General features: G+C 68.4%; 48 protein-coding genes and 1 tRNA gene (2 of these 49 only partly in view). 19 read left to right on the top strand and 30 right to left on the bottom strand.

Annotated elements, in window-relative coordinates:
* The 3 genes in view from MRBLMI12_RS11390 to MRBLMI12_RS11380 are tightly spaced (at most 4 nt apart) and all read left to right on the top strand, a layout consistent with a single transcriptional unit that may run on beyond the window.
* Nucleotides 1–100, top strand: the 3' portion of a protein-coding gene (locus MRBLMI12_RS11390) for an IucA/IucC family protein (protein WP_363356585.1). 1,688 nt of this gene lie to the left of the window's left edge; the window shows 100 of its 1,788 coding nt (coding positions 1,689–1,788); the start codon falls outside the window, past its left edge; its stop codon occupies nt 98–100.
* 4 nt (nt 101–104) lie between these two features.
* On the top strand, nt 105–2,213 hold the full coding sequence (locus tag MRBLMI12_RS11385; protein ID WP_363356584.1) for a penicillin acylase family protein: 2,109 nt from the start codon (nt 105–107) through the stop codon (nt 2,211–2,213).
* Nucleotides 2,210–2,815: a GNAT family N-acetyltransferase gene (locus MRBLMI12_RS11380; protein WP_363356583.1), complete on the top strand. Its 606-nt coding sequence runs from the start codon at nt 2,210–2,212 to the stop codon at nt 2,813–2,815. Before MRBLMI12_RS11385 ends, MRBLMI12_RS11380 begins: the two co-directional genes overlap by 4 nt.
* A 12-nt stretch (nt 2,816–2,827) precedes the next feature.
* Here the strand turns inward: MRBLMI12_RS11380 and MRBLMI12_RS11375 are convergent, their stop codons facing one another.
* Together MRBLMI12_RS11375 and MRBLMI12_RS11370 are read right to left on the bottom strand one after the other, a co-directional pair.
* Nucleotides 2,828–3,499: a response regulator transcription factor gene (locus MRBLMI12_RS11375; RefSeq protein ID WP_363356582.1), complete on the bottom strand. Its 672-nt coding sequence runs from the start codon at nt 3,497–3,499 to the stop codon at nt 2,828–2,830.
* Nucleotides 3,499–5,319 (bottom strand): sensor histidine kinase, encoded by a 1,821-nt coding sequence (locus tag MRBLMI12_RS11370; RefSeq protein WP_363356581.1) that lies wholly within the window; start codon nt 5,317–5,319, stop codon nt 3,499–3,501. The genes MRBLMI12_RS11375 and MRBLMI12_RS11370 overlap by 1 nt, the downstream gene beginning before the upstream one ends.
* Before the next feature lie 141 nt (nt 5,320–5,460).
* On the opposite strand from MRBLMI12_RS11370, the gene MRBLMI12_RS11365 reads away from it, so the two are divergent.
* Nucleotides 5,461–6,204, top strand: a complete 744-nt coding sequence (locus MRBLMI12_RS11365) for a hypothetical protein (protein WP_363356580.1) — start codon at nt 5,461–5,463, stop codon at nt 6,202–6,204.
* Nucleotides 6,205–6,277: 73 nt separating this feature from the next.
* On the opposite strand, the gene MRBLMI12_RS11360 is transcribed toward MRBLMI12_RS11365, so the two are convergent.
* Nucleotides 6,278–6,988: an alpha/beta fold hydrolase gene (locus MRBLMI12_RS11360; protein WP_363356579.1), complete on the bottom strand. Its 711-nt coding sequence runs from the start codon at nt 6,986–6,988 to the stop codon at nt 6,278–6,280.
* 203 nt (nt 6,989–7,191) lie between these two features.
* Here MRBLMI12_RS11360 and MRBLMI12_RS11355 point away from each other — a divergent pair, with 203 nt between their 5' ends.
* From MRBLMI12_RS11355 to MRBLMI12_RS11345, 3 genes are all read left to right on the top strand, one after another.
* Complete coding sequence (locus MRBLMI12_RS11355) at nt 7,192–7,848, top strand: GntR family transcriptional regulator (protein WP_363356578.1); 657 nt, start codon at nt 7,192–7,194, stop codon at nt 7,846–7,848.
* Between the two features lie 134 nt (nt 7,849–7,982).
* A complete protein-coding gene (locus MRBLMI12_RS11350) occupies nt 7,983–9,560 on the top strand; it encodes a sodium-dependent transporter (protein ID WP_363356577.1) in 1,578 nt (525 codons plus the stop codon).
* Entirely contained in the window at nt 9,557–9,724 is a 168-nt protein-coding gene (locus MRBLMI12_RS11345) for a MetS family NSS transporter small subunit (protein WP_363356576.1), read from the top strand. The genes MRBLMI12_RS11350 and MRBLMI12_RS11345 overlap by 4 nt, the downstream gene beginning before the upstream one ends.
* A gap of 112 nt (nt 9,725–9,836) precedes the next feature.
* Here MRBLMI12_RS11345 and MRBLMI12_RS11340 read toward each other — a convergent pair whose 3' ends face one another.
* The 6 genes from MRBLMI12_RS11340 to MRBLMI12_RS11315 all read right to left on the bottom strand — a co-directional run bounded on the left by MRBLMI12_RS11340 (nt 9,837) and on the right by MRBLMI12_RS11315 (nt 15,122).
* The gene (locus MRBLMI12_RS11340; RefSeq protein ID WP_363356575.1) at nt 9,837–10,295 is read right to left on the bottom strand and encodes a GyrI-like domain-containing protein; all 459 of its coding nucleotides are present in this window, start codon (nt 10,293–10,295) and stop codon (nt 9,837–9,839) included.
* A 225-nt stretch (nt 10,296–10,520) separates the two neighbouring features.
* A complete protein-coding gene (locus MRBLMI12_RS11335; RefSeq protein WP_363356574.1) occupies nt 10,521–11,492 on the bottom strand; it encodes an alpha/beta hydrolase in 972 nt (323 codons plus the stop codon).
* A 173-nt stretch (nt 11,493–11,665) separates the two neighbouring features.
* Nucleotides 11,666–12,580: a DUF6544 family protein gene (locus MRBLMI12_RS11330; protein WP_363356573.1), complete on the bottom strand. Its 915-nt coding sequence runs from the start codon at nt 12,578–12,580 to the stop codon at nt 11,666–11,668.
* Between the two features lie 34 nt (nt 12,581–12,614).
* Nucleotides 12,615–13,049: a hypothetical protein gene (locus tag MRBLMI12_RS11325; protein WP_363356572.1), complete on the bottom strand. Its 435-nt coding sequence runs from the start codon at nt 13,047–13,049 to the stop codon at nt 12,615–12,617.
* Between the two features lie 166 nt (nt 13,050–13,215).
* Nucleotides 13,216–14,268, bottom strand: a complete 1,053-nt coding sequence (locus tag MRBLMI12_RS11320; protein WP_363356571.1) for an aldo/keto reductase — start codon at nt 14,266–14,268, stop codon at nt 13,216–13,218.
* Entirely contained in the window at nt 14,265–15,122 is an 858-nt protein-coding gene (locus MRBLMI12_RS11315; RefSeq protein WP_349426104.1) for an aldo/keto reductase, read from the bottom strand. Before MRBLMI12_RS11315 ends, MRBLMI12_RS11320 begins: the two co-directional genes overlap by 4 nt.
* A gap of 127 nt (nt 15,123–15,249) precedes the next feature.
* On the opposite strand from MRBLMI12_RS11315, the gene MRBLMI12_RS11310 reads away from it, so the two are divergent.
* On the top strand, nt 15,250–16,146 hold the full coding sequence (locus tag MRBLMI12_RS11310) for a LysR family transcriptional regulator (protein WP_363356570.1): 897 nt from the start codon (nt 15,250–15,252) through the stop codon (nt 16,144–16,146).
* An 89-nt stretch (nt 16,147–16,235) separates the two neighbouring features.
* Here the strand turns inward: MRBLMI12_RS11310 and MRBLMI12_RS11305 are convergent, their stop codons facing one another.
* The 4 genes from MRBLMI12_RS11305 to MRBLMI12_RS11290 form a co-directional block, all read right to left on the bottom strand.
* Complete coding sequence (locus tag MRBLMI12_RS11305; RefSeq protein ID WP_363356569.1) at nt 16,236–18,338, bottom strand: glycoside hydrolase family 36 protein; 2,103 nt, start codon at nt 18,336–18,338, stop codon at nt 16,236–16,238.
* 76 nt (nt 18,339–18,414) lie between these two features.
* Nucleotides 18,415–20,019: an ABC transporter substrate-binding protein gene (locus tag MRBLMI12_RS11300; RefSeq protein ID WP_363356567.1), complete on the bottom strand. Its 1,605-nt coding sequence runs from the start codon at nt 20,017–20,019 to the stop codon at nt 18,415–18,417.
* 134 nt (nt 20,020–20,153) lie between these two features.
* Nucleotides 20,154–21,116 carry a carbohydrate ABC transporter permease gene (locus tag MRBLMI12_RS11295; protein ID WP_363356566.1) on the bottom strand — a complete coding sequence of 321 codons (963 nt, stop codon included), beginning with the start codon at nt 21,114–21,116 and terminating at the stop codon, nt 20,154–20,156.
* On the bottom strand, nt 21,110–22,096 hold the full coding sequence (locus tag MRBLMI12_RS11290) for an ABC transporter permease (RefSeq protein ID WP_349426098.1): 987 nt from the start codon (nt 22,094–22,096) through the stop codon (nt 21,110–21,112). Before MRBLMI12_RS11290 ends, MRBLMI12_RS11295 begins: the two co-directional genes overlap by 7 nt.
* Nucleotides 22,097–22,367: 271 nt before the next feature.
* On the opposite strand from MRBLMI12_RS11290, the gene MRBLMI12_RS11285 reads away from it, so the two are divergent.
* Nucleotides 22,368–23,126: a FadR/GntR family transcriptional regulator gene (locus MRBLMI12_RS11285; protein ID WP_363356565.1), complete on the top strand. Its 759-nt coding sequence runs from the start codon at nt 22,368–22,370 to the stop codon at nt 23,124–23,126.
* Here MRBLMI12_RS11285 and MRBLMI12_RS11280 read toward each other — a convergent pair.
* Nucleotides 23,116–24,444, bottom strand: coding sequence for an enolase C-terminal domain-like protein (locus tag MRBLMI12_RS11280; RefSeq protein ID WP_363356564.1), 1,329 nt, complete (start codon nt 24,442–24,444; stop codon nt 23,116–23,118). The genes MRBLMI12_RS11285 and MRBLMI12_RS11280 overlap by 11 nt on opposite strands.
* A 281-nt stretch (nt 24,445–24,725) precedes the next feature.
* Between MRBLMI12_RS11280 and MRBLMI12_RS11275 the strand changes: the two genes are divergently transcribed.
* Complete coding sequence (locus MRBLMI12_RS11275; RefSeq protein WP_363356563.1) at nt 24,726–27,152, top strand: glycoside hydrolase family 2 TIM barrel-domain containing protein; 2,427 nt, start codon at nt 24,726–24,728, stop codon at nt 27,150–27,152.
* A 43-nt stretch (nt 27,153–27,195) separates the two neighbouring features.
* On the opposite strand, the gene MRBLMI12_RS11270 is transcribed toward MRBLMI12_RS11275, so the two are convergent.
* The gene (locus MRBLMI12_RS11270; RefSeq protein WP_363356562.1) at nt 27,196–29,565 is read right to left on the bottom strand and encodes a glycosyl hydrolase family 95 catalytic domain-containing protein; all 2,370 of its coding nucleotides are present in this window, start codon (nt 29,563–29,565) and stop codon (nt 27,196–27,198) included.
* Nucleotides 29,566–29,855: 290 nt separating this feature from the next.
* Between MRBLMI12_RS11270 and MRBLMI12_RS11265 the strand changes: the two genes are divergently transcribed.
* Nucleotides 29,856–33,116, top strand: a complete 3,261-nt coding sequence (locus tag MRBLMI12_RS11265) for a glycoside hydrolase family 2 TIM barrel-domain containing protein (protein WP_363356561.1) — start codon at nt 29,856–29,858, stop codon at nt 33,114–33,116.
* A 74-nt stretch (nt 33,117–33,190) separates the two neighbouring features.
* On the opposite strand, the gene MRBLMI12_RS11260 is transcribed toward MRBLMI12_RS11265, so the two are convergent.
* The 6 genes from MRBLMI12_RS11260 to MRBLMI12_RS11235 are packed head-to-tail and all read right to left on the bottom strand — an operon-like array spanning nt 33,191 to nt 41,027.
* Nucleotides 33,191–34,468, bottom strand: a complete 1,278-nt coding sequence (locus MRBLMI12_RS11260) for a D-arabinono-1,4-lactone oxidase (RefSeq protein WP_363356560.1) — start codon at nt 34,466–34,468, stop codon at nt 33,191–33,193.
* On the bottom strand, nt 34,465–35,481 hold the full coding sequence (locus MRBLMI12_RS11255; protein WP_363356559.1) for a 3-hydroxyacyl-CoA dehydrogenase family protein: 1,017 nt from the start codon (nt 35,479–35,481) through the stop codon (nt 34,465–34,467). The genes MRBLMI12_RS11260 and MRBLMI12_RS11255 overlap by 4 nt, the downstream gene beginning before the upstream one ends.
* Nucleotides 35,478–35,999, bottom strand: coding sequence for a ribose-5-phosphate isomerase (locus MRBLMI12_RS11250; protein WP_363356558.1), 522 nt, complete (start codon nt 35,997–35,999; stop codon nt 35,478–35,480). Before MRBLMI12_RS11250 ends, MRBLMI12_RS11255 begins: the two co-directional genes overlap by 4 nt.
* Nucleotides 35,996–37,708, bottom strand: a complete 1,713-nt coding sequence (locus MRBLMI12_RS11245) for a dihydroxyacetone kinase family protein (protein ID WP_363356557.1) — start codon at nt 37,706–37,708, stop codon at nt 35,996–35,998. The genes MRBLMI12_RS11250 and MRBLMI12_RS11245 overlap by 4 nt, the downstream gene beginning before the upstream one ends.
* Complete coding sequence (locus MRBLMI12_RS11240; protein ID WP_363356555.1) at nt 37,705–38,691, bottom strand: sugar phosphate isomerase/epimerase family protein; 987 nt, start codon at nt 38,689–38,691, stop codon at nt 37,705–37,707. The genes MRBLMI12_RS11245 and MRBLMI12_RS11240 overlap by 4 nt, the downstream gene beginning before the upstream one ends.
* The gene (locus MRBLMI12_RS11235; RefSeq protein WP_363356554.1) at nt 38,688–41,027 is read right to left on the bottom strand and encodes a glycoside hydrolase family 3 N-terminal domain-containing protein; all 2,340 of its coding nucleotides are present in this window, start codon (nt 41,025–41,027) and stop codon (nt 38,688–38,690) included. Before MRBLMI12_RS11235 ends, MRBLMI12_RS11240 begins: the two co-directional genes overlap by 4 nt.
* A 132-nt stretch (nt 41,028–41,159) precedes the next feature.
* On the opposite strand from MRBLMI12_RS11235, the gene MRBLMI12_RS11230 reads away from it, so the two are divergent.
* Nucleotides 41,160–42,011, top strand: coding sequence for an SMP-30/gluconolactonase/LRE family protein (locus tag MRBLMI12_RS11230; RefSeq protein ID WP_363356553.1), 852 nt, complete (start codon nt 41,160–41,162; stop codon nt 42,009–42,011).
* A gap of 2 nt (nt 42,012–42,013) precedes the next feature.
* On the opposite strand, the gene MRBLMI12_RS11225 is transcribed toward MRBLMI12_RS11230, so the two are convergent.
* Nucleotides 42,014–42,814, bottom strand: coding sequence for an SDR family NAD(P)-dependent oxidoreductase (locus MRBLMI12_RS11225; RefSeq protein ID WP_363356552.1), 801 nt, complete (start codon nt 42,812–42,814; stop codon nt 42,014–42,016).
* Between MRBLMI12_RS11225 and MRBLMI12_RS11220 the strand changes: the two genes are divergently transcribed.
* Entirely contained in the window at nt 42,712–43,299 is a 588-nt protein-coding gene (locus tag MRBLMI12_RS11220; RefSeq protein WP_363356551.1) for a substrate-binding domain-containing protein, read from the top strand. The two genes, MRBLMI12_RS11225 and MRBLMI12_RS11220, sit on opposite strands and share 103 nt — an antisense overlap.
* A gap of 352 nt (nt 43,300–43,651) precedes the next feature.
* On the opposite strand, the gene MRBLMI12_RS11215 is transcribed toward MRBLMI12_RS11220, so the two are convergent.
* Nucleotides 43,652–44,386 carry a TetR/AcrR family transcriptional regulator gene (locus MRBLMI12_RS11215; protein WP_363356550.1) on the bottom strand — a complete coding sequence of 245 codons (735 nt, stop codon included), beginning with the start codon at nt 44,384–44,386 and terminating at the stop codon, nt 43,652–43,654.
* A gap of 100 nt (nt 44,387–44,486) precedes the next feature.
* On the opposite strand from MRBLMI12_RS11215, the gene MRBLMI12_RS11210 reads away from it, so the two are divergent.
* From MRBLMI12_RS11210 to MRBLMI12_RS11200, 3 genes are all read left to right on the top strand, one after another.
* Nucleotides 44,487–45,401: an oxidoreductase gene (locus MRBLMI12_RS11210; RefSeq protein WP_363356549.1), complete on the top strand. Its 915-nt coding sequence runs from the start codon at nt 44,487–44,489 to the stop codon at nt 45,399–45,401.
* A gap of 46 nt (nt 45,402–45,447) precedes the next feature.
* A complete protein-coding gene (locus MRBLMI12_RS11205) occupies nt 45,448–46,485 on the top strand; it encodes an NAD(P)-dependent alcohol dehydrogenase (RefSeq protein ID WP_363356548.1) in 1,038 nt (345 codons plus the stop codon).
* A gap of 74 nt (nt 46,486–46,559) precedes the next feature.
* Nucleotides 46,560–47,270: a DUF4386 domain-containing protein gene (locus tag MRBLMI12_RS11200; RefSeq protein ID WP_363356547.1), complete on the top strand. Its 711-nt coding sequence runs from the start codon at nt 46,560–46,562 to the stop codon at nt 47,268–47,270.
* A gap of 606 nt (nt 47,271–47,876) precedes the next feature.
* Here the strand turns inward: MRBLMI12_RS11200 and MRBLMI12_RS11195 are convergent.
* Together MRBLMI12_RS11195 and MRBLMI12_RS11190 are read right to left on the bottom strand one after the other, a co-directional pair.
* A tRNA-Ser gene (locus tag MRBLMI12_RS11195) sits at nt 47,877–47,967 on the bottom strand.
* A 98-nt stretch (nt 47,968–48,065) separates the two neighbouring features.
* The gene (locus MRBLMI12_RS11190) at nt 48,066–48,911 is read right to left on the bottom strand and encodes a class II glutamine amidotransferase (RefSeq protein WP_363356546.1); all 846 of its coding nucleotides are present in this window, start codon (nt 48,909–48,911) and stop codon (nt 48,066–48,068) included.
* Nucleotides 48,912–49,090: 179 nt separating this feature from the next.
* Between MRBLMI12_RS11190 and MRBLMI12_RS11185 the strand changes: the two genes are divergently transcribed.
* The 3 genes from MRBLMI12_RS11185 (at nt 49,091) to radA (ending at nt 52,946) form a co-directional block, all read left to right on the top strand.
* Nucleotides 49,091–50,461, top strand: a complete 1,371-nt coding sequence (locus MRBLMI12_RS11185; protein ID WP_363357047.1) for an MFS transporter — start codon at nt 49,091–49,093, stop codon at nt 50,459–50,461.
* A 67-nt stretch (nt 50,462–50,528) separates the two neighbouring features.
* Nucleotides 50,529–51,479, top strand: a complete 951-nt coding sequence (locus tag MRBLMI12_RS11180; RefSeq protein WP_349426044.1) for an L-lactate dehydrogenase — start codon at nt 50,529–50,531, stop codon at nt 51,477–51,479.
* 96 nt (nt 51,480–51,575) lie between these two features.
* Nucleotides 51,576–52,946 (top strand): DNA repair protein RadA, encoded by a 1,371-nt coding sequence (radA, locus tag MRBLMI12_RS11175; RefSeq protein ID WP_363356545.1) that lies wholly within the window; start codon nt 51,576–51,578, stop codon nt 52,944–52,946.
* Between the two features lie 308 nt (nt 52,947–53,254).
* On the opposite strand, the gene MRBLMI12_RS11170 is transcribed toward radA, so the two are convergent.
* The 5 genes from MRBLMI12_RS11170 to MRBLMI12_RS11150 all read right to left on the bottom strand — a co-directional run.
* A complete protein-coding gene (locus tag MRBLMI12_RS11170; RefSeq protein WP_363356544.1) occupies nt 53,255–53,665 on the bottom strand; it encodes a dehydrogenase in 411 nt (136 codons plus the stop codon).
* A 44-nt stretch (nt 53,666–53,709) separates the two neighbouring features.
* On the bottom strand, nt 53,710–54,426 hold the full coding sequence (locus MRBLMI12_RS11165; protein ID WP_363356543.1) for a FadR/GntR family transcriptional regulator: 717 nt from the start codon (nt 54,424–54,426) through the stop codon (nt 53,710–53,712).
* A 118-nt stretch (nt 54,427–54,544) separates the two neighbouring features.
* Complete coding sequence (locus MRBLMI12_RS11160; protein WP_363356542.1) at nt 54,545–55,318, bottom strand: 3-oxoacyl-ACP reductase; 774 nt, start codon at nt 55,316–55,318, stop codon at nt 54,545–54,547.
* 11 nt (nt 55,319–55,329) lie between these two features.
* Nucleotides 55,330–56,688 carry an aldehyde dehydrogenase family protein gene (locus MRBLMI12_RS11155; RefSeq protein ID WP_363356541.1) on the bottom strand — a complete coding sequence of 453 codons (1,359 nt, stop codon included), beginning with the start codon at nt 56,686–56,688 and terminating at the stop codon, nt 55,330–55,332.
* Nucleotides 56,685–56,791 carry the 3' portion of a gamma-glutamyl-gamma-aminobutyrate hydrolase family protein gene (locus tag MRBLMI12_RS11150; protein ID WP_414686218.1) on the bottom strand. It continues 895 nt past the right edge of the window, so the window shows 107 of its 1,002 coding nt (coding positions 896–1,002); its start codon lies beyond the right edge, outside the window; its stop codon occupies nt 56,685–56,687. The genes MRBLMI12_RS11155 and MRBLMI12_RS11150 overlap by 4 nt, the downstream gene beginning before the upstream one ends.

The raw sequence follows: 56,791 nt of genomic DNA, 5'->3' as shown, positions 1-56,791 counted from the left end.
CGACCAGTCGGCGTCGCTCATGTACGCCGGAACCCTGACGAATCCGATCGCGCGGTCGGGTGCGCCGATCGCGGCCGCGCGCGAGCTTCTGGAAGTCTGACTGCATGGCGAAGGTGTACCGCGACGACCTCGGCATCCCCCACATCCGCGCGACGGATGCCGGGGCACTCGCCGAGGCGCAGGGAGACGTCACCGCCCGCGACCGCGGCTGGCAGATCGAGGTCGACCGGCTGCGCGCAGCGGGCCGGCTGTCGGAGCTGATCGGCGAGGCAGGGCTCGCGTGGGACGTGTTCGCACGCCGCGCGCGGCTCGATGACACCGCGCGCAAAGCGCTGGCGGGAGCGGATGCCGAGACCCGCGCCTTCGTGACCCGCTACGCCGCTGGGGTCCGGCGCGGGATGACCGAGGTCGGTGGCGACGCAGCCGAGTTCCGCACGCTCGACGGGATCTTCGGCGACGCGCGACCGCTCGAGCCGTGGGCCGACCACGATCCGCTCGGCGTGCTCCACGTCGCGCATGCCCTGTTCTCCACGTTTCCGCTGCTGCTGTGGCGGCAGCACGTCGCCGACACCCTGGGCGACGCGTGGGTCGACGTGTTCGCGGGCTACGGCGACGGCGGCGACGGCGACGAGACCCTGCCCTCGTCGGGCAGCAATGCGTGGGCGCTGCACGGCTCGCGCACCGACAGCGGGATGCCGCTGCTCGCCGGCGACCCGCACCGCATCCTCGAGCTCCCCGGCGTCTACCAGCAGGTGCGGCTGGCGTGCGACGAGTTCGACGTCGTCGGGCTCGCGTTCCCCGGGGTGCCCGGAATCGCGCACTTCGGCCACACCGGCGACGCGGCGTGGGGCGTCACCAACTCCATCGCACACTCGGTCGACGTCTTCCGCGAGCGTCTGCGACCCATGGCCGGCGGATACGAGGCGCTCGGCCCCGATGGCTGGCGCCCCGTCGACGTCGAACGCACCGTCGTGCGCGTGCGCGGCGGGCGCGCCGTCGAGGTCGAGGCGCTCGAGACCGAACGCGGCACCGTGGTGACCGACCTGCGACCCGACGGCGGGGAGCTGGTCGGGTGGAGCATCCGCATGCCCGCACGGACGAACGCCGACCTCGGCGCCGGTGCGCTCCTCAGGCTGCTGCGCGCACGAACCGCCGAAGACGTGGTGGCAGCGTTCTCCGGCTGGGTCGATCCGGTCAACCGCGTGCTCGCCGCGGACCGCACCGGCACCGTGCTGTCGGCGACCGTCGGCACGACGCCCGAACGCACCCGCGATGAGCGCAGGCTTCCGCTCGACGCCGGCACGACCCTCCCGGCCGCCGACCGCGCCGGGGCCGCGCCCCGCGCCGTCGCCGACGTCGCCGCGGACGCGAACGAACGTCCCGCGGACGCAGCGATCGACCTCGGCTGGGCGTACCCGTCGTCGCACCGAGCCGACCGCATCCGCGTCCTGCTCGACGATCTCCGGCCGAGCTCCGTCGACGGATTCCTCCCGATCTGGGGCGACACCGCCGGCGGATCCGTGGCAGCGCTGCGCGCCATGCTGCCGTCGGGTGCACTGCCGTCGCGCGCGGCTGCGACGCGCGATCGGCTCACCGCCTGGGACGGGCGGATGGATGCCGCATCCGCCGCCGCCGGCACGTTCGCCGCCTGGCGGGCCGCCCTCGTGCGGCGAGTGGCCGCGCACCCCGCGCTGCGGGCGCTGCACAGGCCCCACGGGTTCGGGGCGGTGTTCGACCCGTGGCTCGGCGTCACCGGCCAGGTCGCCGCGGCGCTCGCACGACTCCTGGAGCATCCTGCCCTGCGCGACGACGTCCCCGCCCTGGTCGCCGCGGCGCTCGACGACGCCGCCGACGCGGCGAGCTGGGGGACGACGCATCGCCTCCTCCCGCTGCACGTCCTCGCGGAGGTGCCCGGCGCCGCGGATCCCGGCGCCGGCCTCGACGTTCCGCTCTCGGGAGACGGCGACACGGTGCGCTGCACGGGTTCGACCCCAGGGGTTACCGACCGGGCCTGGCGGGGATCGGTCGCACGGTGGGCGTGGGATCTCGCCGACCGCGAGAACAGCCGGTGGTCCGTCCCGTTCGGCGCGGCAGGCGACCCCGCCTCCCCGCACTTCGCCGACCAGCTGGCGGCCTGGACGGACGTCCGTCCTGTGCGCGTCCTCACCGACTGGACGCGCCTGCGCTCCGATACCCCGACCGGAGCAGCATGACGACGACATCCACCGCACGTCTCGCGACCGGGGTCCCCGGCGCCCTCGTGCACGCCGCCGACGTGCCCGGGCTCGGCCGACTCGAGGTGTCAGTGCTCGACCCCGTCGGCGACCTCGACACCATCCACCGCTGGGTGACCGCTCCCTCCGCCCGCTTCTGGGGCCTCGGCGACCTGACGCCCGACGCGCTCCGCGACCTGTACGCCTACGTCGACGGATTGACGACCCACCACGCGTTCCTGATCCGACGCGACGGCCTCCCGATCGTGCTTCTGCAGACCTACGAGCCTGAGAACGACCCGGTCGGCGAGGTCTACGAGGTGCAACCCGGCGATGTCGGCATCCACTTCCTCCTCGGCGACCGCGGCGCGCCCGCGACTCGGTTCACCACCCGCGTCGCGCACGCGATCGCAGGCTTCCTGTTCTCGCAGCCGGGTGCGAAGCGGATCGTGATCGAGCCCGACGTCGACAACGACCGCGCCCTCGCGCGCGCCGGCCTCTTCGGATTCACCCTCGGACCGCGCGTCGAGCTGCCGGGGAAGTCTGGGCGACTCGCGTTCCTCACACGTGAGGAGTGGAGAGAATCGGCGCACCCCATGTGAGGTCGCCGCGCATCAGTCGAGCGCCCGCCTCATCAGTCCGCAGTCGTACGCGAGCACGACGGCCTGCACCCGATCGCGAAGGCCGAGCTTCGCCAGGATCCGGGTGATGTGGGTCTTGACGGTCGCTTCGCCCATATAGAGCTGAGCGCCGATCTCCGTGTTCGACAGTCCCCGCGCGATCTCCTGGAACACGTCGAGTTCGCGCGCCGTCAAACCCGCCAACCGCTCCGGCACCCCGTCCACCGGGGCGGGCTGGTTGACGTAGGACTCCACCAGGCGTCGGGTGACGGACGGGGCGAACAGCATCGTCCCCTCGCGGGACGCGCGGATCGCGGCGGTGAGATCGGCGGGTGGAGTGGTCTTGAGGAGGAAGCCGCTGGCCCCGGCGCGCAGTGCGCGCAGAACGTAGTCGTCGAGATCGAACATCGTGAGCATCAGCACCCGCGCCTCCGGTCGGGCTTCGATGACGAGCCGGACGCCGTCGATACCGTCCACGCCGGGCATCTGCACGTCCATCAACACGACGTCGGCGCGGCATGCGACAGCCTCCCGTGCCGCCGACGCTCCGTCGACCGCCTCCCCGACCACGCGCAGGTCCGGTTCCGCGTCGATGATCGCCCGCAGGCCGCCTCGGATGAGGTGCTGGTCATCGGCGACCAGCACGCGGATGGTCGAATCGTCCATCACATCTTCACCGGTTCGATCGAGAGTGAGGCTTCGACGGTGAAGCCCTGTGCGTCCCACCCCGCGCGGAACGCCCCGCCTGCACCGTTCACCCGTTCGCCGAGACCCGTGAGCCCGAACCCCGGCGTCTCGTCGCCCAGGGCCGGCCCGTCAGGGGTGCGCGTCCCGTCATCCACGACACGAACACAGAGCTGTCCCTCATCCCGCGCCACGCTGATCCGGACATGCCGGGCGTTGGAGTGACGCACGACGTTCGTCAGGCTCTCCTGGACGATTCGATAGACGACACCGCGCAAGTGCGCGGGGATCGGCGCCTGCTCGAGCGAGATGTCGAGGCCCGTCCTGCGCATCCGGTCGACGAGGGCCTGGAGCGGCTCGGCGGTCGCGCTCGCGAGACCCGGACCGCCGATCGCACCGGAATCGAGCAGCTGAAGCATCATGTCGAGCTCTTCCAGAGTCTGCGCGGCGGCCTCGTCCACCGTCTTCAGCGCGCTCCTTGCGGCTGCAGAGTCGCGTTCGCGCAGTGCGGAGGCGGCCGAGGCCTGCATCACCATCACACCGACAGCGTGGCTCGTGACATCGTGCAGCTCGCGGGCGATGCGAAGTCGCTCCTCGCGGCGGGCCGATTCGACACGGGCATCGAGCTCAGCGCGCAACTCATCGGCGTGAGCGGAGGCGGCGCGGGCGACGCGATCATGCGCGGACCACTCGAACCCTGCGAACGCCGGCAGCGCGAGCAGCGCCAAAGTGAACTCCCAGTTCGCCGGATCATGGCGGGCACCCCAGACGGCGGTACCCGCGGCGAGCGCTCCGAAGATCCCCCACACCACGGGGCGCCGGGCCGAACCGGCCGACCATGCCAGCAGGACCATGCAGAAGAGGTTCCCGACGGTGGGCAGGATGCCGGTCAGCAGCGCGGCTGCCACACCGGCTGCGGCCGCACTGCACGCGAGGGTGGTGAACCGCCGCCGTACGACCACACAGGCCGGGAGCACCAATGCGAGTGCCCATGCCAGCGGCGCCGGTGGTTCCCACACCTGGTTCCAGAGCTCCCAGATACAGAGCACGAGCAGGGCGGCCGCGACGACGATGTTGACGACCCGCCCTCGAAGATCGCGGGCTTTCTTCGGGCGGTCGGGCACGGACTCGGACCGCAGGATCCCGAGGAGCCACCGCAACTCGGTGACGGCCAGTCGCCCTCGCTCGCAGACCGACTCGATCAGGCGCTCGTCCAGCTCGATTCTCGCTGAGGCGGCATCGGACCGCATTCCCTCGACCGCGCCGCGCAGGAGTGTCAGCGACTGTCCGCCCAGGCGCGCCCGTTCATCGGCCACGATCCGGGCCGCGACCGCCGCGGCATCCGCGGCCTGCAGCTCCGTCTCCGACGCTCTCGCGCGTCGAGCTCTCTGCGCGCGGAGCTGGACGACGCGACCGTAAGCGAAGAGGCACCCCGTCAGGACGACGGAGAAGGCGATCGATTGCGGAGTCCAGATCTCCACTGACGCGATCGCGAAGACGAGCGCAACGAGGCCGCCCCGCCACGGCGGGGCATATCTGCCCAGTGAATACACCCCGACGAAGAGGGGCGTCAGCCAGGCGGCGTTGCCCAGGGTGAGGCCGGTGACGGACAGCGTCACGTAGACCGCCGCCAGCAGCGCGCCGGCCGTGAGCGGTCGTTGCGGCATCACCACGATGAGTCCCCCCACCACCGCCGCAGCAGGCAGTCCCCACATCGTCGCCGGCAGCAGGTTGGCCGCCACGGTGAGTCCGCACAGCGCAGCGAGGACGGCATCCGCGACGGAAGGGCGGCGTAGCCACATGGCGCGAGCGTACTGCGGTGCCGACGGGACCGCATCAGACCCAGGTCTGACCCCGCATCCCCCCTCACGCGTTCGCCGGCGAGACTTTCGACCTAGACGGCCGGGCGTCTGGCCGGACGCGTCGACACGGGCAAGCCGGACATGATCACCACACACGCGGCTCACCCCGAGGCGCGGCGTCATCCGGAGGTAGTCATGCAACGCAGTGAATCGGTGCTTCGCTGGATCGGAGCGATCGGAATCGCGCTCGCCCCGTTCTGCATCTTCGTCATTCCGGGCTTGATGTACTCAGGCACGTTCGAGACCAATGAGGAGCAGTTCAGAGCAATCGCGGAAGGAAGCCATGGCGGTTACGAAGGGCAAGTGCTCCAGATCTTCGGTGCGGTGTTCGTGATGGCGGCCGCGCTCGGGATCGGAGGCTTCGTGATCGCACGAGGTCGCGGTCGGACACTCGGCGTCATCGGCCTGATCATCGGGATGCTGGGTGCGATCACGCTTCTTCTAGTGCTGGGATTCGAATCGGCCGTGCTCATTGCGCTGAAGTCCGCTACGGACACGGACGCTGCGGTCGCAACGGCTGTAGCGCTGTTCAACGGTCCGGTCTTCCTGATCCTGCTGATGGCCGGCCTCGGCGGGTACTCCCTGGCGCTGCCGATTCTCGCCCTCGCCCTCTGGCGCAGCGGGGTGCTGCCCATCATCGTTCCGCTGCTGTTCCTGCTGCCGCCGCTGTTCAGTCTCATCCCCTTCTCCGCGGACGTGCCCTACATCGTCCTCAGCCTGCTCGTGCTCCTGCCGTGCGTCTGGGCGACCGTGCAGCTGATCCGTCCGGTGCCCGTGGCGCGCGTCAGGCGTCGGGCTGGGGCGGAGGTCAGCGAGCCGACGTAGGACGTACGCCGCGATCGTCAAGAGGTAAGCCAGCTGAACTGCGGGGCACCGGCGAGTCCGGTGCCCCGCACTCTCAGTTACCGGTGCTTGCGGCGCCCTCTGCGGCGGCAGCGATGGTGTCGGCGACGACCCCGGCCTGCGTCACGTAGAGTGCGTGGCTGGCAGAGACGTTCGTGATCTTCGCGCCCGCCCGCGTGGCCATGTGCTGCAGCATCGCCTGATCGAACGACTTGTCCTCCGTGGCGATGACGGCCCACGTGGGCTTTGCGCGCCACGCAGCGTTCTTTACGGGCGTGTCGAAGACCGACATGTTGATCGGCACCTGCGCGTCCCGCAGGAACGCGGCGTCGGCGTCGCTCGCGTCGTGGGCGAAGCCGGTCTTGAACTTCTCCGAATTGAGGAAGCCGTAGCCGTCGTCGACGACATCGATGACGAACTCCGGCGTCGCGGCGAAACCCTCGTACTGCTGGGCGGTGGTCTCGCCGGCATCAGGTACCAGTGCCGAGACATAGACCAGCCCCGCGACCTTGGGGTGGACGCCGGCCTCGGTGATCACCGTGCCGCCCCAGGAGTGTCCGACGAGGATCGCAGGGCCGTCCTGTCGATCGAGGACCCGCGTGGTCGCGGCCACGTCATCCTCGAGCGAGGTGAGCGGGTTCTGCACAATGGCGACCTTGAAGCCCCGAGACGTCAGGTCGTCATAGACGCCACGCCAGCCCGAACCATCAGCGAAGGCGCCGTGCACCAGCACAACGTTCTTGATCTGCTGATCGGTGGTGCTCATTTCTCTTCCTTTCTGTCTCTCGTCCGGTGTGTCCGGAGCGAGTGCTCGCTAGCCGGCCGGGCCGACAGCAGCAATATATTGCATGTTGCACTCAGTAACAACGATGTCGGAGGTGCTATTCCGAGATGTCGGCGGCCCGGGTCATGCCCGCCGCTGACTGCCCTGACTTGACTGATGGTGGGATTCTGTGTGCAATACATCGCATGCCCATCCCGCAGAACTACCCACCAGTGGGCCGCTCGCTCCTCCGCGATGACGTCTATGTACGACTGCGGGACGCGATCGTCGATGGCACGTTCGCGCCCGGCGAGAGTCTCCGGGACGGCGAGCTCGCGGAATGGCTCGGCGTGAGTCGGACGCCGGTACGCGAAGCGCTTCTGCGGCTCGCAGCGAGCGGACTGATCGTGGCCCGGCCGGGACGCTCGACGGTCGTGGCGGAGATGGAAGAGGCCACCGTGCGCCACGCCCGTGACGTCGTCGCCGCGATGCACGAACTCGCCGCGCGTCTGGCAGTACCCGACCTGGCCCCCTCGGTCCTCGAAGAGATGCGTGCGGCCAACGAGAGGTTCTCAGCGGCCGTGGAGTCCGGCGACGCGATCGCCGCCGTCGAAGCCGACGACGAGTTCCACGGAGCGCTCGTCCGGGCGTCCGGCAATCCCTCGCTCGCAGCTGTGCTCGAACAGTTCGAGCCCGTCGTGCGGCGGGCCGAGTTCCTGCGCTTCGTGTCGATCGACCGATTCACCTCGCGCGAACGCCACGCCGCATTGATCGCGATGTGCCAAGCCGCGGATGCCGAGGGCGCGGCCGCGCTCGCGTTCCAGACGTGGCACAGTCTTCCCGTCGCCGAACCACACCGGTAGGCACCCGGACTGCCGGGACCCGCCGGATACGGGCACGCGCGTCGACCCTTGGGTACGCGTGCTTTCTTGTCTAGCCTGAGGCGTATCGACCGGTGCGACGACCGTCGTACCGGGCCGGATGTCGAGGAGATCCCATGTCCGCAGCACCCGCACCGCAGCCCTCAGCACCGCCCCGGGAGCAGTGGACAGGGCAGGTCGGGTTCATCCTCGCCGCCATCGGCTCCGCGGTCGGCCTGGGCAACATCTGGCGCTTCCCGGGTGTCGCGTACGAGAACGGCGGGGGCGCGTTCCTCATCCCTTACCTCGTCGCCCTGATCACAGCCGGCATCCCGATCCTGTTCCTCGACTACGCGATCGGCCATCGCTTCCGCGGATCCGCACCCACCGCGTTCCGCCGTCTGGGCGGGCCCAGATCGGGACGCTGGCTCGAGGGACTCGGGTGGTTCCAGGTGGCGATCGCGTTCGTGATCGGCCTGTACTACACGGTCGTCATCGCCTGGGCGCTCAGCTACTTCGTCTTCTCGTTCGACCTGCGCTGGGGCGAGGACCCCGCCTCGTTCCTCACCGGCGAGTACCTGCAGGTCGGCGATCCCGGCTTCTCCTTCGAGTTCGTGCCAGGCGTGTTGATCCCGCTCGCGATCGTCTGGATCGTGACCATCGCAGTCCTCGCCGCCGGTGTGGCCAAGGGAGTTCAGCGGGCGAATGTGATCTTCCTTCCGCTTCTGGTCGTGGCATTCGCGGTGCTGGTCGTACGTGCGCTCTTCCTTGACGGTGCGGCCGAAGGTCTCAACGCACTGTTCACGCCGAACTGGGAAGCGCTGGGGGATCCGAACGTGTGGATCGCCGCCTACAGTCAGATCTTCTTCTCGCTGTCGATCGCGTTCGGGATCATGATCACGTACGCGTCGTACCGCAAGCGCAAGGCCAATCTGACCGCGCCAGGGCTCGTGGTGGCGTTCGCGAACTCATCGTTCGAGATCCTTGCGGGAATCGGAGTGTTCGCCACCCTGGGCTTCTTCGCGTTCCAGCAGGGCGTGGCGGTGAGCGAGCTGGATGGGCTCACGGGCGTCGGGCTGTCGTTCATCACCTTCCCCGCGATCGTCTCGCAGATGCCCGGCGGACCGATCTTCGGGGTGCTGTTCTTCGGCTCCCTCACGATGGCCGGCTTCACGTCTCTGCTGTCGGTGCTGCAGGTCGTCTCCGCGGCGTTCCAGGAGAAGTTCGGCCTGTCACCCCGCCAGGCGGCCGTGCGCGTCGGCGGAGTGTCCGCCATCCTGTCGATCCTCATCTTCTCGACGACGACCGGCCTGCTGGCCCTCGACACCGCGGATCAGTGGGCGAACAACATCGGCATCGTCGCCTCGGCTGTTCTGTCGACCGTCTTGGTGGTCTGGGTGTTGCGGAAGGGCGGCGAGCTGCGGTTCCATCTCAATGCCGTCTCGACGTTCCGCGTGGGCAAGGTGTGGATCTTCCTCGTCGGCATCCTCGCACCCGTGGTGCTCGCCTACATGCTCATCTCCCGGACCATCACACTGATCGTCGACGGCTATGCGGACCTTCCACAGTGGTACCTCGGGCTCGTCGGCTGGGGAACGATCGCCTTCATCATCGTCGCAGCGGTCGCCTTCACGATGCTGCGGTGGAAACGCGACCCGGACGACTTCACCGCATGGCCCGAGTACGCTGTGCTCACCAAGGAGGGGCGCTCATGACCGGCATCGCCATCGCCTTCCTGCTGCTCGCCCTCGTTCTGGTCTGGGGTGGGCTGATAGCCAGCATCCTGTTCCTGAGATCGCGCCCCGAACTGGCCGCCTACCCCGCAGGCGGAGACGACGATCACCGGGAAGACGACGCACCGAGCATCCGCGACACCTGATCCGAGTCTGCGGCCCTGTCCCTTCCGAGGAGCGCAACGAGTTCGCTTTGCGGAGTCCGGACAGAGCGCGGGCACCTTCATGCACAGCCGCGGACAAGGCAGCGGCCGCTGATCAGTCGATCGGCCAGCAGATCTGTGTGCGCCACTTCGCGGGGTCCGGTTCGGCCCCGGGATCGGTGAGGTAGCTCTCCCACATCACGGCGCCGGGGGTGAGCTTCGCATCGGCGAAATAGTGCTCGACCGCGGAGTACGTGCTCTCCATCGTGTCGTACGGTCCGATGTGCATCGCTTCCACGACTCTTCCGCCTGGCAGACTGCCTGGCAGCACGCTGCCAGCGGGGGTGATGGTCGTCGCGACGGGGAAGCCGGCTTCGACGTCCACCATCGCATTCGGACGACCGTAGTACTTGCCGAACGGCGCTCCCGTCGGGTGTACGCCTTGATCCTGCAACGCTGCCATCGTGTCGCGGAACGCCCGAGAGAAGAACTCGGTCAACTCAGCCATCGGCACGTGTTCCCGGACAGCTGCCGTTTCTTGCTCGGGGTGCTCAGTGATCCGCATGTTCGTCATGTTGCACACTCTCGTCGCACGGCTGTGCGACGCGTGGGCCGAACGTCCCGCGACGCACAGTGGTGCGCCATGACCCCGCCGATTGCCGGGGAAGAGTTCTTCCCCGCCGGCCGTGTGAGTGTCTGCGAGGTGGCGCAGCAGGCCATGCTGCGCCGTTCCACTCATTCGTTGGTCGGAGTGGCGGGTGTCGTCGGAGACTCGCGCCCGAGGAGCCGGCAGAAGCCCTCACCGCAGCGATTCGACTGCCAGCGCGACATCCAGGAAGCCGATGATCACGTGCTCCCGCCAGCGGGCGGGGTCCGTGCGAAGTGCTGCCACGTGGCCGGCGCCCGAAACGACCCAGACCTGCACACGCGCGGGGGCGAGTGAAGCGAGCCGCACCGCGACCGACTCCTCGTCGGGGCGGTCTCCGGCCGCGACAAGCAGCATCGCCGTCGGCGCGGAATCGCGGACCGACTCCTCGAGCGTCGCCGGCGGATCGGCAGGCGTGAGCAGGTCCACGAAACCGTACGTCCCCGAGTCGAGAACGCCTTGCACGAGCCCGAGCGCACCATATTCGTCGGCGAGCCATGCGTTGTCCGCCGCCGTGCGACCCGTCGCACCCTCGGCCACCACCGCTCGGATCCGTCGGTCGACTCCGGCGGCACCGATGGCCTCCTCACCGCCCATCGAGAGCCCGACTACCCCGATTCGCCCCGCGTCGACATCCGCGCGACCCGCCAGAACATCGACGGCCGCCTGGATGTCGAGCTCGCCGTACCAGCCGAGATCCATGCCCAGTCCGCCGCTCTTCCCATGACCGCGGGCGTCCGTGGCCAGCACGCCATACCCGGCGTCGTTGAGCAGACGCGCGTGCTGCCTGACATCTGCGGTCGTGGATCCGGCTCCGTGGCGCAGCACGACGGCGGCGCCGTTGCGTGATGGGAGGTACCAGCCCGCCAAGCGTTCGCCGTCGGCGGAGGTCATCTCGACCCGTGTCGCATCGGCTGGCAGCGGGCCGTCGGACGATGCATGGGGCGGGTAGACCGCGGCCAGCGCAATCGACAGGCTGTAGAGCCCGGCGAGGATCGCCAGGCTCCAGGGAACGAAGATCAGGCGCGCCCAGCCGCGAGCCGCGTGGAACAGCAGCGTTCCGGCGATGGCGACGAGGGTCACCCCGACGACCAGAGCGACGACCGCCAGCGTCGTGCCCGCCACGCCGTTACCTGCACGTGGTAGACCGATGCCGAGTCCCACCGACAGCACGATCCAACCCAGCAGCGTGGCGACGATTGCGAAAAGCAGGCGAGGTCGAGAGGAGGTGAACGAACGCGTCGGCGGTCGCCCCGGCCTGCCGAGTGCAGGTCGCGGCGTGATCTCCGACGACGCCGTCATGATGTTGGCAGACGACGACCGGCCGGTCGTGTCGTCACCTTTTGACCAGCGTGATCGTGTGCGGTGTAGTCGATTGTGTCGATCGTGAACTCGAGGTACGCGAATTCTCCTTCCGGCTCGGGGGCATGCCAACGCGCTTCGCCATGGCTCGCGAGCATGTAGCCGTGCTGCTCAGCCATGCGCGAGATCGGGGTCGACCAGCGTTGACGTGCGAACGACGTGCCGCGGTCATCCGCACGACGGCGATCGTCGGACACGAAATCGACCAGGGCGCCGTCCTCGCCGAACGTCAGCTCGACGTGTATGTCTTCCCCATCGATATGGAAGACGGCGCGGGTGCGGCGGGCATCCACCTCCTCCCAGACGGCGTCCGCGAACGGCAGCACACCCGGGGCCAGCACGCAGATGTCGTTCACGACGGTGACACGCTCAGCTCGGCTCATAGCGGGGCCGGAGGCATCGACCACCGGGATGAGCGAACAGACTCTCGCCCGCATTGTCGCGTGGCCGCCGTCGTAGACGTGGAGTACGTCGACCGGCAGTCCTCTCATGGTCGCATCCATGAAGAACAGTCGGCGCCGCTTCCCCGCGAAGCTGTTGACCTGTTCCGCTGAGAACGGCATCCACGGCGCGTCGGGGCCGGAGCGGATCCGACCGTGCATGAACGCGTGCATGACGGTCACCCGGGGACGACCGATGGCGCCGCTGCGCCGCACATAGGTCGCAACCGGCGCCGGCAGATGACGCAGGTCTGCTTCGGTGACGACGGGTGTGGGCATCGAGGCCGACGCGCTGGTCACCACTTCAGCGATGCGGCGGCGGTACTCGCCGCGCAAACCCAGGGGGCCGCGAGAAACGAGGCCGTACGCAGCAGCACCCAGCAGCAGCACCGCGGTGGCGGCCACCGTCACTCGGCGAAGCATCCCGGGCCCCTCTCCCCGACCGTCAATCGGTGAGAGCCGCATCCGCGCGGACGTGCGCGATCGCCAAGAACCCGGTCGCAATGGCGGCGAACGGCGGCACGATGAGCGCGGCGAGCGGGATGCGGGTGGGGTCCGTACCGGTCACCATGGCGGGCAGAGCGATGGCCAGGACCGCGGCTGCCGCCCACACGAAGATGACCCCGAGGGCAAGCTCGCGTGCCCGGCTTCGCCGACCCGCCATCAGGACGTACCCGATCGCAGCGGCGGCCCAGGGCCAGATGGTAAGGGCCACGAGCGGGAGGTGTTCGTGCTCCCGGCCGGTGACCAAGTCGGGGGCGAACCGCGACGCGAGCACGGCGGCGATGACGATCGCCGCGACGGCGGTCATCGGGCGATCCCAGACGTCGTCCCAGCGCCGCGTTCCGGGTGATCCGGTCGAAGTCGCAGTGTCGTTCATCTCGTCACCTCCTTCGACGAGTCCACCGCATCCGCGATTCCAGCGTGAGGGCCGAAGGTCCCGCCGGGCTCCGCCTCCGCGGGGGCCGGCGTCAGTAGTCCGTCAGGTCAACCTGCACGAACCCGGCCGCACGCTCACCCGCCGGTGACGGTGACGGTCATCCCGCTCACCGGCCACCCCCGATGTTGCGGTGACGCTGTGCGATGCCCGGCGCACCGTACGGGTAGTCGTCGGCACGCGGCGCACTGGCCGCGGTCAGGCTCTCGAGCTCCGCGGCATCCAATTCGAGCGTGACCGCACCCATGTTGTCGCGAAGCTGCTCGACCGACCGCGCGCCGAGGATCACGGATGTCACCGCGGGCTGCGCGGCGAGCCAGGCCAGCGCGACCTGCGACGGCGACGCGGCGCGCTCCTCCGCGATGCCGGTGAGGGCGTCGATGATCTGCCAGGTGCGGGGATCGGCGTTGCGCTGCTGCCACGCCTCCATGCCGCGCTCCGGGTTCTCACCGAGCCGCGTCGTGCCGGTCGGGGACACGTCACGTCGATACTTGCCGCTGAGCCAGCCGCCGCCCAGCGGCGACCACGGCAGCAGCCCGATGCCGGCATCGAGAGCCGCGGGGACGATCTCGTGCTCGATGCCTCGCACGAGAAGGCTGTACTGGGGCTGCAGTGTCACCGGCAGGTTCCAGCCGTGCCGCTCCGCAAGCTGGGACGCTTTGGTGAGCTGCCAGCCCGTGAAGTTCGAGAAGCCGTAGTACCCGATCTTCCCCTGCGTGATCGCATCGTCGAGGAAACGCAGCGTCTCGTCGAGGGGGGTGATCGCATCCCAGGCGTGCAGCTGGTAGAGATCGATGTGCTCGACCCCGAGGCGACGCAGCGAAGCCTCGAGCGCAGTCCGAAGATGCCGTCGGGAGGTCCCGTGATCGTTCGGTCCGGCACCCATCGGGAACCGGCCCTTGGTGGCGATGACAAGCTGCGCTGCCTCGGCGGGGTGCGCGGCGAGCCATCGGCCGATGATCTCCTCGCTGCGACCGGCGCTGTAGACGTCGGCCGTGTCGATGAAGTTGCCGCCGCCGTCCACGTACGCGTCGATGATGGCGTGAGACGTCGTCTCGTCCGCCTCGGCACCGAAGGTCATCGTCCCGAGGGCCTGCTCGAAGACTGCGACTCCGCTGCGGCCGAGTGTGCGATAGCCGGCTGACTGCTGCGGTGCGCTCATGCGTTGAGTTCCTTGATCTGATCGTCGGTGAGGGTGATGTCGACGGCCCGTGCGGAGTCCTGGATGCTCGCGGGCCGCGAGGCGCCGGGGATCGGGATGACGACCGGCGCGAGCGCGAGCTCCCAGGCGAGGCAGACCTGCTGCCCGCTGACTCCGAGCTCCGCGCCGATCCGTTCGAACGCGGCGCCCTTCCCACCCAGGGTGCTGGCGCGGGCTATTCCTCCCAGTGGACTCCATGGCAGGAACGCGATGCCCAGTTCCGCGCAAAGCTCGAGTTCTGCCTGGCTGGATCTGAACGCCGGTGAGAACTGGTTCTGAACCGAGGCGAGGCGCCCGCCGAGGATCTCCTGCGCGAGCCGGATCTGGTCGGCGTTCGCGTTGGAGATGCCGGCCATCCGGATGACGCCTTCGTCGAGCAGGTCGCGCAGCGCACCGACCGAGTCGGCGTAGTCGACGTGGGGGTCGGGTCGGTGGAACTGGTAGAGGCCGATCGCTTCGACGCCGAGCCGCGTCGCGGAGGCTTTCGCCGCGCCCTTGATGTATTCGGGTCGACCGTCCAACGTCCAGCTGCCGTCTCCGGGGCGCAGGTGCCCGCCCTTCGTCGCCACCAGCACATCGCTGGTGTCGCCCCCGTAGGTCCCGAGCGCCTTCGCGATGAGGACCTCGTTGTGGCCGACCTCGTCGGCGTCGCGGTGGTACGCATCCGCGGTGTCGATGAGCGTCACGCCGACCTCGAGCGCGGCGTGGATCGTCGCGATCGAGCGGGCTTCATCCGGCCGGCCCTCGATCGACATCGGCATGCCGCCGAGACCGATCGCGCCGACCGCTACGTCTCCGATGAAGCGATGATTCATCTACATATCTCCTTGATCATGAGCTATTCAGTTGATCTGCTTTCAAGCTAGGTGCAGCCTTGCCATCTGTCCAACAGAAGAATATTGTCGATTTCACAACTGCCAATCATGAATGGATGGCCGACATATGGATCTGAGGCAGATGGAGTACTTCGTTGCGCTGGCCGAAGAGAATCAGTTCACGCGAGCAGCGGAGATCACTCGGGTGTCGCAATCCGGGCTGTCGGCAGCCATCAAGAGCCTGGAAGACGACCTCAACGCGAAGCTGTTCGTCCGCACGACGAGGCGGGTAGAACTGACACCGGCGGGGCATGCGCTGTTCCCTCATGCCCGCAATCTCCTCGCGGAGGCCAACGCCGGCCGGGACGCCGTCGCCGCGACGACGGCGGAATTCGCCGGCGCGTTGCGCGTCGGCGCCGAGCAGTGCCTCGGGTCGGTCAATGTGCCTGAGATCGTCGAGCGATTCCACCGCAGGCACCGTGAGGTGGAGATCAGCTTCACGCAGGCGGGCAGCGGCGATCTTCTCAAGCGGATGCGAAGCGGCGACATCGATCTCGCCTTCGTGGCGGGCACCTCCGAGACGACCGCCCCGCAACTTCGGCTCACGGGGCTGGACCATGTGACGCTCGCAACGGAGCCACTCGTACTGCTCACACCACCGGAGCATCCGCTCGCGTCACAGAAGTCCGTCGCGTGGAACGACCTCCAGGACCGCACCTTCATCGACCTCGACAGCACCTGGGCCATCAGGGTCGTCACCGACGAGATCTTCGCCAAACGAAGAATCCCGAGGCGAGTGGCCTTCACGGTCGGCGACATCCACGCTCTAGTCGACATGATCAACCGAGGCCTCGGTGTGGCGGTCGTTCCGCAGTCGGTGTCACGGAAGACAATCGCGGCGGACCTCCGCACGCTGAGTCTTGAGCAGCGTGACCCCGTCTGGACGGTGAGCGCCGCCTACGCCCACTCCGAGAGGACGTCTCACCTCACCACCGAGTTCCTCGGCCTCCTCGAGCCGCGCTAGGAAGGCGTCCTGATCCAGCCGCCCATCGTGAGCGCGAGATCGATCGTGCGGTCCACCTGCATTGGACGACCGGCACGCAATCACCGACATCAGCTTTCTCCTCGCAGCCGCAGCGTGCGCGCCGCTGGCTCGTCGGGCAGTTCGAGCACGATCTCGCCGGCATCCGCATCCCATCGCACGCTCGTCGGGAGGCTGGTCGGGAAGACCGCTTCGACAACGAGCGGGCGCCCGGAGTGCCGGGCGAGGGGCACACGCACGGTGGTGGAGCCAGCCCGGCGCCAGACCGTGATCAGTTCGCCGTCGTCGTCGCGCACGCCCAGCGCCACGACGGGGTCATGCCACCCGGGCAGTCCCAGAGGCCAGAAGGGCAGCGCGGTGCGAATACGGGTTCGCGTGGTGCGATAGGCGTCGATCGCCTCCTGCACGAGCCGCATCTGCGCCTCAGACAGCAGGTCTATCCGGCCTGCGAGATGCACCCGGCCGAGCAGCGCGCTCGCGAGCGAGAAGACGATCCGCTCGTCGGACCAGGAGGGATCGGGATACGCCCACACCGCACCCTGCTCAGGTGTGACGGCGGTCGGCGCGGCTGCGGCGATCGCGGCCGTGAGCAGCGGGTCCTGATTGTCGCTCGTGGACTGCACGGGATGCACTCGCAGCGTCGCGCCGTCCATCCGCTGTCCACCGCTCGCGCAGCTTTCGATCACCAGGCCGGGATGCCGGTCCATGAGCTCGCTCACCCACTCGAGCAGCGCGCACTGGTGACCGAATGCTCCGTCACCGGGACTGTCGGCGTCGAGGTCAGTGCCCTGCGTGACGTCCATGTTGTAGTCGAACTTCAGATACCCCAGTCCGAGTTCGATGATCAGTCGCTCGACCGCCGCGTCGATGTGTGCGAGTGCGGCCGGATGGCGGAAGTCCAGCTGCAGTCGCCCCGATTCCACGACGCGCTGCCCATCGCGTTGGAAGAACGCCTCGGCCGGCAGCAGCTCGGCGATCGGGCTCGCAGCCGACACGGCTTCCGGCTCGAGCCAGAGGCCGGCTACCATGCCCGCGTCGCGGATCCGGCGCGTCATCTGATCGAGGCCGCGGGGAAATCGTCGGGAGGATGGCTGCCACGAGCCGAGGTCGTTCCACCATGCCGGGCCGTCGGTGTACCAGCCGGAGTCGATGCAGTAGACCTCGGCTCCCGCGCGGGCCGCTGCGTCGATGTAGGGCGGCAGGTTCTCGGCATTCGGGTCGCCCATGAGCGCGTTCATGAAGTCGTTGACGATCACCGGCAGGTTCTCGTGGTCCACGTGCGGGCGCCGCACCCGCCGCCGAGCCTCGGTCAGGGCACCGAAGATCTCGTCGTCGTCACCGCCCAGTACAAGCGTCGCGGGCACGGAGCTGAACCGCTCGCCTGGACCGAGCAGATGCGACCAAGCCGCGCCCTGGTCCGTCGGTCCGCTCGCCACCATATAGAGCGCGTCGCCCTGATCGCCGAGCTCCCACCGCCATGCACCGTTGTGCTCGATCTGCCATAGCAGCGACCGCCGTTCCACGCGGGATCGCAGGATGCCCATCGGCAGATGTCCGCCGGTCGACCAGCTGCCCCGCTGCCCCAGGGCGAACGACGCCCGCGAGCTGGGGATGCCCCATGTGCGCAGCCCGGTGTCGTCGAGCCCCAGCTCGGCGGGCGTCCGCCGCTGCCACATCAGCTCGCGGAACCATGTGTTGTGCGCGAAGCCGACTTCGTGATCGTGCCACCAGTGCGAGCCATCCGCTGAGATGCCGCCGATGGCGACGGACGAGACCGCGCGCAGGTGGACGGCCTCGTCGCCCGCGACGACTTCGGTCGCGCAGCGCACGACCGGAAGGTCGCGCCAGCTCGACCATCGTGCGATCACCAGGATGCCTGACATCGCGTCCCGCGCCGTCACCTCGAGGTGTGCCATGTCACCGTCGGTCCAGGTGCGGTGATCCACCGTGCGGAGACGGAGCCCGACTGCGCTCCCCATCAGCCGCTCGGAGGACGACGTGCCCGAGCCCTCGCCGCCGAGGTGAACCTCCGCGATGGGAATCGCCGCCGAGGGCGCGGCGCTGCGGCCGCCGCCGACCGCGGCGAGCCGCCGCACTTTCGGGGGGCCGTCGACGCCGAGGTCGAGGTCCAACTCCAACGCGCCCGGGCGCCATCTGATCGTCTGCGTATGCATGGCGGTGTTCCTCCGATGACCTGTGCGGCGTCGAGGCCCGGGGCGAGGCATCCGCCCCCGCCCCGGGTCGATGTCGTCAGCTGGCGTCGTTCGCCGCCTGCCATATTTCGAGGTAGCGGTCGACGCCCAGGCCCTGGAGGCCGTCCAGGTAGCCGTTCCAATCACCGTCGTTGTTCGGGTCACGCACCCCGGTGACGAACTCCGCCGTCGCGGTGGCCACGTTGCTCTCGATGTTGGTCGTGAGCGTGGCGAGTTCGCTCGCCTCTTCCGCCGGCACCCAAAGGTTCCAGTACGGGAAATTGGCGTCGGACTCCTTGCCCTCATAGAGCTCGGTCGCCTGGAAGAGCCGGCGCTCGGCTCCTTCCTCCGTGTAGATGTCCAGCGGCTGCACCTGGCAGTTGCGCCACTCGACGGTGTCGAACACCTGCGCCATCGGGCCCCAGTTGCCGTTGTAGTCCGCCTCGTTCTCCTCATCCAGCGGCAGGTCGACGAAGCAGGGCTCGAGCTCGGGATCAAGGGCGATGTCGCCTTCCTCAGGAGCCCGCCAGCCGATGTTCTCTTCGCCCATCTCGCCGAGAAGGTGACCCTCGGGGGTGAAGATGTAGTCCATCATCTCCATGATCACCTGCTGTTCCACCTCGTCGGCAGCCTTCGTGATGACGAAGGTCGCACCGGGCACGCTCGGCAACTGATAGGTGGTGATCGGCCCCTCTGCACCCTCGAGCGGCGGCAGCGGGTCGTATTGGGTGTCCCGCGCATCCTCCTGACCGATGCTCACGCCGATCCAGGGGTGGATGGCGGTGAAGCCGCCGACGATGACGCCCTCGGCCGAGTTGCCGGTGGCCTGCATGGTGTCGCCGCCCTGCGAGAACGCCGCGGGGTCGATCAGTCCTGCCGCCCACAGCCTGTTCAGGAACTTCAGACCTTCTCGCCAACCGTCCTGCATGGTCTGCATCTGCACGGTGTCACCCTCGAGCCCCAGCGAGATGGGCTGACTGGCCGCGCCGGCGCCGGTATTGAAGGAGTTCGCGATGAACGCGTTCATGATGTACGGCACGATCGACCACTGCGCGCTTCCCGTGATGGGGATCTCGTCCGCGACGCCGTTCCCGTTCGGGTCCTGCGTCTTGAAAGCTGTCATGACGTCGAAGAACTCGTCGGGTGTCGTCGGCATCGCGAGTCCGAGGTTCTCGAGCCAGACGGTGTTGATCCAGAACTTGTACGGGTAGGAGCAGTGGTAGCAGTCGTTCCACTGCGGGAGCCCCCAGATCGTCCCGTCGGGCGCGGTCGCAAGGGTCTCGAAGCCCTCTTCAGCGGCAAGGGCGTCGGCGATGTTGGGCGCGTGCTCTTCGATGAGGTCGTTCAGGGGCAGGACGACTCCTTGGTCTCCGTAGCGCTGCAGCTCGGCCTGCGTGAACTGCGATGCCCACGGAACGAGCATGTACGCCTCGGGCAGTTCGCCGCCGGCGAGGGAGATCTGCCGGGCCTCGGTCGCTGCGCCCGAGTCGTATCCCGTGGTCTGGAAGTCGATGTCGACGTCGAACTTGTCCTCCAGCAGTTTCGTGAAGGAGTTGGTGTTGAGGTCCATCTGGCCGCCCTGTTCGCCGAAGATGGTGATGACCTTCTGATCGTCTCCGGCGCTTGGGGTGCACCCGACGACTGCGGCGGTCAAAGCCGCCACTCCCGCGATGGCTGCGAGTGAGCGACGGCTGCGTCGCATCTTGTCCGACATATGTTGTCTCAACAAGGTCTTGCCTCTCTGTGATGGGGACGGGTGTGGTGCTGGATTCATGACGCGGTGCGACGTGCGGCGCGTCAGCCCTTGACGGCGCCTACGAGGATCCCTTTGTTGAAGAATCGGGCGACGAAGGGGTACACGAGCATCACCGGCACCGTGGAGATGACGATGAGCGAGTACTTGAGCAGGTCGGCGAGCTGCTGGCGTTCCAGCGCAGCGGCGGCGTCGAGACCGGGAGCGGCCTGGTTCAGGATCAGTACGTTGCGGAGCACAAGCTGGAGCGGGTACAGACTCGGGTCCCGCAGATAGAGCAGCGCGTCGAAGTACGAGTTCCATTGGAAGATCGCGTACATGAGCGCGATCACGGCGAGGAGCGGCTTGGAGAGCGGCAGGACCACTGTCCGGAGGAATCGAAGATCGCTGGCGCCGTCCAGCTGGGCCGCTTCGTAGAGCTCCTCGGGGATCGATGTGCGGAAGAACGCGACGGCGATGATGACCTGCCAGACGCCGATGGCCTGGGGGAGGATGAGCGCCCATCGCGTGTCGAGCAACCCGAGGTTCTGGACGACCAGGTAGGTCGGGATGATGCCGCCGGCGAAGAGCATCGTGAAGACCACGAAGAGCGTGATCCCGCGGCGACCCCATAGGTCGCTGCGGGAGAGCGGATATGCGATGGCGACCGTCAGCACGAGGCTGATGGCGGTTCCGGCCAGCGTGTAGATGAGCGAGTTGGTGAAGCCGGTGAGGATCGAGTTGTCGCTCAGCGCCCGCTGGTAGCCCTCGAGTGTGAAGTCGACGGGCCAGAACGTGACACGACCCGATGACACCGCCAAGGGATCGCTGAAGGAGCTCGCGACGATGTACAGCAGCGGCAGCAGAACGCACAGCAGGAACGTCGTCAGCAGGATGTACACCCCGACCATGAAGATCCGGTCGGTCGGCGACTCTTTGATGCGCCGCGGGGCCTTGACCGGTCTCGGCTTGCGCACCGGCGGCTCGGCGTCGCTGCTTCGGCGTTCGTCCAGAGTCGTGGTCACCACAGTCCGTTTCCTGTCAGTCGTTTGACGAGAGCGTTCACGGCGAGGAGCAGCACGAGGTTGATGGCCCCGTTGAACAGGCCGATCGCTGCTGCCTGGCTGAAGTCGGCGCTCAGCAAGCCGACCTTGTAGGTGTAAGTCGGGATGATTTCGGACTGAGAGATGTTCAGGCTGTTCTGGAAGAGGAACGCCTTCTCGAATCCGATCGCCATGACGTTGCCGACACCGAGCACGAGGACGATCATCGCCGTGGGCATGAGACCCGGGATGTCCACGTGGCGGATCTTCTGCCAGCGGCTGGCCCCGTCCACCCTTGCCGCCTCGTACAGGGTCGGGTCGATCCCGGCGAGCGCGGCGAGGTAGATCACGGCGGAATAGCCCATTGTCTGCCAGATGTCGCTGAGCACGTAGATGTGACGGAAGTAGTCGGGATCGCTCAGAAAGTCGATGGTGCCGAGGCCGAAGAACTGCGTGACGTGGGCCGCGAGGCCGACGCGGGGCGACAGGAACAGGATCGTCATCGACACGACCACGACCGTCGAGATGAAGTACGGCGCGTAGGTCACCATCTGAACGGTGTTCTTGAAGAACCTCAGACGCACTTCATTCAGCGCCAGGGCCAGGATGATCGGAATCGGGAAGCTTGCGAGCACCACGTATGCCGAGAGCACGAAAGTGTTGCGCAGCACAGGCCAGAAGATCGGGTTCGAGAAGAAGCGCTCGAAGTGCTTCACCCCGGCCCAGTCGCTGCCCCAAACACCGTCCACAACGTTGTAATCCTTGAACGCGATGATCGTGTTCGCCATCGGGATGTACTTGAACACGACGAAGTACGCGATCGGGATCAGGATGAGCAGGTACAGCTGCCAGTGACGCCGGAAACTGCGCCTCAGCCCGCGGAAGCCGCGTCCGCTCTCTCGGTCGCGGAGATCGCGGGTCACATCGCCGACATCGAGTCCGATGCCGCCGACCGGGGTCACCATGCGTGCTCCACCGGGCCCGCGTCACGCGGCACCTCGCGATGGAACGTGCAGCGCGGTGGTCTGGGGGACATCATCAGGGCGTTCCTTTCTGCAACGTTGCAGTCACCGGCCTCTCACGATAAACGTCTGATCATTGAGTGTCAATCTGCACCTTCGATACCGCGAGACGTGAGCGTCCTGGGTAATTGATTGAACCTTTACGGTCGGCGCGTTCGGCGCGTTCGCGTCGTGCGAGGCGTCGGTCGGGTCCCCGCATCGGTAGACTGCGTGCGTGGCAACCGGCGCCGATGACACCGCAACGGGCTCGGGCTCCCGTTCCGACCGCGTGATCGCGATCGTCAAGGAGATGATCGCGTCGGGTGAACTGCAGGCCGGCGACCGACTCCCGATCGAGAAGGAGCTCGCCGCACGGTGGGGAGTCTCGAGAGGATCTCTGCGGGAAGCCGTCCGTTCGCTCGCGGCGCTCGGTGTGCTCGAGACGAAGCAGGGTGACGGCACCTACGTCACGCAGCTCGACCCAGGTTCGCTGTTGCGCCCGCTCGAGTTCTGGGCGGGACTGCAGGAGGCGACGCAGTCTGTCGACCTGCTGGGCGTGCGCAGGGTGCTCGAGACCGAGTCCGCCGGACTCGCCGCCGTACGGCTCACCGACCGCGATCTCGACGAGCTCGAGCTGATCCTCTCGGACATCGACGTCGGGTTGGCCTCCGGCGAACTCGGCCCCGAGTCATTCATCGATGCGGATGCGGCATTCCATCAGCGGATCGCTGCCGCCAGCGGCAACGCCGCCCTCGCCGCTCTGATCGACAGCCTCATGACCCGGACGCTCCGCGGCCGCTTGTGGCGGGCGATCACCGAACGCGACTCGCTCGGTGCGGCACACGCGGAGCACCGGGCGATCCTCGCGGCGCTTCGCACGCGCGACGCCGAGCGGGCTCGCATCCGGATGGCGGCGCATCTGCTCGGCGTCGAGGTCTTCGCGGCCGAGCATCCCGTCGCTGGTGACTCGCGGGTCGAGCCGCTCAGCGAGTAGTCACCAGCAGGTCCTGCGCCTTTCGCTCGAGCCAGTACTGGCCGTCCGGGAATCGGTAGCGTTGCACAGCCTCGTCGCGGAGCTCGGCGCTGTATCCCGGTCGCGAGGGCAGTGCGTAGTGGCCGTTGGAGACGATCACCGGGTCGACGAAGTGTTCGTGGAGGTGATCGACGTACTCGGTGAGGCGCTTGTCGAGTGATCCCGACACGGCGACGTAGTCGAAGATCGAAAGGTGCTGGACGAGTTCACACAGCCCGACTCCGCCGGCGTGCGGGCAGACCGGCACGCCGAACTTGTGTGCCATGAGGTACACCGACAGGATCTCGTTGACACTGGCAAGCCGGGCGGAGTCGAGCTGGCAGAAGTCGAGAGCCTCTGCCTGGAACATCTGCTTGAAGAGCACGCGGTTCATGCCGTGCTCGCCTGTGGCGACACCGATGGGCGCGACAGCTCTGCGTATCGCCGCGTGCCCCAACACGTCGTCGGGGCTCGTGGGCTCCTCGATCCACATCGGCCGGAACTCGGCGAGTGCGTTGATCCATTCGATCGCCTGCGGCACATCCCACACCTGGTTGGCGTCGACCATGAGCTCGGCGTCCCAGCCGATCTCTTCGCGGGCAATACGAAGCCGCCGGCGGTCGTCGTCCAGGTCTGCGCCGACCTTGAGCTTGAAGTGACGGTACCCGTCGGTCACCGCCTCGCGAAGCAGTGTTCGAAGCTTTTCATCTGAGTAGCCGAGCCAGCCCGCACTGGTGGTGTAACAGGGATATCCGCCGCGCGCCTTCAACTCCTCCAGGCGCTGGTGCCGGCCAGGGGCCGCCGAACGCAGCATCGCGATGGCTTCGTCGCGGGTCAGCGCATCGGATAGGTATCGGAGATCGGCGGCATCGACCAACTGCTCGGGACTCATCTCGACCAGGAGACGCCAGAGCGGAACGCCCGCTCGTCGCGCTGCCATGTCCCAGAGCGCGTTCATCACCGCCGCCATCGCGAGGTGGACCACGCCCTTCTCCGGACCGAGCCACCGCAGCTGAGTATCAGAAGCCAGCTCTCGGTAGGTTGCGCCCAGGTCGTCGAGCAATGTGTCGACATCCCGCCCGACCAGCGGCAGCGCTCGCTGCCGTGCGGCCTCGGCACAGAGATCGTTGCCGCGACCGATCGTGAATGTGAACCCATACCCGGACAGCTCGGAGTCGGTCTCCAACGCCACATAGGCCGCCGAGTAGTCGCCGTCCTTGTTCATGGCGTCGGAACCGTCAGCGTCGAGCGAGGTGGGAAAGCGCACATCGTGGACGCGGACATTGGTGATGATCGGCATCAATCATCCCTTCGTGGCGGTGTTGGTAACTCCAGGTCATTTGATCTATCGGCCAGAATTGAGAAGCCGAGTTGCTCGCAGAGGTCACCGCGAGGCGACCTCAGTAGGACCGCATCGCGCCGAGGAAGCCCCGACAGGCCATACGATGCGCCGAGTCCTCGTGGAGACGCGGACGCATCGCTCGAAGAATGTGACTTCAACGGCCAGTCCTAAAGATCTGATCTTTACACATGCTAGCCGCGATGCTAGCGTGACGGCGAACCGAGAGGCAGCAGTTCCAGATGCAGCGAGTGCTCTTCCCCCACTCGTGGGAGTTCCGAGAGCGGTATTCCGCCGGTCATACCGAGTTCGAGTCGGTCGTGCTCCCGCATGATGCGGTGTTGGGTTCGAGTCGACTCGACGACCCGGCCCTCCAGGCCACCGGGTACTTCCCGGGCGGCGACTGGGTGTACCGCGCGAGGCTCCCGGCACCAGCGCACTGGCGGGACCGTCATGTGATGCTCGAATTCGAATCCGTCTACCGGTCGGCCGCCGTCTTCGTGAACGGCGACCTCGCGATTCGGCGACCGTCGGGAACCTCCACCATCACCGTTGAACTCGACCGGTACCTGCGTTACGGCGGCGACAACGAGATCATCGTCGAGGCGCGTGCCCACCGGGATGCGAGGTGGTACACCGGGGGCGGCATCGTCCGGCCGGTCCACCTGGCAATCGCGCCCCGCGTCCATGTCCCACTCGATGGCATCGTCGTGACGACCCCCGAGCATGACGCCGAGGCTTCGGTCGTACAGGTCGTGACCACGGTGCGAAACCTCGAGACGATGCCAGCCGTGCGGCGGCTCGAGACGAGCATCGTGGATCCCTCAGGCGAGGTCGTCGGCGTCGATCGCACGAGGGTGAGCGTCCCGCCCGGCGGCAGCGCCCAAGTCAGCCAGCGCATCCTGGTGATGGCCCCACGGCGGTGGTCCGTCGAAACGCCCGACCTCTACCGCGTCGACTCGAGCCTCAGCTCGGGTACCGGTGACATCGACCTCGACCGGAGCGAGGTGCAGTTCGGCATCCGGACACTTCACCTCGATGCGGCCCGCGGCCTGCGCATCAACGGCGACCCGGTCGAGTTGCGCGGCGCTTGCGTGCACGCCGACAACGGGGTGATCGGCGCCGCGACCTTCGATCGCGCGGAGGCGCGCCGGGTCGCCCGGCTCAAGTCCGCCGGTTTCAATGCAATCCGCAGCGCCCATCAACCGATGAGTCGAGCGATGCTCGATGCCTGTGATCGTCTGGGAGTGCTCGTCATGGATGAGCTCACCGACGTCTGGACCAGATCGAAGTCGCCCGACGACGGCGCGGATCAGTTCACGGACTGGTGGCAGCGAGATCTCGAGGCGATGGTGACCAAGGACCGCAACCATCCGAGTGTCATCATCTACTCGATCGGCAACGAGATCCCGGAGGCGGCAACCCGGTCAGGCTCCGACCTGTCGAGGAGCATGTCTGCCGAGGTCCGCCGCTTGGATCCGACCCGGTATGTCACGGCCGCCGTCAATGGCGCGCTGTTCGTGATGGATGCGGCCGTGGAGGTCGATCCGGAATTGCTGGGCGGGGCGCCGCTGCACCCGGTCGACGAGATCAACGCCCGCGAGTCGAGCCTCGAGGATCGGATGAGTGCGCTCGGCGTCACCGGCGCGGTGACCGCGCTCACTGAGGAGGCCTACGGTGCCCCCGATATCGCGGGAATGAACTACCTTGACTGCCGGTACGAACTGGACCGCGAGCTGTTCCCGAATCGCGTGATCGTCGGGTCTGAGACCTTCCCCACGCACATAGACCGACTCTGGGCACTCGTACGCGCCAACCCGCAGGTGATCGGCGACTTCACCTGGACGGGGTGGGACTATCTGGGTGAGCCGGGCCTCGGGCGCATGCACTACGCGGACGACCCACCGGGCGACGGCGCACTCGGCCCTTACCCCTTCTTGCTCGCGGGTTCTGGCGACATCGACATCACCGGCGAGCGTCGCCCTGCCTCGTACTACCGAGAGATCGTGTACGGCCTTCGGTCGGAGCCGTACATCGCGGTCAGGCGTCCGCACACGAGGGGTAGGACGACGAGATCGGCTCCCTGGTCGTGGACCGACTGCATCCCGTCGTGGACATGGGGAGGTGTCGGCACCGAACCGCTCGAAGTCGAGGTGTACAGCGACGCACCCGAAGTGGAACTGCTCGTCAATGGCCGCTCCCTGGGACGTCGGCCGACGGGGCCCGACCATCGGTATCGCGCACTGTTCGAGGTCGAGTACGCTCCCGGCCGCATCGAGGCACACGCCATCCGAAATGGACGGGGTGCCGAGTCTGTAGTGCTGCAGACGGCGGGGGTCGATCGGCGTCTGAGACTGACAGCCGAACATGCGGCGCTCGCCGTCGATGGTCGAGATCTGGGCTACGTCGTGATCGAGATCGGGGATGCCGACGGTGTCAGGGCCACCGATGCAGACGTCGAAGTCGAACTTCGGATCGACGGTCCTGGATCACTCCAGGGATTCGGGAGCGCGGCGATGGTCACCGAGGAATCCTTCGCCGATGCGCAGCATCGACTCCACGACGGCCGCGCGCTGGCCGTGATCCGTCCGACCTCAGGCGGACGAATCACCGTGACGGCGTCGGCTTCCGGGTACGTGTCGGCCTCGGTCGACCTCGAGGCACGCTGACCGCAACAGTGCCGGCGGAGCGAGCAGGGACGCTTGCTTGGCGTCATTCATCGTGCGGGACTCCAGAATCCGGTCGGGCCGCATGGGATCGGGGGAACTGGACGGTGACCGGCCCGGTGGAGAGATCGACCGATACGTGTTCGCCATCCGGGCCGCGAACGTCGACGACGTCCCCGTCCCGGGCAGCCGCAGAGCCCCCGGCGGCACGCAGCGTGGACACCAGGACGCCCTCGTCCCAGCGGAGGTTCTCGACGACGACGCCGCCTCTCGCCCGGACGCCGCTGATCGATCCCCGGCTCCACGAATTCGGCAGTGCGGGCAGCAACGAGATCCGATTGGGCTGCGACTGCACGAGCATCTCGATGACGACGGCCGGCAGCCCACCGCTCGCGTCGACGTTGAAGATCGCGTCGCCGTCGTGCGTCGACACGGCGTTCGAGCGCCAGAAATCGCGCGCGAGCGACTCGACGCACTGTCGCGCGGCTTCGGCATCCCCGAGCCGAGCTGCCGCGAGGCCGAGGCCCACGAGGCCGAATGCCATCTCCATGCGACCGTCGCCGGCTGACCACGGCTTCTCGTTGCGCCAGGCGAGCTTGCGCCTGATCGTCTCGAGCGCAGCCGCGCGGAGCTCGGGTGCGCTGGCTGCGTCGTCGTCCTCGTACCAGAACGGGTAGAGCTGCGAGACGTGCCGGTGCCCGATCTCCTCGGCGATCGTGGGATCGAGCCACTCAGCGAAGGTTCCTTCGTCGGTCACCAGGTAGGGCGGCAGCCGATCGGCGAATGAACGCCAAGCGTCGCGGTCGGCTTCCTCGCCCAGGATGTCGGCGATCCTGATGGCGAGACGCGCGGCATCTCGGAACGCCGCAACGTCCATCGTGGCGTCGACTCCAATGGGACTGGCGCGGTTGCCAGGGGTGTTCTCGGGGGAATACGACGGAGCGAGATGCAGGAGGCCGTCATCGCCCGGCAGGGCGACCGCGAGCGCGAAGGCCATGACGTTGCTCGCGAGCGGCCAGGCGTATTCGCGCAGAATGTCCACGTCACCGGTCGCGGTGAACTGATCCCATGCCAAGCGCAGCACCCAAGCACCGCCTGCCATCCAGTACAGGTGGGGAAAGGCGGGGGCGAAGTGGTTGCTGTTGCCGTGCGAGTCGAAACGTGCAGGGAGCAGCCAGCCAGGAGCGCCGAAGATCCGCTGCGCGTTCGCAGCGTAGTCGTCCACGTGCCGGAAGATCGCCCGCAGGTACGACGTGAGCAGCTCAGGCGTGCCCGACGCGATCAGAGATGCAACACCGCCGTGCTGCACATTGCCGTTCTGCGTCCAGTCGCCCGACCACGCCGGCCGGCGAGTTCCCTGCCAGATGCCGACGAGCGTGGGAGGCAGGACTCCGGTCGACGAGATGATCGTGTGGCGCCCGGATGCGAACGCGAGTTCGACGGCTGCAAGCAACCCCTGCGGGTCACCGGCCCTCGCCCGCTGCAGCACGTCGTCGTAGGGCACGGCGTCGTCGACGCCGCTGCTCAAGTCGAGCGAGCACGCCTCGAACAGGGACGCGTGCGTGTCGGCCGCGGCGACCTCGGCCTCGGCGATGCCGCCGAACAATTCGACTCGGATGGGGAGTCGGACGGTCCGCCCGGCGGTCAGACGCAGACGCACGGCGCCCGATTCCGGCTCGGCGTCGATGCCGGCGGGCAGGTCGACGATCAGCCTCGCGTGCCTCGGCGGCCATGGGCTCGGCGGGTTCTCGCGCACGAACGGTGACAGATTGCCTTCGGCGACCTTGACATCGAGGGTCATGCGAGAGCCGTCGATGGTCGGGACGGCCGGTTCGAGGAAGACGCCGTAGTCCGTCGACGGATATTCACCGGGGTCGCGAGGCGCCTCACCGAAGTCCAGTGCCAGCACGCCGCTGTGGTCGTGATCGGACCAGAGCTCGATCGACATCCCGCCTGTTGCCCGGTCCGGGATCAGTGCGATGCCGCTGCCGACACCTGGGCCATCGGTCCACTCGACTTCAACCCTGCCGGTGGTGAAGTCCCCGATCCTCCGGTACTGCCCGTCCTCGACGGGAGTGTCGGGACTCCACGTGAGTTCGGCGATCGGCACGAACGGATCCGTCCAGATCATGGAGCCGTCGTAGCCGTCGTCGCGCGCGAGACGCTGGGTGATCGCGGTCGCAGCCTCGGCATCGCCGGCGAGGGCGGCCGCCCGCACCTCGGCGATCGCCGGTTCGATGCGCGGTGCCGCTTTCGCGGAGTTCACCGGCAGGAAGAACTCCTCGTGGCACACGTGGATCGAGTGGCGCGTCGGTGTGCCGGACAGCACCGCTCCGAGAGAACCCGTGCCCGCGATGAGTCCGTGCTCCCAGTCGATGCCCGCGGACGAACTCCAGAAGCCGGTTCGGATGGTCACGCTGACTCCGCTTCTCGATCGTTGGTCCCCGCCGTCGGGGCATTTGTCTTGCATCCGCCATCGTAGCGCCGAATCATCCAATGAATGGTCGCACTCTCACGAACGATCCGACCACTTGACCCGTCCATGCCGATCCTGCTGACGGTGACAGCCTGAACCGAGCGGATGCTTCGTCCGCAGGTCCCGTTCGCGGTAGGGTGTATTCATCTTACCTTTATGACTCCTCGGGGGATCCTGCAGGATGGCCCGAGCCGCTCGCACGCGATTATCAAAATAGTTGAGGATAGATGATGACCACGCCGGAGTGGAACGACCCTGCAGCCTACGAATGGGGCACCGAGCCCACGCACGCCTCTCTCATGCCCTACGAGACGCTGGACGAGGCGATGCGCGCGGATCGCCGCGATTCGCCCTACCGGCTCAGCCTCGATGGGGAATGGAAGTTCCACTGGTCCTCGAATCCCGCGTCGCGTCTGCTCGACTTCGCCGGCGAAGACGTCGACGACTCGGGATGGGCGACCATCCCGGTTCCCTCGAGCTGGCAGCTGCACGGCTACGACTTCCCCATCGGGGTGAACCTCACCCTCCCGTGGACCGGCGCGAACGGGAATCATGAGCAGCCCGATCCCACTGGCGCTTACCCGCACGCGCCCACCCTCTACAACCCGGTCGGTCAGTACCGCACCATGTTCGACCTGCCCGACAGCTGGGAGAATCGCCGTTCCTTTCTCCAGTTCGATGGCGTCGAATCGGCTTATTTCGTGTGGGTGAACGGACAGCGGGTCGGATACCGCGAGGACAGCTATACTTCCGGCGAGTTCGATGTCACGGCCCACCTGCGCCCGGGCCGCAACCTCGTTGCGGTGGAGGTGTACCGATGGTGCACGGGCTCGTACCTGGAGAACCAGGACAATGTGCGGCTCTCGGGCATCTTCCGCAGCGTCTCCCTTATCTCGAGGGCGCAGGTTCTTATCCGGGACTTCACCGTCCGCACCCACCTGGACGATTCCCTCCAGAACGCGCGGCTCGAAGTCGCGGCCGATGTCCGTGGCTACGGCGCCGAGAGCGGCGCCCGCGATCACAGCGTGCGGGCGCGGCTCTTCGACGGCGTCACCTCCGGTGCTCGCGAGCTGTGGGCGGATGCCGCCGCGGTGGCTGCCGCCGCTGGCGGTGACGCGTCGGCCAGTCTCTCGGGATCAGTGCCGCAGCCGCGGTTGTGGTCGGCGGAGCACCCCGAGCTCTACACACTGGTTCTGGAACTCCTCGACCGCGACGGATCAGTCCGTGAACGCGTCTCCACGCGGGTCGGATTCCGGCGAGTCGAGATCATCGACGGAGTTCTCCGCCTCAACGGACAGGTGATCTCGATTCGCGGGGTGAACCGGCACGAGTGGAATCCACGGACCGGCCGCACCCTGACCACGGCGGACATGATCGCGGACATCCGGCTGATGAAGCAGAACAACATCAACGCCGTACGCACTTCGCACTACCCGAACGACCCCCGCTGGTACGACCTCGCCGATTCGTATGGCCTCTACGTGTTCGACGAGGCGAACAACGAGACACACATCAATCGCGTCGACGCAGCCGGAAGCCCCAACATCCCAGGCGACCGCCCGGAGTTGCGGCAGCCGCTGTTGTGGCGCATGCGCAATATGGTCGACCGCGATAAGAACCATCCCAGTGTGATCGTGTGGTCCACGGGAAACGAGTCGGGAGTCGGTTCCAACCTGCAGGCCATGTACGAGTGGGCGAAGCGGCACGATCCGAGTCGACCCGTCAGCTACCAGGATCCGAACGGCTCTGGCTCTGCCGTTGTGCCGACGGAGTTGTCCGACTTCGACGGGGACTTCTACCCACCCGTCGAGCAACTGCTCGCCCGAGCCCAGCGGGACCCGCGGCCGTATCTGCTCATCGAGTATGCCTTCGGGCAAGGCAACTCATCCGGTTACCTCGACGAATATTGGGCCATCATCCGAGCGAATCCCGAACTGCTGCAGGGCGGATTCCTGTGGGACTGGGCGGACAAGGGACTCTCCTGGCCCGTCCCCGGGCGCCCGGGGGAGGAGTTCTTCTCGTATGGCGGCGACTGGGGTGACGATCCCAACGAGGAAAGCGCCCACATGAGTGGCTTGGTGCTCTCGGACCGCACACCCACCGCGAAGCTTGCCGAAGCGAAGATCGCGTATCAACCCATCACCGTCACCATGGCGGACGCCTCCCGTCTGACGCTGCGCATCTCCAACGAGCACCTGTTCACCAGCCTGGACAGGCACACCCTGGAGTGGGTCCTTTCCGAGAACGGCGCTCCCCTTCAGGGAGGCGAGATACCGGGCACCGACCTGAACATCGGACCGCAAGAGAACGCTCAGATCCAGGTCCCGGTCACGCTCCCCGACGATCCTCGACCAGGCGCCGAATACCGGCTCGACGTGGTCTTCGTACTTTCGGAGGCGACCACATGGGCAGAGCGGGGACACGTCGTCGCGCGCGCACAATTCGACGTCCCGGCGGCGAACCCTCTCGACCGGCTGCCGTTGGAGACCGCGGGCCTGTCACATCTGACCGTTGCCGACAGCGCGACGTCCGTTCGCGTGGCCGGAGACCGATTCTCCGTTGAGATCTCCCGGATCACCGGCCGCCTGACGTCGCTGCAGTATGACGACCGGGAACTGCTGGTGAGTGAGCTGACGCCGAATTACTGGCGGACCCCGAACGATCCGGAACTGGCCATCCCCGACATCCGGGTGAATCGTCCCGAGCCGTCGCAGCCATGGCGGGGCGTCGGTGAGGACTGGGCCATTGAAGATGTCGAGATGAAGTCGATACCCGGTGGGGTGCGCGTCATCGTCCGAGGCACCGTCACCACAAAGGTGCCTTTCCGGCCGAGCTTTCAGATCACGACCTCATCACAGTCGATCACCTACACCGTCTACGGCAACGGCCAACTCGATGTGCTGTCGACCTTCGCCCCCGACACCGGAGCGCCCAACCCGCAGGTCATCGGCACGACTCTAACCCTCATCCCGGAGCTCAGTGCCATTCAGTGGTACGGGCGTGGGCCGCACGAATCGACAGCCGATCGTCGCACTTCTGCCTTCTTCGGGCGGTACTCCGGGTCGGTCGCCGATCAGGTCACGCGATACAGCCGCCCGCAGGACTCCGCGAACAAGGCCGACACTCGGTGGGCGGCCCTCGTCGACGACACCGGGAGCGGCGTGCTGTTCGTCGCCGGCGGCAGCATGTTCTTCAACGCTCAGCCTCACGCGCCGGCAGAGCTCGCCGACCGACGGCACTGGCACGAGGTCCCCGAGTCCCGGGGAACGGTCGTCCGCGTCGACGCCGCTCAAGAGGGGATGCACGGCGGCAACTGGGATGTGGTCACCCGACCGGACAAGTACAGCAACACCCCTGCCAAGGGACCGTTCACCCATCTGTATCGCATCCTCCCCCTCCGCGGTGACCTGGCGCCAGCTGAGCTGGCGACGGCCTTCGTCGAGACCGACCTGCCCTATTCGCCGGCGGTTCCGAGACGCACAGGTGTGTGACTTCGCCTACGGAACGTTCACGGACGGCCTCGCCCATCGGCCCCACATCACGGGGGGCGACGGGGGCGCGAGGCTCAGAGCCCGAGCTGCGTCAGGTAGTCGTTTCGGAACACCCCCCGCGGATCGAGGCGCTCGCGCAGCGCGACGAAGTCATTCCAGCGCGGATAGAGCCGCGGCATCCGCTCCTCTGCACCATGGAGCGTGAACAGCTTGCCCCAGTGCGGGCGCGCGTCGAGCGGCTCGAGGGCCTGTTCGATGAGCGGCAGCAGTAGCTCGACGCCCGGCTGATCGGGCTTCCAGGTGAAGTGGATGCCGAGCACGTCGGTGCCGTACGCCGGCGACAGCCACAGGTCGTCGCGCGCGACGGTGCGCAGCTCACACACCTGCAGCAGCGGCGCCACGGGACCGGCGAGGTCGCGCATGGTCGCGATCGCCGCGACGGCGTTGCGCCGAGGCACGAGGAACTCCGACTGCAGTTCCTCGCCGTTGGACGGCGTGAACTCGAGCTTGAAGTGCGGCAGCCGGGCATACCACTCCCCCGGCTCGCCGAGCTGGTCGGTGCAGCTCTCGGCCGAGACGTCGGGGAGCGGATGCCTCTTGCCCGAGGCCTTCGCCGCACCCAGCACGCGCTCGGGCGGGCCGCCGGGCGCGTCTGCGCGACGCTTCACCCACAGCTGGTCGACGATCTCGGGATCGCGCCAGGTGTGGAACATCGACACGCTGTAGCCGAGGCCGGTGACGGCGTCGAGATCGTCGAGCACCGCATCCAGCGGCAGACGCTCGTACACCGTCTGCGCGACCTCGAAGGCGGGGACGAGATCGAGCTCGAGCGCGGTGACGATGCCGAGCGCCCCGAGCGAGACGATGACGCCCTCGAAGTCGGCGTCGCCGCGTCGGTATGTGCGCAGCTCGCCATCCGCGGTCATGAGCTCCACGCCCGCGACGGCGGACGCGAGGGAGCCCACCGCATCGCCCGAGCCGTGGGTTCCGGTCGCGACCGCGCCGGCGAGCGAGATGTGCGGCAGCGATGCGAGATTCGCCAGCGCCCACCCCTCACGGTGCAACGCGGGGGCGACATCGCCGTACCGCATTCCCGCCGACGCCCGGACGACGCGGCGCCCGCTGTCGATGCTCATCTCGGCGGGAAGGGCGCTCGAGACGATGTGGACGCCGTCGGTGTCGGCGATCGTATTGAAGCAGTGGCGGCTGCCGAGCGCCTTGACGCGCCCGGCCGAGCCCAGCACGTCGGCGAGCTCACCGAGAGAGCCGGGCGCGACGACGTTCGCCGCGCCGTAGACCACGTTGGAGGCCCAGTTGCGCGTCATGGCCGCCGTCGGCCCGGCGATGCTCATCGCGAAGGCTCCGCGACCGGCTCGGAAGCGGGCGCCGCGGCGGGTTCCTGGCCGGACGCCGCGGCCGGCGCGTCGAACGGCGAGGGACCGAGCTCGTCGAGGAGCTCCGTCATCTTGGCGTAGGCCCGGTTGCGGTAGGCGACCAGCTCGGGGATGCGTTCCGGGTCGATGGCGCGGAAGCCGCCGCCGGTCTTCGTGCCCAGCTCGCCGCGCTCGATGCGCTCCGAGAGGATGGCCGGGGTCGCGAAGCGCTCGGGGAAGTCGCCCTGCAGCGAGGCGTAGCAGAAGGCGTAGACGTCGAGCCCGGCCATGTCGGCGATCGCGAACGGGCCAAAGAACGGCAGGCGGAAGCCGAAGGTCGAACGCACGATCGCGTCGATGTCTTCCGGTGTCGCGACCCCTTCGTCGACGAGCTGCGTGGCTTCGTGGAAGAGCGCGTACTGCAGCCGGTTCAGCACGAATCCGGTCGCGTCCCTCACGCGGGCGCCGATCTTGCCGCTGCCGGCGACGAGTACTTCGGTGGCGACGATCGCGCTCTCGGCGGTCGTGGGGTGCGGGATGAGCTCCACGCCGGGCACGAACGGCGCCGGATTCGAGAAATGCACGCCGAGGAAACGCTCGGGATTCTCGACGGCCTCGGCGAGCTTGGTGATCGAGATGGTCGAGGTGTTGCTGCCGATGACCGCAGTCGGATTCGCACGCGAGATGCGACGCAGCGTCGCGTGCTTGATCTCGATCCGCTCGGGCACCGCCTCTTCGATGAACTCGGCATCCGCCACCGCATCCTCGATGCTCTCCGCCGCCGAGATATTGGCAGTGATCAGCTCGGTCGCGCCCGCGGGGAAGAGTGCCTGCTCTTCGAACTCGGAGGTCTCGATGCGGATGCGCTCCAGGTTGGAGGCGGCGATCTCGGCGGTGACGTCCGAGATCACGACATCGTGGCCGGCCAGCGCGAAGACCTGCGCCATGCCGCCACCCATGTAGCCACTGCCGACGACGGCGATCCGGGTCATGAGCTTGCCTCCGTGTTCTGGTCAGGGGTCTGGTGTTCCGCGGCGTTCTGGTCGGCTGCGCCGCGGTCGTACGACTCGATGGCGGCGACCTTCGACGCCGACGAAGACGCGGGGTCGAACCGGTAGCCGAGCCACTCCGAGACGAGCCGCTTGGCCAGCTCGAGGCCGATGACGCGCTGCCCCATCGTGAGCACCTGGGCGTTGTTGCTCAGCACCGAGCGCTCCACGGAGTAGCTGTCGTGCGCGGTGACGGCACGGATGCCGGGGACCTTGTTGGCCGAGATCGCCACCCCGAGCCCCGTGCCGCAGACGAGCAGCGCCCGGTCGGCGTCGCCCGCAGCCACACGTCGCGCGGCTTCGACGGCGACGTGCGGATAGTCGGTGTGCTCGTCGCCGCGGACCCCGACGTCGGAGACCGCAGCGACCCGCGGGTCGGCCTCCAGCAGGGCCTTCAGCGCCGTCTTGTACTCGTAGCCCGCATCGTCGCTTCCGACGACGATGCGCAGGGGGTCGGTCATCGAGCTTCCTTTCGCGTGGTTTCGGAGATCGCCGTGGCGATCAGCGCCAACGACGTGGCGCCGGCATCGGGGTGTCCGAGGCTCTTCTCGGCCAGCGGACGGGCGCGGCCGAGGGCCGGCCGCAACGCAGAGGTGGCAGCGGCCGCGTCGGTCGCGGCGCGGGCGGCCGCGTCGAGCGCATCGGGGAGCGCATCGCCGGCGGCGAGGCGCTCGTCGAGGGTCCGGACGAAGGGATCGAGCGCGTCGACCATTGTCTTGTCGCCCACGCGCGCGCCGCCGCGCGAGGTCACCGCGTCGAGCGCGGCCCGCGCGGCATCGGCCACAGCGGTACACGGGTCGGCGCCCTCGCGGTCGAGAGCCCTCCCGACCGCGACGAGAATCGAGCCCCACAGCGCGCCGGAGGTGCCGCCCGCGCGCTCGCTCCATGCATCGCCGGCGGCGGCGAGCATCGCGCGCAACCCGGCGTCGGGGTCCGCCGCCTCGCCGGCCGCGTCGATGCCGGTGCGCATGCCGACGCCGTGGTCGCCGTCGCCCGCGATCGCGTCGATGCGGCCGAGCTCCGCCTCGTGCTCGTGGAGGGTCGCGCGTGCCGCGTCGAGGTATCCGAGCGCCAGGGTGGCCGCCGTTTTCGACCACTCCGACGCTTCGGGCAGCTGCTCGGCCTCGCCTGCCTCGAACACCTCGTCGCCGGCGTCCGTTGCGGCCGCGACCTCGACCGAGCCCTTACGGTAGGCGGGCGTATACGCGGGCGCCGCCCACAGTGGCTCGAGCTCGTCGTCGAGCCAGAAGAGGGTGACGGATGCCCCGGCCATGTCGAGACTCGTCACGAGCTCGCCGACCTCGGGCTGCACGACGGTGACACCCGCGGCCTCGAGCAGTGCGGCGACATCGCCGTAGAGCACGAAGAGCTCCTCATACTTCACGGTGCCCAGGCCGTTGACGATCACAGCGACGCGATCGCCGTGCTGGTCGGGCACGTCGGCGAGGAGCGCGCCGACGAGCGTCGCGGCGAGCGTGGCGGAGTCGGTGCGCGGCACGTCGCGAATGCCGGGTTCGCCGTGGATGCCGAGGCCGATCGACATCATGCCGTCGGGGACGGTGAACAGCGGCTCGCCGGCTCCCGGGAAGGTGCAGCCGCCGAACGCGACGCCGAGGGTCCGCGTGCGGTGGTTCGCGAGCCGCGCGAGGCGTTCGACCTCGTCGATCGAGTCGCCGCGCTCGGCCGCAGCGCCGGCGATCTTGAAGACGACGAAGTCGCCGGCGATGCCGCGGCGCCGATCGATCTCGTCGAGCGGTGCGCTCGCGATGTCGTCGGTGCACAGCACCGTGCGGGCATCGATGCCCTCGTCGCGCAAGCGCGCCTCGGCCTCGCCGAAGTGCAGCACGTCACCGGCGTAGTTGCCGAAGCTGAACAGGACTCCTCCGCCGCGATGCGCCGCCTTCGCGACTCGATACGCCTGCCCCGCCGACGGCGACGTGAAGATGTTGCCGCATACCGCCCCGGCAGCCATGCCGACACCTACCACGCCGGCGAACGCCGGGTAGTGTCCCGAGCCGCCGCCGACGACGAGGGCGACCGACCCGCGGGCTGCGGGAACGGCACGCACCACGCCGCCATCCACGGCGCGAACGAGATCGCCGTGTGCGGCGACGAATCCGGCGAGGGCCTGGGACACGAAATCGGCGGGGTCGTTCGCGATGCGGGTCATCGTGAACCGCCCTGCGCGTGGCGAGGCTGGCGCACCCTGCTGGTCCCGAGCGCGTAGCCTTCGCGCTTGGGCAGCACGTGCCGGCGGAGGTAATCGCGGTTGTCGGCGCACACGCTCAGCCCGTCGCCGCCGTAGTTCTCGACGCAGATGACGCCCTGGAACCCGTGCTCGATCGCGTACCGGAATGCGCGGCGGTAGTCGATCAGCCCGTACTGCATGGGCGCCGGCACCGCGAAGTACTCGCCGCGCGCGGTGTCTTCATCGCGCGCGTAGTTCTTCACGTGCCAGAAGTTGGCGTACGGGAGCGTCTTCTCGACGAGCTGCCACCAGGGCTCGATCGGCTGGTGCAGTCGCACGAGATTGCCGATGTCGGGGTTCAGCCCGACATTGTCCAAGCCGATGCCTTCGACGAGGCGCACGGCCGAGTCGGCGGTTCCGAGGAACGTGTCCTCGTACATCTCGAGCGAGACCAGGATGCCGAGCTCGGCCGCGTGGCGGCCCAGCTCCTGCAGTCTGCTGACCGCGAGGTCCCAGTCGGCGGGGTCGTCGTGGTGGCCTTTGACCGTCCAGAACCACAGCTGCTCCTGCTGCTGCGGCGTCAGCGCCTGGTGCAGGCCGAACGACACGGTCTCGATGCCGAGGGCGGCCGCGGCATCCAGCGTCCTGTGGCTGTACGCGAGGTTCTCGGCGCCGTGGGCGTGGTCGATGACGCTGCAGCGGATCGCCGAGATCGACGTCGGCACGACTCCCGCATCGGACGCGACGGCGGTGAGATCGCGCAGACCCGGTTCGTCCAGGTCGGCGACGCGCAGCCATGAGTCGGTGAGGTCGACGCGGTCGAAGCCCGCGTCGGCGATCTCGGTCAGGGTGCGCTCCCATTCCTCGGGTCCGGCGGCCGCGATCGTGCGCCCGTCGGGCGTGCGGCCGGCGAAGGGCAGGGCGGCGGCCGCGATCGGCCAGTCGTCGGCGGTGAGGCCGGTCACGCGGCATCCTCCTCGGTGATCTCGACGCCGGTCACGAGCACCGGGTCTTCAACGGCACGCACAAGACCGGTGATCGTCAGGGCGGCAGGGGTGGTCACGTCGGCGAGTGAGAGGCCCGCGGTGAGGTTCACCAGGCCCGGTTCGACGATGCGCCGGCGCTCGAGTCCGGCGAACGAGAACCGGTCGGCGTGCAGTGCGAACGTGACGGATGCCGCGGCACCCGCTTCCAGCGAGACGCGGGCGAACCCGACCAGCTGCTGCACGGGCCGCGTCACCTGAGCGACCGGGTCTGCGCTATACAGCTGAACGACGGTGGCTCCGGCACGGTCACCCGTGTTGGCGATCCTCACCGTCGCTCGGACGGTGCCGTCGTTCGCGATCTCGTCGCTGTCGAGCGACACGTCGCCGAGCTCGAACGTCGTGTACGACAGACCGTGCCCGAACGGGAAGGCAGGCGCGATCGACAGGTTGCTGATGCGATCGCCGTCCTGGCCGAGCGGTGGGGCGAGGTAGGTGTGCGGCAGCGCCCCGTTGGTGCGCGGGATCTGCACCGGCAGGTGCCCGCTGGGGTTGACCGCACCCGTGAGGACGCCCGCGATGGCCGCCGCACCCTCGACACCCGGCATGAACGACTGCACGATCGCCGCGACCCGCTGGGTGTACGCGCCGAGCGCGTACGGGCGACCCGACAGCACGAGCAGCACGAGGGGCTTCCCGGTCGCGAGGAGCGCGTCGACGAGGCGGCCCTGGTCGCCGGGCAGGTCGAGGGTCGGGGCGTCGGATCCCTCCCCCGACGTGCCCTTGCCGAACATCCCCGCGCGATCGCCCACGACGGCGACGACGACGTCGCTGGCTGCTGCGGCCACGACCGCGTGCGCGATCTGCCGCTCATGCGCATGCTCGATGAGCGGACACCCCTGCTCGACGACGACCTCCGCACCGGGAAGCGCCGCGCGCAGTGCGTCGGGGATGGTCGTCGCGTCGATGCCGAGGCCCAGCTCGGGATGACGCGGCATCACGTGGATCGGGTAGGAGTACGCGCCCATCATCGCGCGGGGGTCGTCCGCGCACGGCCCGATCACGGCGATGCGCCGCGTGTCTTCGGCGAGGGGAAGGATGCCGCGGCGGTTGTCGAGGAGGACGATCGACTCCTCGGCGAGGCGGCGGGCGATCTGCCTGTTGCGTGCGCTGTCGAGGTCCACGTCGGCGGGCTCCGTCGGAGTCCAGCCGTCGTCGAGCAGGCCCACCTCGATCTTCTGCCGCAGCACCCGCCGCACCGCGGTGTCGATGTCGTCCCGCGTGCGCGCCGGGTCGGGGTCGGCCTCGGCGAGGAGGCGGTAGGCCGCGATGTCGGGCAGCTCGACGTCGATGCCCGCGTGCAGCGCCAGGCGCCCGGCATCCGCCATCGTCCCGGCCACGCCGTGCTTGGACTTGAGGAACGCGACCGCCCAGTAATCCGACACGACAGTGCCGCCGAAGCCCCACTCGCCGCGCAGCAGGTCGGTGAGGAGCCACCGATCGGCCGCCGCGGGAACCCGGTCGAGCTCGGTGTACGAATTCATCACGCTCTTCGCGCCGCCCATGCGCACCGCCATCTCGAACGGCGGCAGCACGAGGTCGCGGAGTTCCCGCTCTCCCATCGCGACCGGGGCATGGTTGCGACCGCCGCGCGAGGTGGCGTGGCCGGCGAAGTGCTTGAGGGTGGCGATGACGCCGGCGCCCTGGAGTCCCTCGACATATGCGGTGGCCAGGGTCGCGACGACGTACGGGTCTTCGCCGAGCGTCTCTTCGACGCGCCCCCAGCGGTAGTCCGTGACGACGTCGAGCACCGGCGAGAGACCGTGGTGCACGCCGACCGCGGCCATGTCGGAGCCGATCGCGTGGGCCATCTCGCGCACGAGCGGGGCATCGAACGTCGCCGCCCACGCCATCGAGGCCGGATAGACCGTCGCCCCGAGCGTCGTGAAGCCGGTCAGGCACTCCTCGTGCACGATCGCCGGGATGCCGAGACGCGTGCTCGTGATGAGGTGCTGCTGCGACTCGTGCACCTTCGCCATGCCGTCACGGGCGCTCACCGGCGTCGTGCCGAACACGCGGGTCAGATGACCGATGCCCTCGGCGGTCGCCTCGTCGAACGGCGGGCGGCCCTTCGAGAGCACGTCCTGCATGGGGGCGATGATCTGGGTCGAGTCCCGCTTGTCGGCCCAGTAGCTTCCGAGTTGCGCGAGCTTCTCGGCATCCGTCATCTCCGCCAGCAGTGCCTCGACCCGGGTGTCGATGTCGGCGGTGGGTTCTGCCCACACGCGTGCGGCCACGACGTCCGTCGGCTGTGTCATCCTCGACCTTCCGCGCATTTGTTCTCTGTAACAACAATTCTGCAGTTCAGGGTAGCGTCGTTGTACAACGTTGCCAAGTCCCGGCTCCTGGGGCTCCGCGCGACGTGCGATGGACGACGCGGGGAGGACTGCATGAAGCCGGAGCTGGTGTCGAGCGACACGGCCGGGGTGTTCCACGGCGAAGGGGCGTTCTGGGATGCCGCGACCGGCAGCATCCGGTTCGTCGACATGCTTCGCGGCGACGTGATGACCTGGGACGGAACCGCGCTGCGTCGTTCGCACCTCTCGGAGGTGACCGCGGTGATCCGCGCGCGCAGGGCCGGCGGGTACGTTGTGGCGACTGAGCGCGGCTTCGCGCTGACCGACGACCATCTCTCGATCGACCGCGAGATCGCCGTCTTCTCGGACGCGGACATCCGCATGAACGAGGGCGCGTGCGACGCCGCCGGCCGCTTCTACTGCGGGAGCATGGCGTACGACACCCGGCTGGACGGCGGGCGGGTGTACCGGCTCGACCCCGACCTGTCGGTGCGCGTGGTGCGGGAGCGCGTGACGATCCCGAACGGACTGGTCTGGACTGCGGCCGGCGATGTCGCCCTGCACGCTGACACACGCGACGGAGTGATCTGGGCGTACGACTTCGATCTCGGGGCCGGACGGTTCGGCGAGCGCCGCCCGTTCGTCCGGTTCAGCGGCACGGGCGGTATGCCGGATGGCATGTCGATCGACGAGGACGGCGGCGTCTGGGTCGCGATGTGGGGCGGCGGCGGCGTCCGCAGATACACCGCGACGGGCGCACTCGACCTCACGATCCCGCTGCCCACGGCGAACGTGACGTCGTGCGCGTTCGGGGGCGCCGACCGCCGCACCCTCTACATCACGACGTCCCGCCAGGGCCTTGCCGACCCCGAGCCCGAGGCGGGCGGGCTGTTCGCGGTCGAGACCGAGTTCACCGGCGCGCCGGTGCACGCCTTCGGCGGCTGAGCTCACATCCAGCCGCCGTCGACGATCCACCGCTGCCCGGTGCAGAGGCGGGAGTCGTCTGCGGCGAGCCACAGCACGAGCCTGGCGACATCCGCAGGGACCAGCTTCTCGGGCAGCGCCTGGCTCGCCTCGATCAGCCCCTCCGCCTCGGGCGTGACCCAGTCGCGCAGCTGCCGCTCCGTCATGATCCAGCCGGGGATCACGCAGTTCACGCGGATCCGATCGCGTCCGAGCTCGCGGGCGAGAGTGCGGGTCAGACCCTCGATCCCGGCCTTCGCGGTGACGAATCCCGCGAGGTCCCGCAGGTCGATGTGCGCGCTGATGGATCCCATGGTGATGATCGAGCCGCCCCCGGCACGGCGCATGAACGGCGCGACGGCCTGGGTCGCGAAGAAGTGGTGGCGCACGTTGACGTCGATCTGCTCGTCCCACCGCGCGACGTCGACCTCGTCGAAGCGGATGCGGTCGTCCCGCGCGGCGTTGTTGACCAGGATGTCGATCGTGCCGAGCTCTTCCGCCACCTGCTGCACCACCCCCTGGAGCGCGGCGATGTCGCGCACGTCGCACCGGATGAAGCGGGCGTCCCCAGGGCTGGAATCGCCGGCATCCAGATCCAGGAACGCGACCTCGGCTCCCTGCTCGATCAGCTGATGGACGATCTCGCCCCGCCAAGGAGCTCTTCTCCCGCCTGGAAGTGCCGGTGGTGATGATCGACCCGCTGGGCGTCGACACCGAGTCGTTCCCGAACGTGTCGGCAACGGACTGGGATGCCGGCAGGGACGCCACCGAGCATTTGCTGTCACTGGGCCACCGCCGGATAGGGTTCGTCACCGGACCGATCGACCAGGCGTGCCACCAGGACCGTCTCGACGGATACTTCTCCGCTCTGGGCCGTGCGGGCATCCAGCAAGATCCCGACTTGGTCCGGGTCGGCGACTCTCTCGTCGACGGCGGCGTCGCGCGCGGCGGCGAGCTGCTCGACCTCGACGCGTCGCCGACCGCCATCATCAGCGGATCGGACGAGCAGGCCTACGGCGTCTACCAGGCCGCGCGGGCCCGGGGCCTCAGTATCCCCCACGACCTCTCGGTCGTCGGATTCGACGACGTGGAGCTGTGCCAGTGGGTGACCCCGCAGCTCACCACGATGCGGCAGCCGCTCGAGGGCATGGCGACAGAGGCGACGCGTATGGCGATCGCGATCTCGCGCGGACACGGCGTCGCCAACTCGCGCGTCCAGCTCGCATCAGAGCTCGTCGTCCGCGAATCGACTGCGCCGCCCCGGAAATGACATGGAGGTTGGCGGCAGATCGGCCGTCCGGGCCGGAATCAGCTGCCGGACGGAGAGGTCGCGTCGGAGGCAGCGGACGGCGGCATGATCGCCGCGAGACGACGCACGAAGTCCAGTGCCCCGGCTGCGCCGGCCACGCGGTCCATAGCCGCGTCCCCCACTCCAGGGAGCGTGGTCGAAAAGGACGTGCTCAGCAAGAAAAGCCCTGACCACGGCCGCGCCCACATCCGGGAACGAACGGGACGGATCCAAAAGGAATGGGCCAGATCGAGCCCGGTCTTTGGGTCCGACGGGCGCACGCTGTCCGGGCGTCCTGCCCTCTGAGGGGTCGCTCTCGCCGGCGCCGCGTACGTCATCCAGCGTCGCTGTCTCGCTGCGTGGCCGATACGTCGCGATCCGATGCGCGGGCTGATTCGAGTCCGTCGAGGATGAGGCCAAGGCCGAACGAGAACTCGTTCCCGTAGGCGTAGCCCGGTTGGAGGATGAGTGCACCGGCCATCTCGGCGAGATGCGGGTACGCGTTCGACATCATGGGCTGCTGCTCCAGGATGCTCTCGGTCGCTGCCTCGATGCTGCCGCCCGGGTCGAGCGGGAGTGAGACCTCTTGCATCGCGAATCCCCGCACATAACTGTCCAGCACCGAGAGCACGTGGGCGGCCATCGCGATCGAGAACCCGGCCTCACGGAGGAAGGCAATGGCGTCCTCGAGATACCGCAGTGTGGCGGCACCTGGGGTGGTGCGTGAATCGATGATCGGTATCGCCCATGGGTGCCGCACGAGCACTTCTCGAGTCGATGCCGCTCGCTTGGCCAACGCCGCCTTCCACTCTTCGCCCGGGGAGGGGCGCCCCATCTCGCCGAACACGACGTCGGCCATCCCATCGAGAAGATCGCCCTTGTTCCTCACGTGGTAGTACAGCGAAGCGGCCTCGATCTGGAGGTCGGCGGCCAGTTTGCGCATACTCAGCGACTCGAGCCCACCGCGGTCGGCGAGAGCGATCGCAGCCTGCAGAATCCGGTCGCGAGTGACCGGCGCGCGCCCCGACACGCTCACCGTTGCCGGCCTGACTTCCTCCGCGATGCTCATTCCTGGGGACCCCTTTCGCGCTACGCATTGACTCCATCTAACAGTGTATGGTAAACCTTGCTTAGAACCTAACACTGTTAGGTAAAGGAAGAAGCGAATCATGTCGGCGAGCACTGCAACCACCACTCGTGATTGGACGACCTCCCGGATGCCGGACATGACCGCGAAGACGGTCGTAGTGACGGGCGCGAACAGCGGCATCGGGCTCGAGGCCGCTCGTGTCTTCGCCGCGAAGGGTGCCCATGTGGTGCTCGCGGTGCGCGACGAGGTCAGAGGCCGACTGGCGGCAACTGCCATCGGCGGGTCGACCGAGGTGCGGCGCCTGGATCTCGCCGATCTGACGTCGGTGCGCTCGTTTGCCGCCCAGTGGAGCGAAGACATCGATGTGCTGGTGAACAATGCCGGCATCCTGGTGCCGCCGTTCGCGCTGACCGTCGACGGGTTCGAGCTTCAGTTCGGCACTAACCATCTCGGACACTTTGTGCTCACGAATCTGCTGCTGCCGCAGATCAGCGGGCGCGTCGTGACTGTTGCGAGCAACGCTCATCGCATCGGCGGTCTCGACTTCGACGATCTGAACTGGACAACGCGCCGGTACAGCCGGTCTCGCGCGTACGCGGACTCGAAGCTGGCGAATCTGCTCTTCACCCTCGAGTTGCAGCGCCGGCTGAGCAGCGCCGGGTCTCCGGTGCTGGCGGTGGCCGCGCATCCCGGGTGGGCGGCAACGAATCTCGGCTCAACTTCCTACGGCCCGGTGATGAGCACGGGGACTCGGATGCTGAATCGCATCGTCGCGCAGGATGCTGTGATGGCCGCCACCCCGACGCTGTTTGCGGCAACAGAACGTCTCCCCGGCGGCAGCTACTCGGGCCCGAGCCGCCGCCGCGAGATGTCCGGACCTCCGGCTCTCGCGACACCGGGCGCCAACGCGACCGACCCGATCGCTGCCGCACGGCTCTGGGACAGTTCGGAAGCGCTCACCGACGTCCACTTCCCCTTCCTGAGCCAGCCGTGACCCCCGCAGACCCACCCCGAACCGCAGGAACCGAGCCATGAACGCAATGACAGCGGCAACCAGCCCGCCAAACCAGTCACACACCCAGACCACGATGAAGGCGATCGTCCAGCACTCCTACGGCACCGCCGACGTGCTGAAGCTCGCTGAAATCGACATACCGCGGATCGCCGACACAGAAGTCCTGATCCGGGTTCGCGCGGCATCCGTCAACCACGCCGACTGGGTCTACACCACCGGCACTCCCCTCCTCGCCCGCCTTGCCTTCGGAATGCGAACCCCGAAACTGAAGGTGAGGGGAAAGGACGTCGCAGGTACCGTCGAAGCCGTCGGCGCAGCAGTAACCCAATTCACGCCGGGAGACAACGTCTACGCCGAACTCGAGGCGGGAAGCTTCGCCGAGTTCGCCCCCGCACCCCAAGACAAGGTCGCGCTGATGCCCGCCACCCTCACCTTCGAGCAGGCAGCGACCGTCCCGCTGGCGGGGACGACGGCGCTCCACGGCCTCCGCGACGCCGGGAACCTTCAGCCAGGACAGCAGGTGCTCATCAACGGCGCCTCCGGCGGTGTCGGCACCTTCGCCGTCCAGATCGCCAAGGCACTCGGCGCCGAGGTAGCCGCCGTATGCAGCGCGAAGAACTTCGCGCTCGCCCGATCCCTTGGCGCCGATCATGTGATCGATTACGCCGTCACCGACTTCACCCAAGCCAGCCAGCGCTACGACCTGATCTTCGACAGCATCGGGAACCACCCGTTGCGCCGGCTGCGTCGCGCACTCACCACCCGAGGAACGCTCGTGTTGTCGAGCGGCACCGGCGGACGCGTCCTCGGACCCATGATCCGCATCCTCCGAGCCCTCAGCATGTCTCTGTTCGTCACGCAGAACCTCCGCGTCTCCACCGCGACCGCGGACTCTCGCCCATTGGACGAGCTGACCGAACTGATCGAGTCCGGTCTGGTGACGCCGGCGATAGACCGCACCTACCCGCTTGAACACACCGCGGACGCGATCCGGTATTTCGCTGAGCAGCACGCACGAGCGAAGATCGTGATCAGTGTCCTCGGTAACAACCAAGAGGGATGACTGCGCGACACTCTGGAGCACTCGCTCCGCCCGAACTGCTGTCGAATGACAGGGATCAAACGAGAGACAGCCCGATGAATCCCCTGAGCGACACCACCTCGACCCTGATCGCCGGCGTCCTGCTGATCGCGGTGCCGATCGGCTTCAATGCAGCGTTCGCCGCGCTCGCGGCGAAGTTCGACTACCCGAACATTCTGCGCAAGCCCACCGCGGAGGTGTTGGCAAAATACAGCGCGGGCGGTTCGGCCCTAGTGCTGCTGTGGTGGGGGTTCGCGATGACGGCGGCATTGCTGACGCCGCTCGCGATTTTGGTGTCCGTTTCGCTACGGGGTTCTGAGCCTGCGGTCTTATTCACCGCCGCCGGGGTGGGCGTGGTTGCCAGCGTGGTGCAGTTCCTTGGCCTGATCCGTTGGCCGTTCCTGGTGCCTTACCTGGCACGGGAGTCGGAGAAGCCCGACACCACCCCGGCCCGTCGTGAGGCGATCGACGTCGTCTTCCAGTCCTTCAACCGCTACCTCGGCGTCGCCGTCGGGGAGCACCTCGGGTTCCTGTTCACCGGAGCGTGGACCGCACTGGTCGGTGTCGCGATTATGCAGAGCTCCAACGTCAACGGATGGGTTGGCGTAGCTGGCATCATCATCGGCGTCGCCCTCGCCCTCTGCTCGCTGGAGTTCGTCGGCCCCTTCGAGACGACGGGGTGGAAGCCTGCCGCCGCGGCCACCCCCTTTGTCTACATCATCTGGTCCCTCTGGTTGATCGTCACCGGCATCGCCCTGCTGCTGTGACGCGCGCACGGAGGATGCTCTTAGCAACACGTCCTAGGTCGAGGAGGAGCGGTTCGCGGTTGATCGAGGCGGCGAAGGCGAACCCGACGCATTGTCAGCGTCCGGTATCCGGGGTCACCCCCACCGGCCCTCTGAGACGCGTTGACGGCCATGTGAAACTGCCTGTGGGCGGTCACGAGACCTGCCCGTGGCTGTGGCTGTGGCTGTGGCTGTGGGGAAGCAGGTCAGGCTCCAGCCGGGCACAACGTGACCGCCAATCGATGCAAAATCTTCGCAAACGGTTCGCATGGCGTAGTAAATACCCTTTGATCAGGGCCTTCTCGGCGGAGATGGAGGGATTTGGAACTCGGCCTCCGCTGGGCAACGTTCCCACGTGAAATCTTGTGGGCATTCTGTGGGCACGGATGATTTCCACGTCGGTACGGATCGTCGTCGATCCGCCTCCATCCCGCCGGGGCCGCCCGATGCTCCGGACCTCGCAGCGGAGGCGCTCTACGAGAAAACCCCTGACCACGCCCGTGCCCACATCCGAGAAGGAACGAGACGGAACCAAAAGGAATGGGCCAGATCGAGACCGTCCGAGAAGGACGTCGATCTGGCCCAAAATGGCGGTGACGGTGGGATTTGAACCCACGGTAGGGGGTTACCCTACACAACTTTTCGAGAGTTGCACCTTCGGCCGCTCGGACACGTCACCGCCGACAAGCTTACGACACGCGGGGCGGATGCCGCGAATCGGCGCCGAACCTCGGCTACGACCCCGCCCAGCCCCGGCACGATGGCGTCGGCACCGGCTCACGCGTCGAGGAACGCCTCGTGGTGGTACCCCTCGGGGTCGAGCACGGCGACGGTCGACTCGGGGACCTCGAGGAAGACGCCGGGAAGGTCGTTGAGCGGCTCAGACACGACGACCTGCGCGTGGTCGCCGAAGAGCGAGAGCCGGTCGGCGTCGGGGTACATGGCCCGGATGGTGGGAACGTCGGCCGAGTGGAACAGCGAGCGCGAGCGCCCCTGTGACGAGTACCGGAACGCCCACAGCGTCTCGCCGTCCGACACGGCGAGCGTGCCCTGCATCGGGAATTGCACGCCGGCAGCATGGCCGGCCTCCTCCACGCGACGGATCGCCGCTCCGACGGCGCCGATCGGATCGTCCGCGAGACCGAAGGTCAGCGCGAGATGGAAGAGCACCTCGGTGTCGGTCGTGCCCTGCATCAGCGGGTACAACGACGGGTCCACGGCGAGCGCGAGCTCCCGCTTGATCAGACCGAACTGCGAGATCGCGCCGTTGTGCATGAACAGCCAGTTGTCGTGACGGAACGGGTGGCAGTTCGTCTGCTGGATCGGCGGACCGGCGGCTGCACGCACGTGGGCGAAGAACAGCGGGCTCACGACGGCCCGGCTGATCTCGCGCAGGTTCTGGTCGTTCCACGCCGGCTCGATACTGCGGAAGACGGACGGATGCCGCAGCCCGGCGGCATCCCCATCCGCGACGGGATACCAGCCGAAGCCGAAGCCGTCGCCGTTCACCGTCTCGGCGCCCAGCGGCGAGTTCTGCGCCATCGCGACGACCGAGTGCTGGGCGTCGAGGATGAGGGCGGCCGGTTGCAGCGGCTCCCCCGTGTAGGCCAGCCAGCGGCACATCGCAGCCTCCCGGGTCGTCCGTCGACACCGCGGCGCGGCGCTGCCGCCATCGTAGGGCGGTGCGGTCGCTCCCGATAGCCTCGTGCGACCAGGCGGCCCTCGGTGTCGTCGGCCGGGTCTAGCGTGGGCTGGTGACCGATCATCAGCCTGCCCCCGGCACGTCGGCGCCGGTGAGCCCGATGACCGCCATCCAGCGGTCGGTGCTGTGGATCGCCGTGCTCGGCTCGTTCGTGGCCTTCCTCGACGGCACGATCGTGAACGTCGCGCTCCCTTCGATCAGCGACGAGCTGGGTGGCGGGATCACGACGCAGCAGTGGGTCGTCGACGCCTACCTCATCACGCTCGGCGCTCTCATCCTCGTCGCGGGCTCGGTCAGCGACGCGTACGGGCGCGTGCTCGTGCTCCGCATCGGGCTCATCGGCTTCGGCATCGCCTCGATCGCGATCGCGGCGGCGCCGACGGCCGAGTTCCTCATCGTCGCCCGTGCTCTCCAAGGCGCGGCGGGCGCGTTCCTCGTCCCGAGCTCGCTCGCGCTCATCACGTCGAACTTCACCGGTGCTGCGCAGAGCCGCGCCATCGGCATCTGGACCGCGATGACGACCTCCGCCATGATCGTCGGCCCGCTCATCGGCGGCGTGCTGGTCGACCTGGCGTCGTGGCGGCTCGCGTTCCTGATCAACGTGGTGCCGATCGCCGTGACGCTCGTGCTGCTGGCGCGCGGCGGGTTCCGCGACACCCGGCATCCGGGAGCATCGATCGACTGGATCGGCGCAGCGCTGTGCACCCTCGGCCTCGGCGGAATGGTCTACGCCCTCATCGAGCAGCCCAACCTCGGCTGGGGCTCGCCCGTCATCTGGCTGACGCTGGTGCTCGGCGCCGGGATGTTCGCGGCGTTCATCCTCCGTCAGCGCACCACACGACACCCGATCCTGCCGCTCGACCTGTTCCGGGTGCGCAACTTCTGGACGGGCAATGTCGCGACCGCGTTCATCTACGGGGCGCTCGCGCTCAACGGCCTCGTCGTCGTCGTGTACCTGCAGGAAGGCGCCGGCCTGCCGGCCACTCTCGCGGGACTGGCGAGCCTGCCCATGACGATCCTCATGATCCTGTTCAGCTCCCGCGTCGGGGCGCTCAGCGGCAAGTGGGGTCCGCGGTTCTTCATGACGGTCGGCCCGATCACGATGGGCATCGGCGCACTGCTGCTCCTCACGACGACCACAGAGTTCTCGTACTGGTGGCAGATCCTGCCGAGCATGATCGTGATGGGCGCCGGCCTCGCCCTCACCGTCGCGCCGCTGACCTCGGCGATCCTCGGCGCGATCGAGCCCGAGCGATCGGGCATCGCGTCGGCCGTCAACAACGCCGTCGCGCGCGTCGCCGGACTCATCGCCGTCGCCCTGCTCGCCACCATCGTCGGCGGCAGCCTCGACCTCGACGGCTTCCATCGCGCGGCCATCGTCACCGCGGCGCTCATGATCGCCGGCGGCGTCACGTCGTTCCTCGGCATCCGCAATCCGCAACGCGCGGCGACCGCTCCGCCCGCACTCTGACCACGACGGATGCCGCCACCCGGCGGCGGGAGTGGGCGTGGGCACCGCCCCCTGCAAGACTGGCTCCATGGCCGTCATCGAGAACTCGAAAGTCACCATCGTCGGAGCCGGCAGCGTCGGCTCGAGCGCCGCGTACGCGGCGCTGATCCGCGGGTCCGCGCGCCATGTCGCGCTCTATGACATCGCCACGCAGAAGGTGGAGGCCGAGGTTCTCGACCTCGCGCACGGCACGCAGTTCACCGGATCCAGCGACATCATCGGCGGCAGCGACCTCTCTGTCGTCGAAGGATCGCACGTGGTCGTCATCACGGCGGGCGCGAAGCAGGATCCCGGCCAGACGCGCATCGAGCTCGCGGGAGTGAACGCCCGCATCATGAAGACGATGATGCCGCAGCTGCTCAGCGTCGCGCCCGACGCCATCTACGTCATCGTGACCAACCCGTGCGACGTCCTCACCGTGCTCGCCCAGGAGGACACGGGGCTGCCGTCCGAGCGCATCTTCGCGTCGGGAACGGTGCTCGACACCTCGCGTCTGCGGTGGAAGCTCGCCCAGCGCGCAGGCGTCTCGACGTCGAGCGTGCACGCCTACATCGTCGGCGAGCACGGCGACACCGAGTTCCCGCTGTGGTCGAAGGCGACGATCGGCACCGTGCCGATCCTCGAATGGGTGACCCCCCGCGGCGACCGGCTGACCGTCGAGGAGCTCGACCAGATCGCGATCGACGTGCGCGACGCTGCCTACAAGGTCATCCAGGGCAAGGGAGCGACGAACTACGCGATCGGCCTGTCCAGCGCCCGCATCATCGAGGCGATCCTCAACGACGAGCGCGCGGTCATGCCCGTCTCACCGGTGCTGCGCGACTTCCACGGCGTCGACGGCGTCGCGCTGTCGGTCCCCTCGATCGTCAGCGCGGCCGGTGCAGTGCCTATCCGAGAGACCCAGTTCGACGCCCACGAGCTCGAGCTGTTCCACGCCTCCGCCGATGCGCTGAAGCAGGTCGCCGACTCGCTGCGCTGACCGCACGGATTCGCGTGCGGGCGATCGGCGCGATCGGCGCTGCCGACGCCCGGCCCGCCGCCGACGCATGTCGTGCCCTCGCCGTACGCTGAACCCATGCCCGCTGCCAGACGCCCGACGCAGACCGCACCCTACCGGTGCACCGAGTGCGGCTGGACCACCATCAAGTGGGTCGGGCGCTGCGGCGAGTGCCAGCAGTGGGGAACAGTGGTCGAGACCGCCGAGCAGACCGGCATCCTGCGCTCGATCACCCCGGTCTCGCCGGGTGCCGCGCGGGCGGCGCAGCCGATCACCCGCATCGACACGTCCGATGCACCCCGGCGCACGAGCGGCGTCGGCGAGTTCGACCGCGTCCTCGGCGGCGGACTCGTGCCGGGCGCCGCGATCCTTCTGTCGGGCGAGCCGGGCGTCGGCAAGTCCACGCTGCTGCTCGAAGTCGCAGCGCGGTCGGCGAATGCCGGGCGCCGTGTGCTGTACGCCAGCGCTGAGGAGTCCACGGCGCAGGTGCGCCTGCGTGCCGAGCGCACCGGCGCGCTGCACGACGAGCTGTACCTCGCCAGCGAGACGGACCTCGCGACCATCCTCGGGCACGTCGACGACGTGGCGCCCGACCTGCTGATCGTCGACTCCGTGCAGACGGTGTCGTCGGCGCTGTCCGAGGGCATGGCGGGGCACCCGTCGCAGGTTCGCGAGGTTGCGGCGACCCTGATCCGCGTCGCGAAGGAGCGCGGGCTCCCGACCATCATCGTTGGCCACGTCACCAAGGACGGCTCGATCGCCGGACCGCGCATCCTGGAGCACCTGGTCGATGTGGTGTGCCAGTTCGAGGGCGACCGGCAGACGTCGCTGCGGTTCGTGCGCGCGCTCAAGAACCGCTTCGGCCCGACGGACGAGGTCGGCTGCTTCGACATGACCGGCGCAGGCATCGCCGAGGTCCCCGATCCCAGCGCGCTGTTCCTCGGCCATGGCAGCACCGAGCCCGGCACGTGCGTGTCGATCGCACTCGAAGGGCGTCGCGCGCTCCCGGTCGAGGTGCAGGCGCTGACGATCGACAGCAAGTCGGGCAACCCGCGGCGCATCGTGAACGGTGTCGATGCCGCGCGCGTGGCGACCGTGCTGGCGGTGCTCGAGAAGCGGATGAAGATCAAGACCTCGGATCAAGACGTGTACGTCTCGACGGTCGGCGGGGTGAGATTCGCCGAACCGGCGGCCGACCTCGCCATCGCGCTCGCCGTGGCCAGCGCGGTCGAGGGATGGACGATTCCCCGCCACATCGCCGCGGTCGGCGAGCTGAGCCTGGCCGGCGAGGTGCGGCCTGTCACCCAGGCGACGCAGCGGCGCAGCGAAGGCGCGCGTCTCGGGTATCGGGACGTCATCGACCACCGCTCGGGGTCGCTGGGCGGCGCCGTCAGCGACGTGCGGGCTCGGTCCAAGGGCCGGCCAGGGGAAGACATCCCCGAGTTCTGAGGTTCGGCCGGTCCGCTCAGCGACCCCGAGTCCGGCGTCGACGCGAAGGGTCGGCGTACCCGAGCACGATGGGGATCACCAATCCGGCCGCGCACACGATTCCGACGAGCAGGAATTCCACCCGGCGAGTCTGCCCCGTCGTCCCCGGTGATGCAAACCCATCACCCGGAGAGTCCGACTTCTGTCGCGCGGGTGCCCACCGGCGCATCAGGGGGTTTGGGGCGCCGAATTGTCGCTCGGGGCGCACCGGACGCGCCCCAAACGGGCGCGACGCGCCCCGAACCCGGTGAGGCTCGGCGCCGGACGCGTCAGGCGTCCAGGGCGGCGATGAGGTCGGTGGGCGAGGCCTGCATCGGGTGCGGGCCCGCGATGTCGAAGAAGACCGTGGTGATCTCGTCCTCGTGCGCGGCGAGGAACGCCCGCAGCCACGCCGGCGGCTGGAGCGCGACCCCGGGCGGCAGCGACGCGGGCTTGTGCGCAGCGTCGCTGAACAGCAGCAGGGCGATGTCTCCGGTCTTCGGGTCGCGGTACGTCCACACCTCGCCGACATCGAGCGGGTTGTCGCGATCGCCGGGGCGCATCAGCGGCGCCACCGTCGGGCCGTGGCGCAACGCGAAGGCAACAGCGGCCATATCCTGGGTCTGCAGCGCGTCCGCGAGTTGCGTGTTGCGGAACTCGAGCGTTTCCTTGTGCTTGTTCGCGCGCTTCTTGCCTGCCACCCATCCAGCGTAATCGCCCCGAGGACAGGTGGCGGGGCGGCCGATCAGGCGAGGAAGCCGCGCAGCAGCGCCTCCGAACCGGCGAGATGCTCGAGGATCGCCGCTTCGGCGGCATCCGGTCGTCCTGCGAGGATCGCCGTCACGATGCGCTCGTGCTGCGCGTTGGAGTGCTCGATGTTGCGCGGCAGCAGCGGGAACGTGTCGAGCCACTCGTTGACGCGGGCTCGGTTCTCCGCCGCGAGTGCGACGAGCGACGGGATGCCGGCGAGCTCGGCGATCGAGAGGTGCAGCAGCGTGTCGAGGCGGCGGTAGTCGGATGCCGATGCCTCGGCGACGACCTCGTACCGCGCCCACAGCTCGTCGCGCGCGGCGGCGTCGAGGCTTCGGGCCGCGGCGGCGCGGGCGGCGCCCGCCTCGAGTACGCGACGCAGGCCCAGGACGTCTTCGAGCTCGGCCGCCGTCACGTCGCGAGGATGCGGGGGCTGCGGAAGCGGGTCGGCGACGAACGTGCCGCCGTACCGCCCGCGCCGGCGCACGAGGTAGCCGGTGTCGGCGAGTTCGCGGATCGCCTCACGCACGGTGTCCCGGCTCACCGCGTACAGCACGGCGAGCTCCCGCTCCGACGGCAGCGACTCCCCCGGCGCCACGACGCCGAGCCGGATCGTCTGCACCAGGCGCGCGACGGTGTCTTCGAGCGCGTTGCCCTCGCGCACCGGCCGGTACACGGCCCTGCGCACCTCGTGCAGCGGGGCGTCGGTCACGCGGTCACCGCCCGTCCCCGTTCCGAACTCAGGATCGGAAGGCGCGAAGCGCCGCGACACGCCGTTCGGGGCGCCCGTCGGGCGAAGACATCCTGAGTTCGGTACATCGCGCCAGACCTCACAGGGGCGTGACGTACGCGTTGGTGATGCCGCCGTCGACGACGAACGCGGTGGCGGTGATGAACGACGCGTCGTCCGAGGCGAGGAACGCGACGGCGGCGGCGAGCTCCTCCGGCTCGGCGAAGCGGCCCATCGGCACGTGCACGAGCCGGCGCTGCGCGCGCTCGGGGTCCTTCGCGAACAGCTCCTGCAGCAGCGGCGTGTTCACCGGGCCGGGGCACAGCGCATTCACGCGGATGCCCTGCCGCGCGAACTGCACCCCGAGCTCGCGCGTCATGGCGAGCACGCCGCCCTTCGACGCCGTGTACGAGATCTGCGACGTGGCGGAGCCGAGCAGCGCCACGAACGACGCGGTGTTGATGATCGATCCCGTGCCCGCCGGCACCATGTGGCGCAGTGCCGCGCGCGAGCACAGGTAGACGCTCTTCAGGTTGACGTCCTGCACGCGGTCCCACGCGGGCAGATCGGTGGTCTCGATCGAGTCGTCGTCGGCGGGCGAGATCCCCGCGTTGTTGAACGCGATGTCGATGCGTCCGAACTCCGCCGCGACGCCGTCGAACACCGCGTTGACCTGGGTCTCGTCCGCGACATCCACCGCCCGGAACACGCCGCCGACCTCGTCCGCCGCGACCTCTCCGGTCGCCGGATCGAGGTCGGCGACCACGACGCGCGCACCCTCCGCGGCGAAGCGTCGCGCGGTGGCGAGGCCGATCCCGGAGGCGCCGCCGGTGATGATCGCGACCCGGTCCTTCAATCGCTGGGTCAGGTCCATGCTCTTCCCTCTCAGTCCGTCGCGAAGAAGACGTTCTTGGTCTCGGTGAAGTGCTCCGCGGCGTCGGGGCCGAGCTCACGGCCGAGCCCCGACGCCTTCATGCCGCCGAACGGCGTCCAGTACCGCACCGACGAGTGCGAGTTCACCGACAGCACGCCGCTCTTGACGCCACGCGCGACCCGCACGGCACGGCCGAGGTTCTCGGTCCAGATGGAGCCGGCGAGACCGTAGGCCGTGTCGTTCGCCAGCCGGATCGCGTCGGCCTCGTCGTCGAACGGGAGCACCGCGACGACCGGGCCGAACACCTCTTCGCGCGCGATGCGGTCTTCCGGCTCGGCGAGCACGACGGTCGGCGCGAACCAGAAGCCGTCACCCTCGGGTGCGGAGCCGCGGAAGGCGACGTTCGCCCCGTCGAGGAATCCCGCGACAGTGGAGCGATGGGATGCCGAGATCAGCGGTCCCATCTCGGTGCCCTCGTCTGCGGGGTCGCCGACCCGCCACGCCCGCACCGCCGGCTCGAGCAGCTCGAGGAACCGGTCGTACACCTTCCGCTCGACCAGGATCCTGCTGCGCGCGCAGCAGTCCTGCCCGGCGTTGTCGAACACCGCTCCCGGCGCGGCGGCCGCCGCCTTCTCGAGGTCTGCGTCGGCGAACACGATGTTGGCGCTCTTGCCGCCGAGCTCGAGGGTCACGGGCTTGAGCTCGCGCGCGCAACCGGCGGCGACATCCGTCCCCACCGACGTGGAGCCGGTGAAGACGACCTTGCGCACGTCCGGGTGCGACACGAACCGCTGCCCGACGACCGAGCCGGAGCCGGTGATCACCGTGAACAGCCCGGGCGGAAGGCCCGCCTCGAGCGCGAGCTCACCCAGGCGGATCGCGGTGAGCGGTGTGAGCTCGGCGGGCTTGAGCACGACGGCGTTGCCGGCGGCGAGCGCCGGCGCGAAGCCCCACGACGCGATCGTCATCGGGAAGTTCCAGGGCACGATGATGCCCACGACGCCGTACGGCTCGTGGAACGTCACGTCGAGCCCGCCGGCGACCGGAATCTGCTGACCGCTGAGGCGCTCCGGGGCGCCGGCGTAGAAGTTCAGCACCTGGGCGACGTGCGACGCCTCCCACCGGGCGGAGCCGATCGGGTGCCCCGAGTTCAGCACCTCGAGCTGGGCGAGCTCCTCGACGTGCGCCTCGACGACACGGGCGAAGGCACGAAGCGCGTCGGCTCGGGCCACCGGCGGCAGTGACGCCCACGAACGCTGGGCGGTGACGGCACGCGCGATGGCTGCATCCGTCTGCGCCACATCGGCGCGCGCGATCTCGCGGATCGGCTGTGCGGTCGCCGGGTTGATCACGGTGAACGTCGACGTCATGCGAGGACCCCGTTCGACGGTTGGGCGCGTTTCGTCTCGCTCGCGGTTCCTGAGCTTGACGAAGGGCGCTCGCTCAACGACCGGGAACCCGGCTGGGCGCGTT

The sequence above is a fragment of the Microbacterium sp. LMI12-1-1.1 genome (genome assembly GCF_040676455.1).
Lineage (GTDB): Bacteria > Actinomycetota > Actinomycetes > Actinomycetales > Microbacteriaceae > Microbacterium.
Note: the sequence above shows the minus strand (reverse complement) of the source record. Positions and strands in the feature narration are given on the sequence as shown.

Bases quoted from the DNA above. Each gene is read 5' to 3' on its own strand.
- MRBLMI12_RS11385 (WP_363356584.1), top strand. From the start codon at position 105: ATGGCGAAGGTGTACCGCGACGACCTCGGCATCCCCCACATCCGCGCG.
- MRBLMI12_RS11380 (WP_363356583.1), top strand. From the start codon at position 2,210: ATGACGACGACATCCACCGCACGTCTCGCGACCGGGGTCCCCGGCGCC.
- MRBLMI12_RS11375 (WP_363356582.1), bottom strand. From the start codon at position 3,499: ATGGACGATTCGACCATCCGCGTGCTGGTCGCCGATGACCAGCACCTC.
- MRBLMI12_RS11370 (WP_363356581.1), bottom strand. From the start codon at position 5,319: ATGTGGCTACGCCGCCCTTCCGTCGCGGATGCCGTCCTCGCTGCGCTG.
- MRBLMI12_RS11365 (WP_363356580.1), top strand. From the start codon at position 5,461: ATGATCACCACACACGCGGCTCACCCCGAGGCGCGGCGTCATCCGGAG.
- MRBLMI12_RS11360 (WP_363356579.1), bottom strand. From the start codon at position 6,988: ATGAGCACCACCGATCAGCAGATCAAGAACGTTGTGCTGGTGCACGGC.
- MRBLMI12_RS11355 (WP_363356578.1), top strand. From the start codon at position 7,192: ATGCCCATCCCGCAGAACTACCCACCAGTGGGCCGCTCGCTCCTCCGC.
- MRBLMI12_RS11350 (WP_363356577.1), top strand. From the start codon at position 7,983: ATGTCCGCAGCACCCGCACCGCAGCCCTCAGCACCGCCCCGGGAGCAG.
- MRBLMI12_RS11345 (WP_363356576.1), top strand. From the start codon at position 9,557: ATGACCGGCATCGCCATCGCCTTCCTGCTGCTCGCCCTCGTTCTGGTC.
- MRBLMI12_RS11340 (WP_363356575.1), bottom strand. From the start codon at position 10,295: ATGACGAACATGCGGATCACTGAGCACCCCGAGCAAGAAACGGCAGCT.
- MRBLMI12_RS11325 (WP_363356572.1), bottom strand. From the start codon at position 13,049: ATGAACGACACTGCGACTTCGACCGGATCACCCGGAACGCGGCGCTGG.
- MRBLMI12_RS11320 (WP_363356571.1), bottom strand. From the start codon at position 14,268: ATGAGCGCACCGCAGCAGTCAGCCGGCTATCGCACACTCGGCCGCAGC.
- MRBLMI12_RS11315 (WP_349426104.1), bottom strand. From the start codon at position 15,122: ATGAATCATCGCTTCATCGGAGACGTAGCGGTCGGCGCGATCGGTCTC.
- MRBLMI12_RS11310 (WP_363356570.1), top strand. From the start codon at position 15,250: ATGGATCTGAGGCAGATGGAGTACTTCGTTGCGCTGGCCGAAGAGAAT.
- MRBLMI12_RS11305 (WP_363356569.1), bottom strand. From the start codon at position 18,338: ATGCATACGCAGACGATCAGATGGCGCCCGGGCGCGTTGGAGTTGGAC.
- MRBLMI12_RS11290 (WP_349426098.1), bottom strand. From the start codon at position 22,096: ATGGTGACCCCGGTCGGCGGCATCGGACTCGATGTCGGCGATGTGACC.
- MRBLMI12_RS11280 (WP_363356564.1), bottom strand. From the start codon at position 24,444: ATGCCGATCATCACCAATGTCCGCGTCCACGATGTGCGCTTTCCCACC.
- MRBLMI12_RS11275 (WP_363356563.1), top strand. From the start codon at position 24,726: ATGCAGCGAGTGCTCTTCCCCCACTCGTGGGAGTTCCGAGAGCGGTAT.
- MRBLMI12_RS11265 (WP_363356561.1), top strand. From the start codon at position 29,856: ATGACCACGCCGGAGTGGAACGACCCTGCAGCCTACGAATGGGGCACC.
- MRBLMI12_RS11260 (WP_363356560.1), bottom strand. From the start codon at position 34,468: ATGAGCATCGCCGGGCCGACGGCGGCCATGACGCGCAACTGGGCCTCC.
- MRBLMI12_RS11255 (WP_363356559.1), bottom strand. From the start codon at position 35,481: ATGACCCGGATCGCCGTCGTCGGCAGTGGCTACATGGGTGGCGGCATG.
- MRBLMI12_RS11250 (WP_363356558.1), bottom strand. From the start codon at position 35,999: ATGACCGACCCCCTGCGCATCGTCGTCGGAAGCGACGATGCGGGCTAC.
- MRBLMI12_RS11245 (WP_363356557.1), bottom strand. From the start codon at position 37,708: ATGACCCGCATCGCGAACGACCCCGCCGATTTCGTGTCCCAGGCCCTC.
- MRBLMI12_RS11235 (WP_363356554.1), bottom strand. From the start codon at position 41,027: ATGACACAGCCGACGGACGTCGTGGCCGCACGCGTGTGGGCAGAACCC.
- MRBLMI12_RS11230 (WP_363356553.1), top strand. From the start codon at position 41,160: ATGAAGCCGGAGCTGGTGTCGAGCGACACGGCCGGGGTGTTCCACGGC.
- MRBLMI12_RS11215 (WP_363356550.1), bottom strand. From the start codon at position 44,386: ATGAGCATCGCGGAGGAAGTCAGGCCGGCAACGGTGAGCGTGTCGGGG.
- MRBLMI12_RS11210 (WP_363356549.1), top strand. From the start codon at position 44,487: ATGTCGGCGAGCACTGCAACCACCACTCGTGATTGGACGACCTCCCGG.
- MRBLMI12_RS11205 (WP_363356548.1), top strand. From the start codon at position 45,448: ATGACAGCGGCAACCAGCCCGCCAAACCAGTCACACACCCAGACCACG.
- MRBLMI12_RS11200 (WP_363356547.1), top strand. From the start codon at position 46,560: ATGAATCCCCTGAGCGACACCACCTCGACCCTGATCGCCGGCGTCCTG.
- MRBLMI12_RS11190 (WP_363356546.1), bottom strand. From the start codon at position 48,911: ATGTGCCGCTGGCTGGCCTACACGGGGGAGCCGCTGCAACCGGCCGCC.
- MRBLMI12_RS11185 (WP_363357047.1), top strand. From the start codon at position 49,091: ATGACCGCCATCCAGCGGTCGGTGCTGTGGATCGCCGTGCTCGGCTCG.
- MRBLMI12_RS11180 (WP_349426044.1), top strand. From the start codon at position 50,529: ATGGCCGTCATCGAGAACTCGAAAGTCACCATCGTCGGAGCCGGCAGC.
- radA (WP_363356545.1), top strand. From the start codon at position 51,576: ATGCCCGCTGCCAGACGCCCGACGCAGACCGCACCCTACCGGTGCACC.
- MRBLMI12_RS11160 (WP_363356542.1), bottom strand. From the start codon at position 55,318: ATGGACCTGACCCAGCGATTGAAGGACCGGGTCGCGATCATCACCGGC.
- MRBLMI12_RS11155 (WP_363356541.1), bottom strand. From the start codon at position 56,688: ATGACGTCGACGTTCACCGTGATCAACCCGGCGACCGCACAGCCGATC.